This window comes from Plebeiibacterium marinum (genome assembly GCF_026013615.1).
Taxonomy (GTDB): domain Bacteria; phylum Bacteroidota; class Bacteroidia; order Bacteroidales; family Marinilabiliaceae; genus Saccharicrinis; species Saccharicrinis marinus_A.
Window position 1 is genome coordinate 1 of the sequence record NZ_JAPDPI010000009.1, and the last position, 57,671, is coordinate 57,671.

Below are 57,671 nucleotides of genomic sequence, written 5' to 3' on the forward strand. Positions count from 1 at the left end.
AATAAAAGAACTGCTTACAGAATATCAAATCAATCAAGATGTCAAAGAACAATTAAATTTGTTTAGTGATAATTTTTAACGCATCAGCAGTAATTTTAAAATATTTGAACCCACGTCTTTTCAGACGTGGTTTTTTTATTGCTTTAGTATTTTTTACTGGCACATATTATAAGTATTCAACAAAAACAACTACGATATATTAACATTGCGTTATCTCTTAATTTTGCTATTTTGTGCAGGGAATTAAAATCCTTACCTTTTCTGGTAACTCATATGCCATACTTGCGTATTTTACCCATATATAATGCATTATAAAATGAAAAGATTAAAACTCATATACTTCGTGCCAGCTATATTAAGTCTTTGTGTGCTTTCTTCCTCTTGCCAAAAAGATGAAGTTCAGGGGCCTTTAAAAGCCGACGCCTATAATATTGCCGGGGAGTACCGTAGCGATGTTGTTTTGGATTCGTCGGTGGTGAATAACCTGGATGGCGTAATGCTTATTAAAAACGGAGCTACACTAACCATTCTTCCGGGTACAAAAATATTGGTTAAAGGCGGAACGGTTTCTTACATAGCTATTGCCCGGGGATCAAAAATTATGGTAAACGGCACCAAAGAAAAGCCTGTGATAATGACCTCCAACCTTGAGGTGCCCGGAGCATGGGGAGGGTTGGTTGTTTGTGGTCATGCACCTGTTAACACTGATGAATTAAGGGTTTCGGAAGTGGGTTCTTTAAAATATGGCGGCGACGATACAGAGGATTCTTCTGGTTCCATCAAGTACCTGAGGGTTGAGTATTCGGGATATAATTACACCCCAGAAAAACAGTTTAACGGCATTTCATTTTTTGGTGTCGGAGCGGGAACCATGGTAGATTATGTATCTTCTTACCTGGCCAACGACGATGGATTTGAGTTTTTTGGGGGCAGCGTTGTTGCCAATCACCTGGTATCAATAGGCAGTCAGGATGATGGCGTTGATTTTACCGATGGCTGGACAGGTGGCGGATCCTATTGGTACATTAAAGATTCAGAAAACTCGGCTGTTGAAGGATCGAACAACGACCGCAACGGAGCTGCAGAGCCCGTTACCAATGTACACATCAGTCATACAACCATACAGGGAAGTGGTTATAAACCCTGGAACTTTTTTGAAGGAGCCGGCATGCAAAACATTGATGATATAGTAATAGGGGCAGCCGCAGATGGCCCTTATTTTTATGCCAGTGAATCCGATCTTTCGGCTCAGGAGCGTATTGCCAATGGAGACATTTCCATTACAAACGTGCTTTTTACTGATGCCCCTGAAACATTATCTGCACTAGGAAAAGCATCTGAAGGAATTGAAGTTGGAGAAAACCCCAATACCAAGGGTGCCGGTAATGGTTCAGCAATGCCAGAGTGGGCAACAGGATGGTCAATGCCTGAGAAGTAGGAATACGCTATAGTTATAACCGGCTTATAGCCTCTTAAATATTCTAAGGTAAACAATGAGGCAAAAACTGCTCTTGCTCTTCTTATAAGATTAACCCATTTTTATTTCACTTGTTTACTTGCAATAGATTGTATCTTTAAATTCTTTGGGATAAGTAAGTATCCAAACATTAGGATTGTCTTTTGATCTTTCATATAAAAAACTGCCATTGTAATAATTCTCACACCTCTCGTATAAAGATTCTACCCTTCTTAATTCTTCCTGTCTTTTTATATATCCTCTTGTACAGTTACAATCTTCATAAAAAGTTATCGAATAGCTAGAGATACACGAATCCAAATCGCACAAGTTCATCATATTTAATTTCGCAAATTCAAAATATAACTTGCGTCTTTCTGCAACATCTTTAGGATAATTATTAGTCAAATACAATTCATTTGCTCCTGTTTGACAACTTGTATCAATATCTACTCTCTCTGCGTGAAATTCATTATCACAACTAACTATCAATAGAATCAATAAAACTGACAATAAATATTTCATATTTTCTTATTTTAAAATTCTCCAGAATTTCCTATTCTATTCATTCTTTCATTAAAATTTCTATGTTTCACTCTCTCATTTTTACCTTCACTCAATACTCCTGAAAATTCCTTTGAAAATTGCATTTTTGTAATAAAGGGTTTATAGCATCTTAAATATTCTAAGGTAAACCAAGCTTCTTCATCTTTTGCCTGTAGTACATTGAAGTTTATTGTTCATCTGAATTTTCAATTCTTTCCATTTATCTGGGTTATTCTGAATTTTTAGCTTAAGAGTCCAATTATCATTTTTGTCCTTTTTTACAACAGCTATTAAATCATCTATATGGTCAGCAATAATATTGGATATAAAAGAATGGTCTTCTTCATAATCGCGAGGAGTATCTCTTGTTTCTTTGTAAAACGATCTTTGATAAAAGATTACGTTATCATTATTTAATGCCTCAAAGTTAATAGTTGTATTATTGTAATTAGTGAGCAATAATATTAACGAATCCTGTATTACAGGAGGGTTGGCTATAACTATATACTCATAAATTTGTTTTTGATTATTTTTATTTAAATGCTCAAAACTAAGTTTATTCAAGCTATAAAACTCCGTTGATTGATTACAACTAAATGTGAATATTAAAATTGATAACGAAAGTAGTATTCTCATAGTAATATATTTAGTGACTTACTAAAGTTAACTTTAGTGATAAAAGGTTTGTAATTTCTGGCATGTTGTAATACAAACCATGCTCTAAATCCAGCACCAAATCTATATATTTTCTCCATATCAGGTTTGTCCAATATTACTACCTCTCTAATTTCGTAGATATTTGAACTTAAGACATACAGTGTAATTCAAATAACCAAGCGTATAAAGTTTGGAGACTTTTTGACATTTGAACTACAAGTGAAACATAATGAACTAACAATAAGTATTGTAACTATTTTCTTTGTTGAGTTTTTAATAAAATTCATTGCGTAATCAACATAGGCTTCTTTATCTTTTAATTTGTATTCTTTCTTATCTGGGTTATCGCAACCTTTCTCCAAGTCTTGCCTCAACTGCCAAGTTTCTTTTGGGTAATCAATGCATAAACTTTTTGTCCATTATTTTCATTTCTATTGTATCTGTAATAGCTGTCTTCATAGAATGGTAAATCCATATGTTAGGTTTTTTAAACCTTTCATAATAAATCCAATCTATAAAATACTCTCCATATTTATTGTCATTTTCAGGAAGTAGTGGACTATGGTGACCAAAAGGGTCATCATTTAAAAAGCGTGATGTATTCCAATTTCTTTTATAGAAAGAAAAATGAACCAATTCTATTGAATCATTTGCCTTCAATATCTTATTAAACTCATATGAAACCAACTCTTCTATTTTACTGTACTTGCTGTCATCATAATTACTGACCAAATAAAAGTCTCGATATTTATGACCCCAATGGTAGTATTTCTTAATTCCTGTAGAGGTTTCAAACTTAACATCATCAGAACAAGCACATAAAGTGAAGAATACTAATAAGGACAAATAGTTTATCTTTTTCCGCATATTATTGTTTTTTACTTTGACGTTCATTTACTCTGTCTTTCATTCCTTTATTTATATTGCCAGTAAATGATCTACTAAATTGGACTTTTGTTATAAAAGGTTTATAACCTCGTAGGTGCTGCAAAACAAACCATACAGCGAATGTATCTTTAGCAAAAGGAACAATATTAGGCATTGCCTCCATATCTCCGATGTCCAAACCAAAATGATCCCATAAATTCACATGATAATTAATAGTATAATCTTCTCCCGTGAAAGTTATATTGGTGATTTTTACTTCAGTTGACCAAATATCATTGGTTGCAATTTGTGTTCCCTTAGTTCTATCATCTTTTGATCCAAATATGGGGCGAAAAAAGAATGTATTGCCGTTTCCATCCTTTCGTGGAATTGTTGTTATTTTTCCAATATCCCTCCTTGTTTTTCGAGAATTTGGTTCCAAAACCATATAGATAGTATCATCCTTTATTGGGTTAACCCCATTAATATTTTTAGAGATCAACCCCTTTCTTTCTTTTAGCCTTTGAGCTATGTAATCTTGTACATTATTACAATACAATTCCATATTAGGACTATTGATTAAAGCATTTGATAAAGCAGGATCCTCATAAACGCCTCCGCTATTCTCTTGAAACTTATCGATCATTCTTTCGATATTTCCATCAAGTTGGCCTTCTGCAAACCAAAATTTAGCTTTATCCTTAAATATTTCAAAGAGCTTTTCATCCGGGTACTTCTCTTTTGACTTATATTTCATAATATCATCACCAGAATCATACCACTCCATCCAATCTTTACCAAACAACTTAACTTCCGTATCTGCCATTTGCTTTTCTGAGTATATTGCTTTTACTGGATAATTATCGTTTTCTGTGTTAGCAAACAGACTGTGCTTTCCCTCAAAGTCAAAACCACTATTAATATATTCTGATTTATATTGATTAATCAATGCAGAGCTATAGATCGGTCGTGACGTCACTTTTCCATATCCATACGCCAAATCATCAGCTATATCACTCAAATCCCTATTTAATCCTGGTAAATTAACCCGATCCACACAAAATGGAAAACACACCACCGGCACATCAACACTCACATCTTTTGTGGCCTCGTTGCACCAGGCATATATTCTGATATTTTCGGCTTTTTCGGGTGTGTATTTGTAGCAAATAGTCCCCTTGTCAATAAAGGCATTACTTTTATTGAGTTGGCTTAGTTGCCCACTGTTATTAAGTTCAACACTCCAATGTGTGTTGTTGAGTTTATCTCCTTCGCCATTGTTGTATTCTGTTACCTTATAAATGTAGGTGTTTCCCATTATTAATTCCTGGGCTTTACGGCCATCCCCGGCAAATGGGCCTTCCACCTTTTTAACCAACAACTGTTCTGTTTCTGATGTAGTAGCAACCGGTGCTACATACCTGCCACTCATCACCTCCTCAGCCCTTTCGCGGGTAAAAACCATTGGGTCTTTATCTATCAAATCTTTGTTAAAGCGGCACCATTCGAGGCGTTCCATAAACTCACCATTGAGGTAACTCATGCCGGCTACCAGGGTGAGCTTCATTTTAAGGGGCTCGCCGGTGGTATGGCCATATACTTCTTCAAACTTGGGAACAATACAATCGTACAGGTTAAACACCCGGCCTTTTTCGCCCAAACGAGGCGATTCAAATTTAAGCTGAATTAAGTCGCGTCGAACGGTTTGGGATATGCAATATAAAAAATGTGGATGCCGGTCGCTTTCAACCTCCAGGTGGTATTTAATATGGTCGGGATCGCAAACGGGAATATTATTTATGCCCAGTTTTTGGTTTACCTCAACATTCATGCGCAGTATGCGGTATTCGTAGCAGTCGTCGATAAGTTTTCCTTTGATCATTTTATCGGGGTTTGACTAAAAATTATGATTTTTAATAAATTATTAAATAATGGACCTAAAAGTATATGAATTCGAAATAGAATAAACGATAAGCATAAATGTTGTATAACATTAAAAAAAGACTTGACATTTTATGAAGTCTCTTTAAAACTAGGGTCAGGGGAATTTTAACTCCAAAAAAAAGCTTATCATTTTTAAATATCTGGGGTAAAAATAAAAAGAAACTTAAAGGAGAGGGGCGTTGTTATATGGTGACTAAATGGTTAATCCTTGAAAAATCAAAATTTTGGTTGTGACTAAACGGTTAAAGCACGAAAAAATGGTTTTGGAGCCTTTAACTAAACGGTCATGGCCATCTTTTTGCTTTTTTGACTCTTGACTAAATGGTTAAAGGGCATTTTTTTAAAAATTTTGGCTTTGACTATTTAGTTACGCCTCATTTTATTTAAAAGTCGGGTTTAACTGTTTAGTCACGCCTTTCAACTCTGCCGCACCGTTGATTGCCTGGGCACGACAACAGCATTATCACCCTGGCTATCAGGAACCGAATAATCAATACTGAAATAAAATGCGGAACCCTTACCGGGCATGGACTCAACCCATATGGTACCGTTCATCTGATTAACCAGGCTTTTACAGATTGCCAAACCAAGACCGGTGCCCCCGGTAGTTTTGGTGTTTGTTTCATCTACTTGCCTAAAGGGATCAAAGATAATTTTGTGCTTATCTTCGGGGATTCCAATGCCACTGTCTTTTACAAAAAAAATGATTTTAGTTTTAAGCAAGGTATGACCTATTTCTATCATTCCCGAATGGGTAAACTTAATCGCATTTTCGCAAAGGCGCATAATCACCTCTTTTACCCTTTCTTTATCAATAATAACCTCGCTAACCGGGTTTTCATTACTTTCACGATAATCAATCGAAACCTTGTCTTTTCCTTTACCAATTGCTTTATCAGAAACAAGCTCAACAATTTCATTTGAAAATGCATTCAGGTTGAGCGCTTGCATTTTCAGTTTATAATTATCCGTTTCCATCCTTGAAACCGAAATAATATCATCAAAGGAAGAAAGCAGATCATGGCTGCTTTTTTCAATAACCTTGTAATACTCCTGCTTTTCATTCTCTGTAAAGTTTTTATTCTTTAGCAAAGTGCTAAACCCCAAAATTGCATTTAAAGGGGTACGTATTTCATGCGAAATATTCGCCAGAAAAGCTGTCTTTAACCTGTCTGACTCGTTTGCTTTCCTCCTCTCCTCTTTTAGCAGCTTGTTATATTCATATCTTTCCGAAATATCAATCAATACGCCTCTCCAACCCTTGTGCTGCCCGTCTTCTTCAACTTTATCCATATACAACAATCCCGGAAACCATGATTTATCTTTTCTAAGGGCTATAACTTCATTTTGCCGTGCCGCATTTTTATGGTTAGAGTTTTTGTTTGTCAGTTCAAAAATATTGAGCTGAAATTCAGCTTCTGCCTTCGAATACCCAAAATTCTTTTCCCACATTTTATTAACATATACCAACACGCCCCGCCTATCTGTTTCAAACAAACCCTGGGGCAACTTATCAGCCATCTCCCGATATTTTTTTTCGTTATCGGTTAAGCGTACAATCAATTTGCTTCTTTCCTTTTCGTGCCCTTTTAAAAGCTCAATCATTTGTCCAAATTCACGATACAGGATACTTATTTCGCGGCTGCCGGAGATCTTGTTCAATTTAGGCATGGCTTTAAAATCGGTTAGTATGATTTTATCAATTAAATGGGTTAGCCTGGTTAGCGGCTTGGTTATTCCGCTCGACAGCAGATTGGCAATAAAAAAACAGAGGAGCATCGTAAAGGCAATTACAAAAACCATGGTTTTCCTAAGGTCTGCAATCTTTTTATCGCTGTGCAATTTTGCAATTCCAAGCACTTTGGTCATTCGTTCTTCCAGCAAATGATCCATTTTATTGAGCTCCCCTTTTAATCCGCTATTATCGTGCAAGCCCATCATAATATCCAACTGCACCACTTTATGAAAGGTTTTAGAATACGCATCAAGGTGCTCAATGGTTTTGTTATTATACAGATTAGCCCTTAACCTGTTAAATATGTGCACATATTTGGTTACATACTGCTGTTCGTGCCGAATGATATAATCCTTTTCCCTCCTTCGTAGCGATAGCAGTCCGGTTTTATCAATGATATTATCATCCTCAAGCAAATGGGCATATTCCCTCATTTTCCCCACCAAACCAAAATCCTTATACCCTCGCTCCACTACCAGGGCATAAAGCGATTTAAAAATTGAATCGCGTTGCGTAAGCATATTGTTTATTTGGTGCAGAGAATTACAAATAAATTCTGAATGTCTGTATTTAATGATCAACTCTTCAATATCGTTATGCAACAAAATGTTTTGCCTGTTAGATTCCACCAGATATGGACTTTTTTCTTTTATATAAAAAGTTGTATTGTGGGTTTCGAGCAGCAAAAAGTCATTGGTGATGTTTTTTAGTTTTAAAAGATTGAAATACGTAGTGTGCACATCGCCCGACAATCGAAGAGTTTCACCTTTTGTTGAAAAATACATCCAGCCAATCCATCCTGATAAAGTAGCGATGGATATTGCAAATACTGAAAACCAGATTAATAGTTTATTACTAAATTTCACGTCCCCTATAAATTATTGAAAGGGTGAAATTATAATAGCAGTTAAAATACCATGTATTGATAAGGTCATTATTACATTAATAGAACATTAAGTCTTATCAACAATTCCCCTGCCTTTCCAGGTAACAGTGCCAAACAGGGCATAAAAAACAGTAAATACAATATAAAAAGGATACAACAGTTGTGAAAGAACAAAAGTGCGCAAAGAAACAGATCTGTTAAACAGGCTACCACCTTGTTTTAAAAGATAATAATCCACAAAACTTTTTACCACGAATAAAGCACCAATAACAACAGTTACAACTGGTGACCAAAAAACGGTAAATGGCAATGCAGCAGCAGCCAGGTTACTCAAAAAAACAAGCCAGGCCACATACAAAGTATAATAATCAGTATATCCTTTACTTTTTGAAGCCCACCGCACACGTTGGTTCAAAAACTGTTTTAAGCCCTCTACAGGACCAGTCTTAACAACGGCATCAGTACTATTCAGAAAACAAATACCGGCCTTGATCTTTTTGGCACTCTGCAGCAAAAATATATCATCTCCTGATGCGTACCGGTTTAGCATATCACCAAAAACTGCATGATACAATCCCTTCCGGAACACCAGATTGGCACCGTTGCACATAATGGGTTTATTTATTGCTGCAGCTCCGGCCCCGCAAGTAACCAGGCTCAAAAAGTCAACATGCTGAAACCTACTAAAAAATGAAGATGAGGATTCAATTTCAACCGGGCCGATTAACATATCCACACGATGCGCATGAAGGTAATTGCCGATAACCAGTAACCAATCTTTGCCAAAGGTGCAATCCGCATCCGTAGTAATAACATAATCATGCCTTGCTACCGAAACTCCCATATTAATCGCATCCTTTTTCCCTGTTCCGTTACTCCTCACCACTATATAATTTGGGATACCCTTAGTAAGCCCTTCCAACAAATCAAACGAATGATCCGTACTATGGTCATCCACAAAAATGACTTCATAATATATATCATCAACACTTTGATTCCTGAAACTTGAAACTAAAGCTGCAATATTTTCATACTCATTTCTAAAAGGAACAATACAGCTGACAGGTTGAATCCCCTTGTGCCCAGGTTTAAAAGCAGGAATGGACTTTACACCTTTAATAAAGGCATAAATGGTTTTATAGTACAATACATATAAAACAACACACACTCCGCAAAACAAACCAACAAACATAATATATAATGCAAAACAAAGGGGCTATCCCTAAATCATATTTTGACCTGAGACACCCCCGATAATTATGAGAATTTTTTCTATCTGACCTTATAAAGCCAGCTCTCTATTTTATCATTTTCAAGAATTTCTTGCTGACGAGTTTCTATCTTTTTATAAGAAGGGCTCGAATCTGCACTTACCAAAAACATATTTCCTTTAGGGATGATCTGTGCATTACCAAATCCTGACGCTTTAAGTTTGTTTAGCATCTTTACAGCGTTGGCTTCATTTTTAAAACTTCCTACAATAATAAAAAAGTCTTTCCCTGCAGCAACAGCAGGTTTAACAGGTTCCTGTATAGGTTCCGGCTTACTAACAACCTTAGGAACAGTATCTGTAACCACTGGTTGCTTTGTAACAGGCTTTTCTACCTTTACAGGGATAGTTTTAATAACTTTTTTTTGCGGCTTATTAAAAAACAAGAAATAAGCACCAATACAAATTACCAACAGAACAGCAATAATAATAAAGGTAATGATATCCTTCCTTTTCTTCTCCTTTATGGTTTCCTGTACATATTTATTGGTTTCTGTTGCACCGGATTTCTTTTCAGAAACAACCTGAACCTTTGGCTTTACCGGCTCAGCTTTAGGTACTACAACAGTTTCCTTTTTTGTTTCAGCCTCAACTTCTTCAGGTTCATTATCAATAGTCAATATGGCTTCCGAACCCGGCTTGTACTCATCTTCAGATGGTGTTTCGCCTATCTTTTCATCATCGCCCGCTTCCGTTATTTCAGATGAATTGTCGATATCCAGCAAAAAAGTTTCTTTTTTCCCCTCTTCCATATCCTGTGGCTCCTCCTTTGTTGTTGCATCGTCCACTTCTTCCTCCTCAACCACAGGTTCTTTTGAAACAAACCCTTCACCAAAATCTTCAGCCTGCTGAAACCTTAAAATACCATTTTCATCCTTTTTAAACACGCCCAATTTTTCAATGGCATAAACACCTTGTTCATCGAGCTGTTTTTTCAAATTATCAACAAATTCAAAAACCTGATCAGTAGCCACAATGGTATCAATCCCTTTTTGCTCGGCAACATAATTTACAAGCAGCCCGTCATTAAAACTTAAAAAGTTATTAAACAGGATACTTACACCATTTTCTTTTGAAATGATAAACGCCCCAAAATTAGGGATGATTACTCTATTATTTTCTTGTATTAATTCTGATATATATTTTTCCATCGGGTTTTAGTTATTTTTTAGTGAATAAAATGGAAAAAGCGAACTAAAGATAATGAGTTTTTAATGATTTAAAACACTATTGTTTAAAAGATTGATGCTATTTTAATTAGCACACCTAATTATAGTTTAAGAAACAGGCCGTTTTTTTTCTAAATGTAATATACTTGCAGAACCCAACAATGCCGGCACAATCTGGTTGATAACATAAAGCAGACTAACCGATAACACCACTGCAACTTCATCAACCTGAATAGTTGAAAACAGCAAAATACCTACAGAATTACGAACCCCTAAATCGGCAAGAACAAAGGAAGGCACCATGGTTATGCACATAAAATAAATAGGGGCCAGCAATACGAATTCGCTATAATGGTTATTCTGTGTAAAAATCATTAACAGCAATATTAATTGAGAACAGTATAGGATGTACCTAACCAAACTCAACAACATCAACTTGCCATGCACTAAGGGTTTTATCTCTTTCAAAACGGTTCCTATACCCAACAACTTATTTAAAATACGAAAGTGCTGTACCCGTTGCCAAATCCTATTCTTGTAAACTCCTATAAAAACGGCCATACATAAGCAAAAAACCAGCAGTAACAAACTATAGTAAAACACCGATCTGAATATGTTTTCCCCATCCTGTTGCATAATACCTATAAAAACAAATCCCATAAGCAAAAGAACCACGTTTTGAAGAAAACCGCTAAAATAATTTAACAGTGTTGCCTTTGCCCAATCCTCTTTGGGCAACGACATAACCCTGCCAACAGGTTCACCAAGTTTAGATGGCGTAAAAATACCAGAAGTAAAACCTGCAAGCACCATCCCTACGGATTTTTGTAAACTAACCGGCTTTATATATGAAACCAACATTTGCCACTTTACCGCCTCGGCAAGAATATTAAAAACAGACAAGATAAGTACCAACAGAAAAATAGGAGAATCAAGGATATTAAGAAAATATCCATCAAAGTCGGCCTCAAAACCTATTAATTTCCAAGCAATAAATCCATAGGAACAAACCAACAACAGGATGCCGGGGATCCACCTTTTGGTGTTGCGGAACATCAGGATTTGCTCCTGTTAATTACCGGTAACAATATAAGCGAAACAATACCCATCAAAACAATCATGGCATTTAGCGAACTCCAAACTATCAGTGCAAAAGCGGCTCCTTCGGTTTTTGTTATTCCATACATCAGCAACGAGGAGATAACCATAAAATGCCAGGGCCCCATTCCTCCCTGAACAGGGGCAACCATACCCAGACTTCCCAAAACAAAAACACTTAAACCTGCCAAAGGAGACAATGAAGAAGTAAACTCAAATCCAAAAAAACATACATAGATCATCAGAAAATACATGACCCAGATAAACACTGTATGAAAAATAAAAAGTCCTTTATTTTCAATATTTTTAATAGCCAGAAAACCTTCGGAGAACTTGCCCCACAACCCTTTAATTTTAAAAAACACCGCCGACTTTGCAAAGCTGTTTTTAAATACCAGAATCACTACTACAATACCTGCAATCACAACATAAGTCCAAAAAGAGGTAAAAATTTCAGACACTTTTGAGAAATCGGTATTCTTTGAAAGAAAATTAACTACCACATTAAACTGAAGCACTAAAACCAGAAACAAACACAACAGCAACATTACAACATCAATCAACCTCTCAACCACAACGGTACCAATCAAACGGGTTACCGATATTTTTTCATATCGGCTCAACACACCGCACCTTGATATTTCTCCCATCCTTGGGATCAGCAGGTTAGCAAAATAACCTACCATCACTGCAAAAAACGTATTGGTTATGCGGGTCCTCTTTTCTATGGGCTCAATCAGCATCTGCCAACGTATGGTCCTGCTAAAATGACTGGCCAACCCGGCTACCATCGATAGTAATATCCACCAATAATTTACACCTTTGCTCAGCGTATTTTGTATTTCCTGCATATCATATTTGCGGTAAACAAACCACATCAAAAAAGCTCCAATGGATAAGTAAATTAAAAACTTGATGGTATTAATGATGTACTTTTTCAATGCGTTTCTGTTTGTTTTGTGTTTACCTCACGGATTATCCGGGAAATTTTACCAATAATATTTTACCTTTGCCGCAGGATTTAGCGAGTGCAATTTTAAAAAAGATTATTTGTTTGTGCAAAATACAAACCACATAAGTAACTATAATCTGTAAAATCACTTGTTTTTGTTTCTGTATTTAGCTAAAATATTGCCAATGAAAAATGTTAAAGCAAAAAAACATCTGGGACAACACTTTTTAACCGATGAAAGTATTGCCCGCAGAATTGTTGAGAGTGTGAGCGATTATAAAACCCGAATAATTGAGATTGGTCCGGGGATGGGGGTGCTAACAAAATATTTGGTTGAAAAGGAGGATATAAACCTTCAGCTTATTGAACTGGATACAGAATCGGTTGAATACCTTAACGAACACTATCCTTCGCTACATGGGAAAGTTATATCCGGCGACTTTTTAAAGATGGATTTAAACACCCTTGGAGAAGACAACTTTAACATCATTGGAAATTTCCCCTATAATATTTCGAGCCAGATATTTTTTAAAGTTTTGGATTATAAGGAGAAAATACCACAAGTTGTAGGCATGCTCCAAAAAGAAGTAGCAGAAAGGCTGGCCTCTCCTCCGGGAAGCAAGGTGTATGGGATTTTGAGTGTGTTTTTACAGGCTTATTATGATGTAGAATATCTATTTACTGTTCAGGAGCATGTGTTCAACCCACCACCAAAGGTTAAATCAGGAGTTATCCGTTTGGTAAGAAACAACGTTACAAAGCTGGATTGTGATGAAAAACTATTTTTCAGGGTTGTAAAGGCAGGCTTTAACCAACGCAGAAAAACACTAAGCAATTCATTAAAGGCAATCCCTTTCAACAGGGAAAATATTGCTGAATTGCCGCTTTTCACCAAACGTCCCGAACAACTTTCGGTTGCCCAATTTGTTGAACTAACAAATTTTATACAAAGCAACCAATAGGTTATTTCATGAGAACAGTCCCCTTTTAAGGGCAAACAGGTGTTAACATCAAACAAAAGGTAGTATGGCAGAATTCAAATTAACACGAGAATTTGTTGACAGTATAAAGCACAAGATAGAGATCAAAGACGAGGTTCGCGTTCTTGAGGACATTAAGGACTTGCACCCGGCAGATATTGCCGACCTTTATCGTGAACTGGAACTGGAAGAAGCCAAATACCTATACCTGATTGCAGATGATGAAACAGCTGCAGATGTGATTACCGAACTGGATGAAGACGAACGCAGGCGTTTGTTAAGCTCAGTTCCAAGTGAAGTAATAGCCAAGCGGTATATCGACAAAATGGACTCCGATGATGCTGCCGATGTACTTGGCGAAATGGAGGAAGGCAGGCAACAGGAGGTTCTGTCGCACATGGACGATGTAAAATCGGCAGGCGATATCGCAGACCTTTTGAACTACGATGAGGATACTGCCGGGGGTTTGATGGGTAAGGAACTTATCAAGGTTAAAGAATCATGGAACCTGCCAACCTGTTTGAGAAGCATGCGCCAGCAAGGTGAAGTTGTGGATGAGGTATACTATGTATATGTAGTTAACAACGATGGAGTTTTAAAAGGGACACTATCCCTGAAAAGGCTTTTACTTAGCCCAACAACGCAAACCGTAAAAGATATTTATAACGACAACCTGATATCGGTCAATGCCAATGCCTCTGCTGAAGAGGTGAGTTCTATTATGGACAAATATGATTTGGTAGCATTACCGGTTGTTGACAGCATTGGCAGGCTGCTTGGAAGGATCACCATTGACGATGTAGTGGATGTTATTCGTGAAGAAGCAGAAAAAGATTACCAACTGGCTTCCGGTATTACCGATGATGTTGAGTCTTCGGATAGCATTTGGACGCATACACGCGCCAGAATGCCATGGCTTATTATTGGTTTATTTGGCGGTATACTTTCTTCACTGGTAATTGAACATTACGAAGTAATTATTGGATTAAACCCCCAATTATCATTTTTTATGGTTGTAATAGCTGCCATGGGAGGAAATACGGGCATGCAATCATCAGCAATCATTGTACAATCGCTGGCTTCAGGCAGTACCGGTCTGGAATCGACCTCGCGAAAACTACTTAAAGAACTCGCTGTAGCCATGGTGAACGCAGGAGTATTATCTACCGTAATATTTGTTTTCAACTATTTCAAGGGTGCCAGCCAGGCTTTAACCTATACTGTTTCCCTGGCCATGTTTTCAGTGATAATGATTGCATCACTTTTTGGCACTTTTATCCCACTTGCATTAAAGAACTTAAAGATAGACCCGGCTGTCGCCACAGGCCCCTTTGTTACTACCCTGAACGACATCCTGGGTATGTTGATATACTTTAGTATTGGGGTAGTCTGCTTTTCGATGTTTGTATAAGCCAGGAGAGAAATACTGATTGCAAATCAGTACATAAACACTAATTCTTATGTTATTTATGTGCAAATAATGCAAGTTTCAAGAAGTGACTAATATTGGACGTATCCTTGTTTTAACAATACATATAATTAATTGCCCAGGTAACTGATATCAAAAAAAGCCCCATAAACAGAAACTACATTTTGATTCTCATCATATCGAAGGTGGCCTTTTATCTGGATGGTCCGCATCTGATTTTTTGCATCAATTATGCGCACTTGAATAATTTCAGAAACATCCCCTTTAAGCCATTTTGCAAACTTTTGTACAAAAACCGGAATATCAACACCTATAATCAATGATTTAATATTTGAAAGGTAACAGGTATCATTACAATTTATCCCCAACGAACGTTTTGTTCCTGACGAAATATTAATAGAATCATCTGCAACCCTGTAAATAAAAAAATCAACCGACGCCGTAATCTCTTTCAAATCGCTAATCATAAAAACTCAGTAGGTCCTCACATATTATAGTTTAACGTAATACGATAAATACTATAAAAAGTTATATTTTTTATACGGCTTTTGTGTATAAATTTTGATTAATGGAATTTGTATCGAGCAAAAAGGCTACTTCCCCGTTACCCAAAACACTTGCTGCAGATATTTCTTCATGGCTTTTAACCAATTCGCCCATGGGTTTCAAAACAGCCTGGTGCTGCCCCATTATTTCATCGGCAAATACCGCAAACTTACTGTTGTTTTTCTTTATCAGGATCATTTTTGCCATTTTGTTCTTTTGTCCGTTTAAACCAAACAAGTTTCTTAGCGAAACAAAAGGAACTAATTCTTCCTCAAAATCAATGGTTGAATGCTTAATCCTACTCTCGACACTTTGGTATGGAAGCTGGGAACATATTTCAACATCAGACAGTGGTAGCAAAAATTTCATGGTACCGGATCGAACAAGTAAGGTATCCAAAATGGCAATTGATTGCTGTAATTTGATAGTAAACGTTGTGCCTTTACCCAACTCACTGGTAATATCCAGTTCACCACGCATTTCAGCAATTTTTTGCTTTACAACATCCATACCAACACCCCTGCCCGAAATAGAGGTTACCTCAGCAGCCGTTGAAAAACCAGGTTCACACATCAGATTATACACTTCCTTATCGCTTAGATTATCCCCACTTTGAATCAGTCCCTTTTCCATCCCCTTTGTAATGATATGCTGGCGGTTAATCCCTTTCCCATCATCCGACACCTCAATAACAATATTGTTACCTAAGTTATATGCCTTTAACCGGATAACACCTTTAGAATCCTTGCCGGCCTCCTCCCGTTCTTCGGGTTTTTCGATACCATGATCCAAAGCATTTCGTAACATGTGCACCAATGGTTCTGCCACCATATCAATTGAACTTTTGTCAAGTTCGGTTTCCATACCTTCAGTAACAAATTCAATTTCTTTGCCCAGGTTGTTTGATATATCACGAACCAGGCGATTGAATTTGGGCACCATATCACGTATGGGTATCAAACGTATATCAAGGGCATTATTTCGGAATTGTTTTGACAGCTTATCCAGTTTTTCGATCTGTGGGCGGACCCTTTCCAACCCTTTTTCATGCGAGGTTAAGTTCAATTGTGATGAAGTTGTAATCAGTTCACTTACCAGATACATCAAATAATCGAGCTTTTCAGAATCGACAGCAACCCTATTCATATTCTGACGAATAGAGGCAATCATCGATTCTGTATTGCTCAATTGTGGTTGGGCAATTTCATGGCTTGGTTTACATGAAATTGACTCACCTTTTTGGGGAACGGTTATTTGCGGTATATCTTCTTCGGACAACAGTGCGATTCTGTTTTTGTCCATCTCTTCAGTATCAAAAATATCAAAATCTGCAACCTTGCGAATAATGCAATATTCAAAAACAAACATCAGGGCATCTTCAATATCCATCTGGTTAAAATGCCCTACAACAAAGATGCTCCATCTCTCCTCTTCATCTCCAATAACAGGAAGCGAATTGATGGATCGTATCTCTCCGATATCTGCCAGGTCTTTAATCGTATAAAAAATATTTATTCTTCTATCGACTATTTGCTGATGGGCATGAAATATAACATTGTAGGTAACAGGACTGCCTTCATTAATATTTACCGCCACCTTTGGCTTTGGCTGTTTACTACTGTTAACCACTTTATTGCACCAGCTGATCAGTTGTTTTTGTAATTCTGCTATCTCCTTATTTTGTACCTTTTCATCTTTTAAAAGGGCAAAGAGTTGATCTACTATGATAAGGGTATTATCGAGAATTTCTTTGTTTAACGTAAGAGACCCGTTTCGGATGAGGTCGTAAATATTTTCAGTATTATGGGTTAAATCACTAATGGCATCAAAGCCATACATGCCACTAACTCCTTTTATGGTATGCATTACCCTGAATACCTCTTGAATCAGGTCAATATTTTGAGGATTTTCTTCAAGCTGCAACAAGATGCTTTCCATTGAATTGAGCAAATTAGTTGCCTCATCAATAAACAAGTCCCTGAATTTTGAAATATCGTTTACGCTCATACTAAAAATTATATTATCATACTTTTGGTTAAAAACGGCCGTGAATGTTTCGTTAAACATCACGGCCCAGAAAACATTGTGATAGTATAGTATGTGGAAAAAATAGGTTTCTAATTACAATTACATGGCTTCATAACCAGATATATCAGATTCAATTTTGCCAAAATCAATATTAACCCCCTCATTGTTCCTCACTTCTTTCATAGCTTCTTTGCCATTTCCATTACCATTTCCGTTTCCATTCCCATATGCCTTAGGCTTAGCTATATGATGGTTATATGATGGAGCCTTTTTCCTCCAACTGTTATCTGAATCATTAATTGTAAAAAACTGGGTAATACCTTCGAGATCGGCAGCCTGTGCAGCCATTTCCTCAGAACTTCCTGCCATCTCTTCGGAAGAAGATGCATTTTGCTGCGTAACCATACTTAGCTGTTGAATGGCCATATTCACCTGGTTTACCCCTGCCTCCTGCTCTCTACTTGCCGATGCAATTTCCTCAACCAAACGTGAAGTTTCCTGTATATCAGGCACAATAGACTTGAGCATCTCATTTGAACCTTCAGTCATTTTTAGCCCTTTCTCTGCAAGCGCTACAATTTCACTTGCTGCCAGCTGACTTCTCTCTGCCAGTTTACGCACCTCAGCAGCTACTACAGCAAAACCTCTTCCCTGGTCACCGGCTCGGGCTGCTTCCACAGCTGCATTGATAGCCAAAAGGTCTGTTTTTTCGGCAATCTCCACCACCACATTAATCTTTGCAAAAATATCGCGTACAGCCTGCATACTATCCTCAGAAGCTACTGCCACCTGTTCTGCAGCATTAGAAGACTTTCCTGACATATCCATTGTTTTAATGGCATTCGCTGTATTTTGCTGAATATTGGCCGCCATCTCTTCCATAGAAGAGGATACCTCTTCGGCTGCAGCTGCCTGTTCACTAACACCAGAAGAAATTTGCTGAGCCCCTGAACTTAATTGCTGACTGGCACCAGAAATATTGTCTGCTCCTGTTTTAATATCTCCTACAATTTCTTTTAATCGTTTCACCATTTGGCGGAGCGAGTGGGCCAATTCACCAATTTCATCCTTTTGATCAACATCAACCGTACTCGTTAAATCTCCTTTTGCTACACTATTTGCAAACTTTACCGACTTATTTATAGGCGATAATAGACTGTTGGTGATAAATATTGAAAGAAAAATAGCTAATATGGAGGCAACTACAATAAAGATAATAACTCCTGCCCGGGTACCCCTGGCTTCACTCACCATGGCCTCATCTGTTAATATATGATCTTCTGAGCCCTCTATAATCTCATCAAAAACTTTACCCACACTAGCCAAATGAACCATTGTCTCATTCTGGAATATACTATTGGCTTGAGTCATCCCACTTAGCTGACTTTCCGACCAGGTACCCAACGATTCCAGTTTTGACTGTACGTTTTTAGCTTTTAACGACAGATTATTAGCAAAAAATGCCTTTGCTGCCTCACGGTCATTATTTTTAAGATAGATTTCTGCCTGGTTCACACTAGTATGAAGTTCTTCATGTGCTTCTTCAATTTCAATAAAATAGCTATTTGTTTCAGGATAGTCAGTTTTTAATTCCGAAATTTCTTCTGAGTTCAGCCATTTACCAAAACTGCAAACACTTGGGTCTTTGACCACATCTATAGTTTTGCCAGAGTTTATATAAATAGCATCTTTTACATTTGATAACCACTTTTCATGATCAATGATAGCTTGTTTGAGCCGCAAGGATACATGCCAGTCAATTTGCTTAAAAACCTCGTTAATTTTAATTGCCGACTTATGCAATTCTTCATGAGGGGTTTCAATCTCATCAAATAACGATTTTAGCTCAGGGGCAAGATTTTCAGCCTGTTGCCGACCTTCTCCATAATACCATTTCCCAAAAGCACATTTATGATGGTCAGTTTCCACGTGTAACTCTTTAACATTGTTGTCGGTCAACAATTTATTTACATCATTGGCCCATAACAAATGGTCCACATATCTTTCTTCAAGTTGAGCTCTCAGTTTATTGCCATCTATAACTTCATTGGCATCTTTTAAAATGGCATTTATTCCGAATAAAGCCCATACCCCTGTAACGATCATTACAGCTATAATAATTCCAAATGCCAAAGCAAATTTTCGTCCCAGTTTAAAATCATTCCATTTCATAGTGGTATATAGTTATGTTGTTATTGTTGAGTTTCTATGGTTCTAATGTTTCCTTCACTTCGGAAGCTATTTTTTGCAGTTCAATAATTTCGCGGCTTGCCATAACCTCTTCAAGATTTATAAGCATTATAAATTTACCGTTACGGTGGATAACCCCATGGATATAATTTGAATTATAACTTTGTCCCACTTCAGGCACCGGTTTAATTTCCTCTTCGGATATTTCTATCACATCAACAACTTTATCTGATTGTGCCCCAATGATATTATCCTGGTTATTAAAGTTCAGGCTCAAAACTATAACAACAAACTTTTCATTCTCTGAATAATCAACAAGGTCAAATTTTAACCGGGTATTAACTACGGGTATTACATTTCCCCTAAAGTTTACAACTCCTGAAATGGCCTCCGGGGCCTTTGGCAAGGCTGTTATGGTATGTTCCTCTCCGGTTTCAATTATTTCCAGTACCTTATGTACACTTACTGCAAATAATTCATCCTGAAGCTTGAATAGTAAATATGACTCTTTTGATTTCGTTTCCATTTTAAAATATGTTGTTGAAATAACCTGAATCAAAAGTAAAGACGCCATAAAGAATTTAACAGACGTTTTAAGGCTGATTGCAAATAAACTATTGTAGGGTTGCAAATAATATAAAAATACCGTATTTTCATTTGCCTTGTTTTAAGCCTTTTACAAGAGGTTTTTTTTAGCTATATATTCATTGAGTCAGTTTTTCAATGGTTTATGTTGGTTTTTTTGTGTGATGGGGGAAATGATATATAGCACAAAAGAATCAATATTTAGCAACCCTTTTGGGGGATGCAAAAAAGATAAAGTACTAATTAAAATTTGGATAACTGATAATTTGAAACCAAGCCATAACTTTTGCGTATGGCTAAATCCAATTAATAAAAAACTAGAACCCGAAAAATATGCAAGGTATTGCAAAAGATATTGTTTTAATTATTGAAGAAGAACCAGGTAGTGCAAAGCTCTACTCCCTCATTTTCCGAAACGAGCCCTTTGATATATTGTATGCCACCAGCATATCAGGAGCAAAGGAAATAATGGAAGAGGTGCCTGTTAAAATCATCATCTCTGACATAATAAATTTAAGAGGCGATATTGTAGAATTCTTTGAACACATTGAATTCACCAACCCTCTTATCAAACGAATAATCATCAGTGACTACATTGATTCAAACATTGTTTCAGATGCCGTAAACAGAGGGCGCATATACAACTATATGCGAAAACCCATAGATCCTAAAAAACTCATTGTTACGGTTAAAAACGCACTCAACCAGTACAATCTGGCTAAACACAACGAACAATTGCTTTTGGACTTAAGAAAAAAGAACGTTGAGTTACACAAAACACTAAAAGAACTATCCGCAGAAGAGGAGAAATTCAGGAATTTGTTCAATTCCAGTGCTGATCCCATTATTATAATTGCTCCTTCTGGAAAAGTATTGCTGACCAACACAAGGGCAAAAGCAATTTGCAATAATTTTCATTCATCCTGCGAAGATGCCAACATATTCAATGTAATCTATTCTGACACCCCCGTTAGTTTAAAAAGTTACATATCAGATCAGACCAGGGATATTGATCAAACAATTGAAGTATTCATGGAATCGATGGACACGGACAAAATATTGTATTTTGAGCTTAAAGCATATCCCCTAAAATATAAATTCAAGCACTCCACAGGAATTATATTACGCGACATCAGCCTAAAAAAAGAGCTGGAAAACAAAGTTATCCAAACCATTATCCAAACCGAAGAAAAAGAAAGAAGAAGGTTTGCCCAGGAATTACATGATGGAATTGGGCCATTGCTTTCAACTACAAAACTATATCTTCAATGGTTGAACAAGCCCGATTCCAGGGCCGATAAAAAACAGATTGTTTCGAAAATGGAGGAAACACTTGAAGAAACTGTTTTGAGCGTTCGTGAAATCTCCAATAATTTAAGTCCTAAAACACTTACAAATTTTGGACTTGGACCGGCACTGCAAAATTTCATCAAACGGATAAGTACGGTGTCAGCAATTGAATTTAATTACAACAACAGGCTTAACCAAAGGCTTAATGAACAATTGGAAATTACAATATATCGCCTTATTTGTGAATTAATAAACAACTCTGTAAAACACGCAGAAGCTCAAAACATAGACATTGAAATTATTAAAAATGAAGAAATTGATATTATTTATAGTGACGACGGAATAGGTTTTAATGTTGAGAAAAAATTGGAACAAAATAATGGTGCCGGCTTAATAAATTTAAGCACAAGGGTTTTATCGCTGGGAGGACTATACAATATTGAATCTTCGCCCGGCAATGGCACAAAAGTTTATATCAGATTAAATGCGAATTAATAATAATATAATACAGGAAATATGTCAAAGGCAAAGTTATTTATTGTAGATGATCACCTTATTTTCAGGGAAGGTTTAAGAAACCTGATTGAGCTTGAAGGAATAGGCAAGGTAGTGGGGGAATCAAGCAATGGGAAGGACTTTTTGAACAAGATTGACAATATTGAAGCAGACCTGGTTCTGATGGATATATCAATGCCTGTAATGAACGGCATAGATGCAACAAAACAGGCCGTAGAAAACAATCCGGATTTAAAGGTTATGGCCTTATCCATGAATGGAGATGAAGAATATTATTACAAAATGATAGAAGCCGGTGCCAAAGGATTTCTATTAAAAGATAGTGGCATTAAGGAGATAGAACAAGCGATAAAAACGGTTATAGATGGCGATTCATATTTCTCAAACGAACTACTTCGCAGGATAATAACCAACTTGAGCAAGCCTGACAATAAAGGGAAAGACATAAGTTCCATCCTTTCTAAAAGAGAGATTGAGGTTTTAGTTGAAATCTGCAACGGATTAACTAATGAAGAAATTGCAGACAAACTTTTTATCAGTGCACAAACAGTTAAAGGTCATAGAAGTAATTTGTTGTCGAAAACAAATTGCCGAAACAGTGCAAGCCTTGTGATGTATGCGGTTAAAAACAAGATTGTAGCCTTTTAATTTCAGACATAGCTACAAACCCATTCATATTGAGGGGTCATTGTGATAAAATTCACTATGATACACAATATGTATTAGCAAACTCCTAACAATAATTTGATACATGGAATTATTAAAACCTGGATGGGACAGGCAGATGCAGCTTATAAATAAAATTGCTAATTCCTCCTGTTCCTTTCTAGCTAAAGCCTGCGATAATCAATTTGAAATTATCTCTTCTACTAATTGCATTTCGGTCAACACCAGAGAAGGAGCTTTATTAAATAGTAGTGAATATGCTTTGAATGAGGTATTGTCAAAAAACTCCTTACCCATTTCAAGTTATATTACTTCCAGGGACGATAAGTATCAATCTTTCTTAACTGTTGCAATAATAACAAACGACGATATGGCCTGGGGAGCCATTGTGCTATTAAAAGAAGACCGCATTTTGTTTGACTATGAAGCGGAAAAGGACGTATTGCTTTTTGCTCAGATAATTGCCGATCAAATCAACCTGCATCAGGTTAACAACTCATTAAATTCGGATAAGGAATACCTTATTAAAGACCAGGTAATATCTTACTTTTTTAATAAGATGCTGGTTGTTCCATGGTGTTTGGAATATAAAACCGGAAACTTTACATACATCGGAAATCAGGGAAAAAAGATTTTGGGATATGATAGTAAAAACTGGAAAACTATACATGACTGGAGTAAATGCATCCATCCGGAAGACCGTGAACGAATAACAAATCTTTTTCAATCCAACAGCAAAAAGGGAAAAGATCATTTTTTTGAATATCGGTTAGTCAAAAAAAACGGAGATATTATTTGGATACGCCACCTCGTAAAAGCGATAAATACAAATGACAATAACAGTTATGAACTCACTGGCTTATTTATTGATATAACATCAATTAAAGAAAATGAGCAACATTTAACCGCACTAAACAACCAGTTAAAGTACATCCTTAATGCCACAAATACTTTTTTAAGCATTGTTGATAACAATGACCATATCATCTTCCACAGCCATGAAGATATCAAAAAGATAAATGTCAAATGCTACCAACACTTTGCCAACAGGCAAACCAGGTGTACTGAATGCCCTTTGCGAAATATGGAAAAAACCAAAAGTATTTTTTATGATGAGATCAACCATAAAACTTATCAGGTAACCGCCTTTCCGTTTGAAGTTGCAAAAGATATCTGGCATATGGCTGAGGTAAGAATTGACATAACAGACAGGATAGAGCGTGAAAATGAAATTGTATCTTTAAAAAAGATGTTGGAATTCAACATGGAAGCCGGGAATATAGGATACTTTGAATATAATTTTAAAGAGAACACCATAAAAAGCAATAACGTTTTCAACACGATAACCGGATATAATTTTAACGGTGAACCTATACAATTTGAATGGTTGCTTTCTCGCTTTCATCCTGACGATGTTCACACAGTTATTGATTACTTTGCTAAAGCCCAAAAAGGATCAAGACTAAACTTTGAGTGCCGGATATTACATGCAGACAACAAATATATATGGATAAGTTATTCAGGACAGATTGTTTCCTATAATAGAGCTGAAGGCAAACCTCTGTCCATTGCCGGTATAATTAAGGAAATAACCTCATCCAAACAACTCCTTCAAGATCTGGTTTTTGAAAGAAACAAAAGTCTGAAGGCAAGTGAAGCAAAATCTGCTTTTTTAGCAAACATGTCGCATGAAATCAGAACCCCAATGAATGCCATTATCGGTTTTACAGAATTACTTGGGAAACACGTAACAGAACCACCATACAATGATTTTTTAAACTCCATAAAAAACAGTGGAAAAGTATTGTTATCGCTTATTAATGACCTACTCGACTTTGAAAAGATAGAAGCAGGTAAGATGCTTATCAACAAAGAGTGGATCAATTTTACTCAACTAGTAGCTGAAATAAAAAACACCTTCAGTGTTTTAGCCAATGAAAAACAAATAGCCCTATTAATAAAGCCTGGAGAAAATTTTCCCCAGAAAATATATATTGACTATCTGAAGATCAACCAGATTCTTCTAAACCTGGTTAACAATGCATTAAAGTTTACCCATGAGGGTTCAATAACCATAAAATATGGGTTTTCATTTTATGACAATGACCAGGAGGGGGTATTATCATTTACCGTTTCTGATACAGGCATAGGCATTCCGGAGAATAAAAGGACACACATTTTTGAACCTTTTATGCAAGGGGAAAAATCTACCGAGAAAAACTATCAGGGTACCGGGCTGGGCTTGTCTATTGTGCAAAAAATTGTACACACTATGGGAGGTAATATAGCACTAACAAGTGAAAGAGACAAAGGCAGTACTTTTTCTATATTAATTCCGGATATTCAATGCTCTCAAGACTTTGCCGAAGAAGATAGCATTGACATCAATGATAATTATAATATAAGTTTTAATAATGAACTCATTCTGATAGCAGATTCAATTCAATTAAACAGAGAAGTACTATATGCCATGTGCAGGAGTATCAATTTTACCTGTCTATCAGTTTCTTCCGGAACTGAAGTATTGGAGCACCTGGCCAGCAGTGATGTAAAGCTGGTAATTATGGATATGGACATAGATGAAAAAGAACCATTCCACACGATAAAAAAAATCCGGAACAATGAAAAAACAAAAGATATTCCGGTTATAGCCATCTCTACAAGTCAAACTTACACCCAGGTAAAAAAAGCTTATCAAAATGATTTTTCCGGCTTTCTATCAAAGCCAATAGTAGAAGCTAAATTAGTTCGTGAATTAGAAAAGTATTTCACCCCCTTAAATATGAATCTCAAAGAATCAATACATAATAATCCAATTAATTTTTCCGGCATGATGCCTGACAAACACAATGTGGTAAAAAATATATTCATCAATAGATTAATTCCTGTCTGGAGCGAACTGAGTGAGATCCTTTCCTCGGAAAACCTTAATATATTCACTAAGGAACTTAACGAACTGTTAAATGATAATGAATGGCCCGACTTAAGTATATACACCCAAAAACTGGAAACAGCTATAAAATCATATGACTTTGAGGCCATACAAAATTTAATTGCCTCCTTTAATACATTTATTCAAAAAGTAAACCCCGAACACCTACCATAACCCTAAACTCATAATATAAAAATCGACTATGAAAAATAAAGTCCTTGTTGTAGATGACAATCCCAAAAATCTTCAGGTAGTTGCAGCGCTGTTGGCCGAAAATGACTATTTATTTGAAGTTGCACTAAACGGTAAATCAGCCTTAAAATGGCTCGAAAAAACAAAATTCGATGCCATATTACTTGATGTAATGATGCCAGAAATGGATGGCTTTGCCACGTGTAAAACAATAAAAGCCGATCCGGAAAATTGCAACATCCCTATAATATTTCTCACTGCCAGTCATGATATTGAAAATATAACCCAGGGCTTTGCAAATGGTGGAGTGGATTATATTACAAAACCCTTTAACCAAAGTGAATTATTGGTTAGATTAAATACACATATAGAGCTTAAAAAATCAAGAGAAAAAATACTTGATTTAAATGGATGGCTACAATCCGAAATTCAAAAAAAGACAGAAGAAATTACTGAAGCTAATAATAATTTGAAGGTGGCATACAATGAACTTAAGAAATTGGATGATGCCAAAACTGATTTCCTGAATACCATAAGCCATGAACTCAGAACCCCATTAAATGGGATTGTTGGCTCTATTAACTTGTTGAATTCGTTTGACCACGAGCCTCACATCAAAGAGATCCTGTCTTTATTAAACACCTCGGTTAGCAAGCTTGAAAAATACTCTTATACAGCACTGCAAATATCAAACCTCCAACTAAAAGGGGAATCCCAGTTGGCTTTACAGCCTATAGACATACTTCCGATAATAAAAGCCACAATACATACTTTAAAGCTGCAATACACGGAAAAATGTCTGGAGGCCTCGGCATCCTGTGCGTGTACAGAGGCCATCGTTAACATCGATCAACAACTATTCAGAAATGCATTAACGGCATTACTAGAATGCTCTATAATCTATACTAACAATGGTAATATAAAGGTGGAAACCAATTGCCAATATGGCGTTATCCACATTTCAATAACTGATGATGGCAGTTTATATTCAGACAAAGATTTCAAGCACTTTTTTCAATCTGTAAAAAACCAAAATTACCAGTTTGAGCGGAACAATGCCATAGAATTATATCTTGCCAAAATCGTATTCTTATTGCATAAAGGAAATATTGAGTTTAACAATAAGGAAGATGGGAAAGGAACCATAACGGTAATATCACTCCCCCTTGCAAAAGCAAACATCAAATAAAACAACTTTTGAACAGGTAACCGCATAGTGCTAAATCACACATAAAATTAATAATGAAACAGCCATTACATATTATAAAAGAATGTGTTATTAAAGTCATTTTTATCACAATGGGCCTGTCATGTTTTTTCACACTAAATGCAGAAAAAAATGAAAGAACGCTATTTATGACATCCTACAACTCTGTTTTCCCTACATATTTTCTTTGTGCAATTCTTCTCCTTCTGCTGTCCGTGCTAATTCTCTTTATCAAAAACAAAAAAAGAAAAAGGGCTCAGATCGTTTTAACAGACAAGATAGATGAATATTCAGATCTTAACAAAGAATACATGAGGCTCAACAAGGAACACCAATTAATCAACAAAGAACTGAAAATCAAAAACAACAACCTTGCTCAAACGGAAGAGGAACTACGTACAAAACTAGAAGAACTACAGTTAAAAACCGACCTGCTCGAAAAAAGTGAGGAAAGATACCGCATGCTTTTTAATAATATGACCGAATCGTTTGCCTTGCATGAGATTGTTACCAATGAATCAGGGGAAGCAATTGATTTTATCTATCGAGATGTAAACTCGGTATTCCTGGACAGGGTTAACATGGAATACGATGATCTTGTTGGAAAATCTGCCAAAGAGCTATTCCCGGGTATTGAATTAAATTGGATAGAGCGATTTGGAAAAGTGGCACTCAACGGTAAATCAGATCATTTTATCGATAATTTTTCCACTAACGGAAAATCATACGAAACCATTGTATTTTGTCCCCAAAAAGGCTTTTTTGGAGCCATATTCAATGACATAACAGAAAGGCTTAATGCAGAAAAAAAGATAATTGAAGAAAAGGAAAGAACTAATTACATCATCGAAGGAACAAAGGCCGGGACATGGGATTGGGATATTAAAAAAAACAGGTTCACCATAAACGAACGATGGGCCAACATTATTGGCTTTACCAAACAAGAGCTGGATGGACTCAATTACAACAGGTGGATAGAATCTTTGCATAAGGATGATGTTATTCTGGTGAGCTCTACCCTGGGAAGGGTTTTCAGTAAAGAACATGATTACTACGACGTGGAATTCAGGCAACAACATAAAAATGGGGATTATATTTGGGTACATGCACGAGGAGATATTATGGAAAGGGCAGCAAATGGGCAACCTTTAAGGATGTGCGGAACGCATATTGATATCAATTCAAGAAAATTAACAGAACTAAAGGTGATTGAAAGTGAGCAAAGATTTAAAACGATATTTAACAAAAGCCGTACTGTAATGTTATTGGTAAATCCAAAAAACATGAAAATTGAAGATGCCAACGACTCTGCTCTCAATTTTTACGGATACTCAAAGGATGAAATGCAAAACCTCTATCTATCGGACATCAACAAAATGGAAGTTGAAGCATTAAAAAACATGGTTCGCCTATCAAAAACTGAAAAGAAAAAATCATTCAGCACAAAACATACTCTAAAATCAGGTGAGACAAGAAATATTGAGGCCTATACCAGCCCAATAAAAGTAAACAATAAAGAACTAATTCATGCCATTTTAATTGACACAACCAAGGCTGTTGAAAACGAATACAAATTACGGCAAATAAATCAACGGTTTATCGGATTGGAGAACATCATCCACTTTAAGGCTTCATCAATAAACGACCTTTTGGATTTTACTTTAAAACAATTAATTGACTATACTCAAAGTGATACCGGAGTTGTTTATCACTATCATGAAAACAAAAATCTATTCTTGCTAAATAACTTTTCAAAAGATGTTAGTTTATCAATGGACTATAACAATGAAAACCCTCATGAAAATTTAGATTGCCTGAGCAAAGCAGTGAAAATTAAAGAAACCGTTATCATTAATGATCCGCATACTAAATATCCATTTTTCACACACAAAAAAGGATCTACGGATTCAAAATATTATAAATCCATAACCATACCGGTAATCGACAATGAAAAAGTTGTAGCTCTTTTCTGGCTAGGCAGCAAAACAACAACTTATACTAAGTTTCATGCCGAGCAAGTAATGTTACTTTTAGAAACTGCCTGGATATTAGTTGGGCGGCAGCGGCACCTTGACAAAAAAACAAATAAATAACTACTCCTCTTCTAATACCAAAACAACTTTATTAAAATCAGCAGCAGCATTAATAACGTTTTTAAAACCAGCAAACTCTTCATCGGCGACCAAAATATTTTTATAGTATTCGTCTATAACAACCCTATATTCGCTATTATTATAAGTATAATCAGAAACGAAACCAAAAGTATCCCCTTCAACTATCCTCATGCTTGTAGCCTCTGGGTTGCTGATCCTATATCCTTCCGGAACATGAAATACGATTTCTCGATGATACATCCTGTTCCAATCATTCTCCGCCTGTGCTTTACGGCTCTCCTCAAAATACATTTCCACCTGAGGACCAATACTCTCACCAATATTCAGCAATATTTTATTCCCTGCATTTTCAAGTAAATCCTCAGTAGTTAAGTCGGAATACACAATAAAATCAGACCCTTTTATTGCATTTAAGTTACTCGTATCCCTAACTTCAAGCACCTTAAATGTAGGATTTGGAGCTTTTGCAGATGTAATTTCCTTTAAAGTATTCAACCTTTGTTCCGGATCCATCAAATCAATGAAATTAATTATGTAGCCCCCGCTCAAACCATTTAATGCCCTCTCCGTTTTTATATGTGCCACATTTTCATCAACATCTACCGTAATATCAATAACCATATTGTCGTAATTTGCACTATGGGGAGCAGCCGGGATATACTGAATTTTACCAATTGCAGCCTCAAAATCACCTATTTTTACAGGTACAACAAACAACCCATCAGTAGCCGTAAGCATTCCATTTACAACACCCAACCGATAGGGATGCATTAAAGGATCCAGATACTTATCCAGTTTTGGGAAATAGATCAAATATTTATCCAGGTAGTTCCAACTCTGAAAATCTGCATCAAACTTAACATCATTTCTTTCTGAAGTCAAAACCAGGTTGTGCTCAATCCCCAGTCTTTTCAGCATATTGGCATAAAGTTTAACAATCCCCCTATTACCCGATACTTTGTTATCAAATACAAAATTTAAATCAGAAAGTTCAGGTGCGTCAAAATCTTCAACGTAAATAGTTCTTTTTATAAATTTCTCCAGAGCCAAAACTTCATTCTCTACAGAATTACTATCAATTGCCGCAAGCTCCATCCACTTATCCATAATCTTCTCATCCACTCCCAGGTACATAGATTCGTATACTCTAATAGCGGCATCATCCCAGGTTAGTTTCTGAGCCTTTCCCAGGGCAGTATTATAATCTAACCTATACTCAACACGTCTCCTTCGGGAATCTAGATAGGAAAATTTTTCATTTTTAATTAAGGGGATACCTTTCTGTTCACACCTAAACTGGTTACGCTTATCGTCTAACTGGATAAAGGCCCCATTAGGAAATCCATTATACCCTTTAATATCGTAAACTAAATTCGCGGGGCATACAATATTAAAGGAAGCTAACTGCAAAGGGTAATTATATTGAAAAAATGTTCGTCCAAAATTAGCGCCTCCCATCTTTCTTGTTACCCAATATTCTACATCATCACCCTTTTCAATTCCATCAATAGCAAAAATTTTATAGCTATTGCGGCTTTCATCATCCTTTATTTCCTTAATATTTGCCTTGTCGAACTCTATAGTCTTTCCGTTGGGTTTAATAGTCCTTGCCTTAATATCCATTACTTCGATTACATTATTAAGACTAACAGAAATTTTATTAAACTGGTTAATAGCCTCATCGCTGTTTAAACGATATTTTTTATGCATGGTATGAATCATCTGCAGAACCCCATCCTCGCTATAGAAATATTCATAGTTTTCGTGCATAAATATTCCTATTACATTTTCATCCCTATTTTCGTCAAGTATAGCTGAAAATACGGGCTTTGTTTCCCATTCACTACTCGTATTCTGTGCAATTAAAAACACGTTACACAGAAGCAACAACACAACATAGATAAGTCTCATATTTAAAGTTTATTTTTTTTCAGAACCAGTGTTCTTCTGTAATTCCTATTTAAGTCCTTTATCATTTTGTTCCATTCCGGAATTTTGTCTTCCAGAAGTAAAAAAAACTCTGATTTAAATTCTTTCTCGAGCACAATATCATCACCATCCTTATAGTATTTCATAGAATACGAAAATTCTTCATTATTAAAAGCCCCATCTTTGGGGATATAAGTTACTTCATATCCTTGCGGAATACGAAAACGGGTAATATATTTTTCGGAGCAATAAAAATCATTTTGAACAGGAGCAACTGTTTCCGATGTATCAACCAACATTCCCTGGTATGGTTTATCCAGATTCATATTTACAAAAATCTCTTCCCCCACCGTTTTAATATAATCCTCTATCTCAAAAGAATACTGAACATATGCAGGAACTTCATATTCAAACAAGTTAGAGACTTGCTGTTCTGTCACCCTGAATTTATTGTTCCCTTTGTTAAAAATACGGCTAAAAACCTTTTCGTAATTATCCTGCTGAACCCCATCCATGGTATAGGCCAACTCTACTTTATTAAAGCCGCTGTACATCATTTTTGATTCTCCTTTTACAATTCCCCCATCCAAAGAAAAAGAAACAGAATCCGTAACCACACTGTAAGCTGATGGCGTTATAGGGATTTTATAAACTTTGTAATCTCCTGGCCCTTTTCCTACCAAAATTTCTTTACCCTGCAAATGGAATGGATAAACTCCATAATCCATATATTTAAAAGTCCCATCCAAAACCACCAGTGAATCTCCTACAATTCTGGTTGCTATCATATGGTTATCCGCTGATGGCAAAGGTAGATCACTGTATTTATATGGGATATGGCGAGTTCCAACCCAAGTGTAAAAAGTAGGCAGCCCTGCCAAATCCATCATGGCTTTTAACAGGCTCGACATGCCTTTGCAATCCCCAAACCTTTTTTGAAACACTTCAAATGCGTTTGCCGGAATAAATCCGGCATACCCATGTTCGTAGGCCACATATTTAATGTTATTATGAACCCAATAGTAAATGGCCTTTGCTTTATCTTCATCATTTAACCCTGCAGTAATTTTGCCAACTGTGTTTTTCAGGTCATCTGAAATTGTATCATTCACGTTTGCAACAAAATCATAATAATAATTGTATAACTGCTCTGTCGTTCCAAAATATCCTTTGGTAACGCCATCATGTTTAATACTTTTGATATATAATGCTATATGCGGACTAAAATGGTTTATACCAAAATATTTGCCGCCTGAATAATGATAAGGCTGCACATTTTCAGCTTCCCATTCATAAAACCGAAACTTTCCTTTACGGTATTCTTTAAAACCAACATTCGCAACATCCCCATTAAATATTTTAAAACCCAATTCAACATCACGATGTACTTTTACACAAACTTTTGAATGTGCTACAGGTAAAAATGATTGAAAATAACAGCTCCTTAAAAACCGGGGATTTTTATAGTTGATGGTATATTTCAGATATGTTTTCGAACCTTTTTCCAACGAAGGGTAGGCAAACTGAATTGTTTTTGAATCATCGTAGAAAATACTGGCATCCGTATTATGGGTTTCCTGAAATTGTTCAACCTTATATTTTTTGTACCCATCATCTTCCGGAATCAGTGAATATGCATCAATATCAGAAACTGAAGTAAAACTGCTAAAGAATATTTGATCTTTAGTGAATCCTTTTGAGTTCTCATTTACAAGTTCAACTTCCTTTTCATTGGTTTGGGTAACCATTAAGGAGTCATCCTTTATATCAATAACATAAAAGTAATTCAGCTGAGTAATAATCCCTTGATAATCGGACCTGACAACATCCTGTCCATGGATGTTTGCTGATATGATAAATACAACATATATTAAGAATAGTCCAAATTTATAAATCATTCAAAATTCGTTTTAAATATATCTGCTTTCAAAAATGGTTAATCAATTTTCACCCTGAGATTTTATGCTCCCATCATTCAGAAAATATCTCCATTCTCCACTCTTCTTCCCATCATTATAATAGCCTTCAGCACTAATTTCACCATTGTTATGATAATACCTCCATTCACCATCCTTGTTACCAGATGAATTTTTGTTACCTATAGAATATACTTTGCCATTATCATAATAGGCAAAGTCATATAGCTTCTCTTCCCCGATAATATTAGTCCTGCGGTGTTTTTGAATTATGGAAAGATACCCCCCCAGACCGTATAAAGCATCCAGTTCCTTTTCATTTTTTTCGTTGTATTTAATTACATCATCCTGACCTGTAGAACGCAATAGTGTATATAAAAAGGGGCTTATGTGTCCCCCATGATAAATTGCGTAGAAAAAAGGAAAATACATTTGAGCCCAGAAATCATCACACTTTTCATCATTAGCTCTATCATAAGGCAAAGTTTCCATGATCATTTTACTTTGCTTAACCAAAGAAGCATTAAACTCAATAGGTAAAGCATACCTGTCAGTTAAAACTATTCTTGCCCTAAAATAATGGTCAATTTCTTTAAAAACACTGTTATCATCAATAGGGTCAATAAAACAACCTTGAGTTGTATCCATATAATTATTCGACAGATTTTCAATAAAGACCAAAACCCTATTGCTCCTACTACTTGCTGGTTCAAGAGCCAGAAATGTTTCGAGTGATAACATGGCTCTTGTATACTGTTTTTGCCGTGCAGCCAGATTTCCCAAATACATATGACTGGAAGCATGGAAGGGATTACACCTGAGTGCCTCCTGAAAACACTTTTGTGCTTCACGAAAATCTTTCGTGTCAACATATGAAGCTCCTAAACTATAATGCAACAAGTATTCAAATGGATATTCTTTAATAGCATCCCGGTATGTTTCAATCGATTTTTCTGGCTGTCCCATATATTTATAAACAACACCTTTTGTTCTTAACAGATGACACCGGCTACTTCCATTTAGCGCAAGACCCTGATCAATTGCAACCAGGGCACTATCATATTTTTCCATGCCCAGGTATGCCATGGCTATTTCTGCAAGTACCATACTATAATTAGAATCATTTTCATGGACTAACCTGTAGGTTTCTATAGCTTCAGCATATTTTCCTTCATCACAGAGTTCATTCCCTTCTTTAATATGATCTTCTGAATTAGATTGAGCCTGAACACAAAATGTGGATACTATAAAAATTACCAATAAGCTAAATGATATTCTGTGCATAAAGTATAACGTAGTTATTATTTAAATAAACCTGAATATTTGTCAGATTGGAAAAATAGCAACAAATAGCAGAACTTCAAAAACTACTTGCGTTTGTTTCTGGCTAACTGTATCCCACCAAATCCGGCTATAATAGAAATATAAAACCCAAAATCGTACCACCATCCGGTATTATTAACCTCGTAGATGCTGATGGAACGGTTAAAAAAAGAAATAATTAAAGAAAAGGGAGCAATCCAACCATGCCAAACGCCTGAGAAAAACCCGGCAGGTTCATCGGGAGGATAGGAACCCCCTCCTGGCAGGCATGAGCTTAATCCAACAGAAAGTACAATTAGAATTGCCAGGATTGTATATTTTTGTTTTATTTTCATGGGATATAATTCTATAATGCAACATAAATTTACTTATAATGAAAATGAAATCCTTACTTCTACTAACATTTATTTTTTTGTTGGTTAATATAAAGGCTACCAATAAAGATAAAATTGTTGGGGTTTGGTATACACACGAAAAAAGATCCAAAATAAAAATAATTAAAAACGAAGACGATAGTTATTCCGGCACTATTATTTGGCTAAAGAAGCCAATGGAAGATGGCAAGCCTAAGCTGGATAAAAACAATCCAAATGAAACTTTAAAAACAAGGGAACTTATAGGTCTGGCAATTCTAAACAACTTTAAATTTGATGATTCGGATGAGGAATGGGTTGATGGAACCATATACGATCCTGATAGCGGAAACACCTACAAATGCTATATGTGGTTTAACGGTAACAGCAACTCTTTAAATGTAAAAGGGTACATAGGAGTTTCATTAATTGGCAGAAAAACAACCTGGACCAGGGTTGAATAAAGTCACTTGATTAATAATTTATAACTGGACAATGCAATTATAATATGAACATAAATTGGTGGGTACTACTTTATGAGTTAATAGGCGGACTGGCCCTTTTCCTTTTTGGTATGGATGTAATGACCAGGGCCTTAAAAGCATCGGCAGGTAGCCAGTTAAAAATATTTCTTCAGAAAATGACTGCCTCCAGATGGAAAGCCTTGCTGGCAGGCACGGGCATTACAGCCATTATACAATCCTCATCTGTAACCACGGTGTTGGCAGTGGGATTCGTATCTGCAGGTATTATGCAATTTGAGAGCACTTTGGGAATTATACTCGGGGCAAATATTGGTACCACTATCACTGCCCAGATTATTGCTTTTAAAGTTACTAAAGTGGCTTTACTACTTGTTATTGTTGGGTACCTGTTCACTCTCGTATCAAACCAAAAAAAACACCATGAGTACGGCAGGGTACTTTTAGGTTTAGGATTGGTGTTCCTTGGAATGAATGTAATGGGTGAGGGAATGCATCCTTTAAAAGAATATCCCCCTTTTCTCCAGATAATGCACAATTTAAGCAATCCCCTTTTGGGCATTGCAATAGGAGCAATTTTTACAGCATTGGTTCAAAGCTCATCCGCAACAACCGGCGTTGTCATCATACTGGCTGCACAAGGGCTTATATCAACACAGGGAGGGATCTCAATTATTATAGGGGCAAACATAGGAACCTGCGTAACAGCATTGCTTTCGGCCATTGGAAAACCCAGAACCGCAATGCAAGTGGCCATTGCACACGTTTCGTTTAAAATAATCGGAGCTTTATTGTGGGTTTGGTTTATCCCCCAGCTCGCTGAAATCACAGAAGCCATTACTCCGCGAGACTTGCCCCGCCAGATAGCAAACGCCCATACCATTTTCAATGTTGCCAATGCCATGCTGTTGATAGGCTTCACATCTCCTGTGGCAAAAATAATCAGTAAGATATTTCCTGCCAAACACACCGGAAAAGATGGTGACATTCATTTATTAAACAAATATTACCTTCAAAACCCAGGCATAGCCATTGAGCTTGTGGATAAAGAACTAGACAAACTATACTTAAAAACCAACCACACACTTAGTAAAGGTTTAACAATCGCACTGGAAGGTTCCCAAACTGATCTTGAAGAATTAAGGTTATCGGACAAAACCATTGATTTTCACCAAAAGCAGATTTTATCTTACTTACAACAACTTCAGCAAGGGCAACTGGAAAAAGATGAAACAAACCTTATTAAAAAACAGGTTGAAATCGCCAATATTCTGGAAGCTGCTGCTGATTTAATAACAACAGACATGGTAGAGGCGGCTGACCATAGGATTCAACATGGCTTTTATATTAGCGACGAAACAAATAAACTCATTAAAGGCATTTATTCACAAAGCATAGCATCGCTCTCAACTGCGATTAGAGCCTACCAAACCGATGACAACACATTGGCAAGTAAAGTTATTGCAAGTAAAAAATCATTCAATAAATGTTCACTTGAAATAAAAGAACGCTTAATGGTTCGACTGTCACAACATGATGAAAACAGGATTTCTATTATCCGGTTTGAAACAGAAATAATAGAATCAATCGGGAGATTGAATTCCTTAGCCAGAAGAATTGCAAAACTACAGTTAGGATAAAATAAAAAATCCCGGTTGCGATAATCAACCGGGATTATATATTCTTAATTCTGCTAGTATTATCCTGCAATTTCTTTTGCAATCCAATCACCAACTTCAGATGTTTTGTATGCTTTCTCCTTACTGATATCTTCAGTAACAACACCAGCCTCAAGCGATTTATTAACAGCTTCGCGGATGGCTTTTGCCTCTTCCAATAGATCAAGCGATTCTAACAACATTGCTGCAGAAAGTATGGTTGCTACAGGATTAGCAATATCTTTACCAGCTGCTTGAGGGTAAGATCCATGGATTGGCTCAAACACAGAGGTATGAACACCTACTGATGCCGATGGCAATAATCCTAATGAACCTGTAATTACAGACGCTTCATCACTGATAATATCACCAAACATATTCTCAGTTACCATCACATCAAATTTCTTTGGCCACTGAATCAATTGCATTGCTGCATTATCAACAAACATATAATCTACTTCAATATCTTTATATTCGGGCTCCATTGCCTGGGCGATTTCTCTCCACAAACGAGAAGTAGCCAATACATTGGCTTTGTCAACCACAGTTAAACGCTTATCCCTCTTTTCAGCATACGAGAATGCAAGTTTCAGGATACGCTCAATTTCTTCTTTAGTATAAACACAGTTGTCAAATGCCTTGGTTAAATCCTCAGAACGACCTTTGTCACCAAAGTAAATACCCCCGGTAAGCTCGCGAACAACAACTAAATCTGCTCCTTCAACAATATCCAAACGCAAAGGACTTTTTTCCAATAAAGAAGGAAATGTAGTTACAGGACGGATGTTTGCATATAAACCTAATTTTTTTCTCATGGCTAACAATCCCTGTTCCGGACGAACCTTTGCCTTAGGATCATTATCAAACTTAGGATCTCCAATAGCTCCAAAAAGAACCGCATCAGATTTCATACAGATCTCATGTGTTTCTTCAGGATAAGGATCCCCAACCTGATCAATTGCAGTTGCTCCAACTAACGCCGGAGTATACACAACCTCATGATTAAACTTTGCCGCAACAGCATCAATAGCTTTTTGTGCTTGTGCAACAATCTCGGGACCAATTCCGTCACCTGCTAATACACCAATATTCAATTTCATGTCTTAATAATTATTATCAAGATTCCAGTATCAAGATTCCAGATGAATTACACCTATCTCAACACTTCATCAATTATTATTCTTACTATCTATTTAATAGCGCAATATCAAACATCAGATCTGATCATCTTTGTAATTGATACGCACTACTTATATTTTACTTTTCCAATTTTTCTTTCCAGTCAGCCTGACGGGTTAAACTGCCTTCTTCAATAACATTAAGCACTTTAACCGTAGCCTCGATGGCAGCTTCAGTCTGATCGGCTGATAAACCTCTGGACTTAATCTCAACACCTTTATAATCCCATGTAATCATTGTTTCAACCAGTGCATCTGTTTTACCCCCGGGAGGGATGCTAACCCAGTAATCCACAAGAATCGGATGAACCTTATCAAGTTTTTTATAAATACGCCATAATGCCCTCATAAAAGCATCGTATTGCCCGTCACCAACAGCTGTTTCATCATATCTTTTACCATTAATCTCCATACTAATAGAAGCTAACGGGCGCAAATCATGCGCTAAAGATAAGTTATAATTTCTAATTTTAATAGCATCCTTAACCGATGAGCTTTTTAATACATCGGCAATGATAAAGGGCAAATCCTCAATGGTAACAATCTTCTTTTTATCCCCTAATTCTATAACCTTTTGGGTCACTTTTTTCATATGCTCAGGACTAAGCTCAATACCTAATTCTTCAAGGTTCTTTTTAATATTAGCCTTCCCTGAAGTTTTCCCCAAAGCATAACGCCTGTTCCTGCCAAATCTTTCTGGCATCAGGTTATTAAAATACAAATTGTCCTTACTATCGCCATCAGCATGAACCCCACTACATTGAGTAAATACATTGTACCCTGTGATTGGTTGGTTCTCAGGAATCCTTAGTCCCGAAAATTGTTCAACAACCTTACTGATAGTAGTAATTTTTGATTCGTCAAGACTATTTTGAAGATTCAGATGATCATTAAGAATACCGATCACACTGGCCAATGGTGCATTTCCAGCTCTTTCTCCCAGTCCGTTTACTGTGGTATGGATACCTGAAATACCCGTTTTTAATGCAGAAAACACATTGGCAACAGCCATATCATAATCATTATGGGCATGAAAATCAAAATGTGTATCCGGGAAACGATCCACCATATCGGAACAAAAGGCAAACGACTGATCGGGATTTAAAACACCTAAAGTATCCGGCAGCATGATACGCTTTACGTTCATCTTTTTAAGTTCTCCAACAACATAAAAAACGTATTCCGGTGAAGTTAACATACCATTGCTCCAGTCTTCGAGGTATACATTTACTGTAATCCCCATATCCTCAGCAATACTAACCACCTTCGCCACATCTTCCATATGTTGTTCAGGAGTTTTCCTTAATTGTCCCTGAACATGCTTTTTTGACCCCTTTGTAAGCAGGTTAATTACCTTGCCACCAGCATCCTTTATCCAGTTCAAGGAAATATCACCGTCTACAAATCCCAACACTTCAATCTTTTCCAGACAGTTGTTCTTCCTGGCCCATTCTGTAATTCCTTTTACAGCAGCAAATTCTCCTTCTGAAACGCGGGCTGAAGCCACCTCAATCCGGTCTACCTTAATTTCTTCCAGTAACAACCTGGCCATAGCCAGCTTTTCTCCTTCATTAAACGAAACTCCTGTGGTTTGCTCACCATCACGGAGTGTGGTATCCATTACTTCTATTTTCATCTTATTATAATCTTTACCTAAAAGGTATTGGATGAAACTCCCTTAGAGTACCTCTCCTGTATGGAAAACATTTGACCTCGTCGATCTTACGATTCCCATGGGGCGTTTCATGTTTTTAAAAGTATGAACACACAGACGCTAAAACACGTAACTAGCTGTGACATGTCGCAACTGTGCAAAAAAGTTGACAAGTAATTAAACTTCAGGACTGTCCTTCATCTGTGTCATTTAAAAAAGAGAGGACCCCACCTTAAATAATATCAGAAAGCAAAAGCGGCACAAATCACACTGTATGATTTGTGCCGTATCAGAAAATTATGCTCTTCCGTTTTCGTAAGTTTCTATCTCATCTTTTACACTGATAAGATAATCTATATCATCAAAACCATTAAGCAGACAGTTCTTTTTGTAACTGTTGATTTCAAATGATTCTGTTTTACCATTGGCAGTATTAGTAATTGTTTGTTCCTCAAGGTTAACAACTACTTTATTGTCTGCACCTGCAGCAAAAAGATCAGCTAAAAATCCTTCTGAAATTACTACTGGCAAAACTCCATTGTTTAAGGAGTTATTTTTAAAAATATCAGCAAAAAAGCTTGATACAACCACTTTAAATCCAAATCCATGTACAGCCCATGCAGCATGCTCACGACTTGAACCAGATCCAAAGTTTTTACCGGCTACTAAAACTGAACCTGTATACTCAGGTTTATTCAATACAAAATCTGCTTTGGGTGTACCATCACTGTTGTATCTCCAATCGGCAAATAAATTATCCCCGAAACCCTCCTTTGTAGTAGCTTTCAGGAATCGAGCCGGAATAATCTGATCGGTATCCACATTTTCAATTGGTAGTGGATAATAGGTTGACTCTAATGTTACAAATTTATCTATTGGCATTTTCTTGTCTTTTTAAGGAATTATAAAGTTCTTGGATCAGTAATTACCCCTGTAACAGCACAAGCTGCAGCTGTTAACGGACTTGCAAGTAATGTTCTGGCCCCTGGCCCCTGACGTCCTTCAAAGTTACGGTTACTGGTAGAAACCGAATATTTACCAGCAGGAACTTTGTCATCATTCATTGCCAAACAGGCCGAACAACCTGGCTGGCGCAGTTCAAAACCAGCTTCTTCAAGAATATCCTTCAACCCTTCTGCGATAGCCTGGTCTTCAACCTGGTGCGATCCGGGAACAATCCATGCAGTAACACCTTCAGCCTTTTTCTTACCTTTTACAGCATTAGCAAAAGCCCTGATATCTTCAATACGGCCATTTGTACAACTACCAACAAAAACCCAATCAATTTTCTTTCCGATCATGGCTTCGCCTGGAGCATACCCCATATATTCCAATGACTTTAAGTAAGTTGTTTGAGATGATTCTTCAACGGTTTCTAAAGCCGGAATATTTTGAGTAATACCAATTCCCATACCTGGGTTAGTACCATAAGTTATCATTGGTTCAATATCTGCCGCAGCAAAATTATATTCCTTATCAAATACCGCATCCGCATCAGTATAAAGCTCTTTCCATTTGGCAACAGCCGTATCCCAATCAGCTCCTTGTGGAGCATACTCACGACCTTTAACGTATTCAATAGTTTTTTCATCAGGAGCAATAAGTCCACCTCGAGCGCCCATTTCAATACTCATGTTACAAACAGTCATACGGCCTTCCATGCTTAAATTGCGGATTGCCGAACCTGCAAACTCAACAAAATAACCAGTACCACCTCCTGTTGTTAATTTCGAAATAACATACAATACAAGGTCTTTGGCAGTTACACCTTCCTCAAGTTCTCCCTCGATATTAATCTTCATGGTTTTGGGACGAGGCTGCATGATACATTGTGTTGAAAGAACCATTTCAACTTCTGAAGTACCAATACCAAATGCGATACTTCCAAACGCCCCGTGTGTAGAAGTGTGGCTATCACCACAAACAATTGTCATACCCGGTTGAGTAATACCATTTTCGGGACCTACCACGTGAACCACTCCATTTTTAGGATGACCCAAACCAAATAAGGTTACATTATTTTCCTCGCAGTTTTTTGTTAAAGTATCCACTTGAAAACGAGACACTTCATCTGCAATAGGAAGGTGTTGATTAATAGTAGGAATGTTGTGATCAGGAGTCGCAAACGTATTTTGTGGTCTGAATACCTTAATTCCACGATCCTTTAATCCAGCAAAAGCCTGTGGACTGGTCACCTCATGAACTAAGTGACGGTCGATATACAATACAGAAGGCCCATCCTCGATGGTCTTCACTTCGTGCATATCCCAAATTTTGTCGAAAAGCGTTTTCCCTGCCAATTTTCTAGTATTTATAAGTTATTAATTATTTTAAGACACAAAATTCAAGTATCAAGAACCGGATTGATTAATATCCTAAAACTCGTTTCCTGATACTTGACAGTAAGTATTTATAAAATCTTTGATACCGCATCAAGATAAGCCCAAACAGATGCGGTAAGAATATCTACATTTGCTCCAAAGCCATGAACCGTTCTTCCATCTCTCGAAACCTGAACATGAACCTTACCTATTTCATCAGAGCCTCTGGTTACAGCCTGCACCAAATATTCCTCAAGAACAACATCTTTTAGGTCCAACATTTTTTTGATGGCTGTAAAAGCGGCATCAACCGGGCCATCACCGATGGCATTTTTTGTCATCACCTTTCCATTATAGTTAAGCGTAACAGTGGCCGAAGGAATACATGATTTTCCACAGATAACCTGAAATTTATCCAATTTCAAAACTCTTTCCTCTTTTTTCTCATGGCCAACTAATACCTCAAGGTCTTCATCGCTGATATCTTTTTTGGAATCAGCCAAAACAAGAAAGTTTTTGTATACCTGATCTATTTTATCCTGCTCAAGCTTATAACCCAACACCTCTAACCTATGCTTTAATGCAGCACGGCCACTACGAGCAGTAAGTACGATACTTGACTCTTTAACACCAACATCAGCCGGGTCAATAATCTCGTATGTTTCGCGGTTTTTCAAAACACCATCCTGATGTATACCTGATGAGTGAGCAAAAGCATTACGTCCTACGATTGATTTGTTGGCCTGAACCGGCATACGCATCAAAGTAGAAACCAACTTACTGGTCTTGATAATTTGCTTGGCATCAATATCTGTTCTGAAGTCAAGGTCTTTATGCGCCTTAATAGCCATTACCACTTCTTCCAAAGCAGTATTGCCTGCACGCTCACCCAAACCATTTAGGGTAACCTCAACCTGACGCGCTCCATTAATTACACCAGATAAGGTATTAGCTGTTGCCATACCCAAATCATTATGACAGTGTGTTGAGATGATTGCTTTATCAATATTTGGAACATTATTAACCAAATAGGCAATTTTTTCACCATACTCAGATGGCAAACAGTATCCGGTAGTATCCGGGATATTAACCACAGTAGCACCAGCTGCAATAACAGCTTCAATCACCCTTGCCAAATATTCGTTATCACTTCTACCAGCATCCTCAGCATAAAATTCAACATCGTCAACAAACTGACGTGCATATTTTACTGCAGCAACCCCTCGCTCGATAATCTCATCCGGATTAGAGTTTAACTTTTGGTAAATATGATAAGGAGAAGTACCAATACCTGTATGGATACGACCTCTTTTTGCATATTTAAGCGCATCGGCAGCAACCTCTATATCCTTTTTTACTGCACGGGTTAAAGCACATATAGTAGGATTTGATACTGCCTTGGAAATTTCCACCACCGAATTAAAATCCCCCGGACTTGAAATAGGGAACCCGGCCTCTATGATATCAACACCAAGTTTCTCGAGTTGCTTTGCCACTTCTATTTTTTCGATAGTGTTCAACTGGCAACCTGGGACTTGCTCTCCATCCCTCAAGGTGGTGTCAAAAATATAAACTTTATTATCCATAACTAATTAAAATTTCATGGATGAAGCCGGGAAAGACCTCAATCCTGTTCTTTAATGTATAATTGGTTTTAAAACTTTTCTATTCCTTTTATTTTAGTTTCTGTTCTTAATTTCTTAAGATACTTTTCCAATAGTTCAGTTCTTAACTTGGTAATGGCAACCCTGCCCGACCGGATAAACTGAAGTACACCGTACTTATCAAGCTTTACAAACAATTCCTGAGTCTCAGCTTTATGACCAGTTTTTTCAATTACCGTATATTCAGGGGTAACTTCCATAATCCGCGCACCATTTTGCCGTACTATCTGCTCTATTTCATTTCCGTTGAGCAATGCTGCAGTAGGCACTTTATATAAAGCAATCTCCTGATGAATAATTTCATCATTGGTAAACACAAATACTTTAAGTACATCCACTTTTTTCTCTAGCTGACCTATAAGTTTATCCATTTGTTCGCGTGTTGAATAAACTACGATAGTAAACTTATGGATACCTTCAAGAGCTGATTCAGATGTATTTAAACTTTCAATATTTATACTTCTACGGGTAAATGCTGTAGTAACCTGATTTAACAAGCCTACATGGTTCTCTGAAAATATGGTTATCGTGAATTCTTGCTGCATGGTTTCAAATTTAATAATTGAACAAAACTATTCTAAACGGATATCTGAAACAGAACATCCTGAAGGAACCATTGGAAAAACATTCCCTTCCTTCTCTACCCTAACCTCAAGCAGATATGCGCCTTCACTTTTTGCCATCTTTTCAATCGCCTGATCCAGGTTATCTCTTGATGTTACCAATGAACACTCAATACCATAACCTTTTGCAATAGTTTGGAAATCAGGATTTGTAAGTTCTGTAGAAGCATAGCGTTTATCAAAAAACAGCTCCTGCCATTGACGAACCATTCCCAAATAATTATTATTTAAAAGAATGATTTTTACTGCAGACTTTGTTTGAAGGATGGTTCCCAGTTCCTGAATTGTCATCTGGAAGCCTCCATCACCAATGAATACACAAACATCGCGTTCCGGCATTCCCATCTTAGCACCCAATGCAGCTGGAAGTCCAAATCCCATAGTTCCAAGTCCTCCAGAGGTTACAATACTTCTGGATTGTTTAAATCTGAAATATCTTGAAGCCATCATTTGATGCTGTCCCACATCGGTAACCAATACCGCATCATCATTAAATGCTGATGAAACCTTATGGATCACCTCCCCCATTGTAATGCCTTTTTTTGTTGGAAATACTTCAGGAGAAATAACCTTTTCTTCTTCAATCCTGTCACAGTCTTTAAACTCTGCTAACCACTCAGGGTACGACTTTTCATTCACCTCATCAGTTAATAAAGGCAGTGTATGTTTTACACTACCTAATATAGCAACATCAGCAGGAATAATTTTGTTTACCTCAGCCGGATCTATTTCTAAGTGGATTACTTTTGCTTGTTTGGCATATCTCGATACATCACCCGTAACCCTGTCATCAAACCTCATTCCAATGGCAATTAACACATCACATTCATTGGTTTTGATATTAGGTCCATAATTACCATGCATCCCTAGCATACCAACATTAAGTTCATAATCGGTTGGCATTGCTGACAGCCCCATCAGGGTCCAGGCCGCTGGAATACCTGATTTATCCAAAAATGCTTTCAATTCAGCCTCTGCATCCCCTAAAATAACACCTTGACCAACCAAAGCCAAAGGCTTTTGTGCAGCATTTATAATTTCTGCGGCATCTATAACATCAGCCTGATCAGTTAAAGGCACAGGTGTATAGCTACGGATATGATTAATTTTATTGTACTCAAACTCAACTTCACCAAACTGGGCATCTTTGGCTATATCAATTACAACCGGCCCGGGACGCCCCGTTGATGCTATATAAAAAGCTTTAGCAATGGCCTCAGGAATTTCCTCAGCTGTTTTTACAAGATAATTCCATTTTGTGATGGGTTGAGTAATACCAACCACATCAATTTCCTGAAATGCATCTGTTCCTAACAGAGGTGATGCCACCTGACCTGTAATAACAACCATTGGGGTTGAATCGATCATAGCATCCGCAATACCCGTTACAGTATTTGTGGCACCAGGCCCTGATGTTGCAAAGCAGACACCCACTTTACCCGTTACTCTGGCATATCCTTGTGCAGCATGAACAGCTCCCTGTTCATGGCGGGTGAGTACGTGGTGCAGTTTATCCTGGTAATCGTAAAGAGCATCATACACAGGCATGATAGCACCCCCAGGATAACCAAAAATTAAGTCCACTCCCTCACATAGTAACGATTGAAGCAACGCTTCTGAACCGGAAATTCTTGGTTTTCCATTTTTGTTCTTTTCCATGAGTACTTGGCTTTGTGGTTTATTCTTCAGATTATCAGCCATTAAACAACAGATAAAATACTCACCTGTAATCTGCGCCAATAATCTAATTACTATTTTTAATTTAAGTTATAATAATAGTCTAAACATCTATTATCTCTTATTTCAAAATCTATATTAATCTTACTGCTCCTTTATCGGCAGAGCTAACCAAACTAGCATATGCTTTTAATGCTTTCGACACCTGACGATCTCTGGGTACTGGAGTAAATGCATCAACTCCCCTGGCTTCTTCCTCTTTTCTTCGTTGCGCTAATTCATCATCCGAAACCAAAACATTAATTGAACGTTCCGGGATATTAATTTCAATTTCATCACCGGTGCGCACCAGTCCAATATTTCCACCAGCAGCAGCCTCCGGAGAAATGTGCCCGATAGATAATCCTGAGGTTCCTCCTGAAAACCTACCATCAGTGATCAAAGCACATTTTTCACCAAGATGACGGGATTTAATATATGAAGTCGGGTACAGCATCTCTTGCATTCCCGGACCACCTTTAGGCCCCTCATAGGCAATTACAACAACTTCTCCAGCCTCTACTTCACCTGCTAAAATACCCTCACAAGCTGCATCTTGCGATTGGTACACCCTGGCTTTTCCTTTAAATTTAAAAATTGATTCATCTACACCTGCTGTTTTTACAACGCACCCATCAAATGCGATATTTCCTTTAAGAACAGCCAACCCTCCATCTTTGTTGTATGCATCTTCAACAGAACGAATACATCCAAGTTTCCTGTCTAAATCAAGTTCGGCATATTGTGCATTTTGAGAACCCATAGTCAGGTTTCGGATACCTGCCGGTGCACTTGAATAGATCTCTTTAGCCTCATCTGAAGCACTATTACTCATTACATCGTAATTTGCAATAGCCTCCTTCAATGTCAATCCATCTGCACGGGAAACGTCCGTATCAAGTAAATCTGCCCTATCTAATTCTGAAAGGATTCCAAGGATACCCCCGGCCCTGTTTACATCTTCAATATGATAATGTGAGTTTGGAGCTACCTTAGAAAGCACTGGTGTATACCTGGATATTCTATCAATATCGTCCATGGTAAAATTCACTCCAGCTTCATGGGCAACAGCTAAAATATGAAGAACTGTATTTGTAGATCCTCCCATTGCAACATCTAAAGTCATGGCATTTTTAAATGCGCTGAAGGTAGCAATAGAACGTGGCAACACAGATTCATCACCATCCCTATAATATTTATATGTATTTTCTACTATTTGGTTTGCAGCTTTTTCAAATAAGGCCTTACGATTTTTGTGTGTGGCAACAATTGTTCCATTCCCAGGCAATGCCAATCCTATCGCTTCGTTCAGGCAGTTCATTGAATTGGCAGTAAACATACCGGAGCAAGAACCACATGTTGGGCATGCATTTGCTTCCACAGCAGCTACTTCCTCATCAGAAACATTATCATCGGCAGCCATTACCATAGCATCAACCAAATCAAGAGCACGGTCTCCAACCTTTCCTGCCTCCATTGGCCCTCCTGAAACAAATATAGTAGGTATATTCAACCTCATCGAAGCCATTAACATTCCCGGAGTAATCTTGTCGCAATTACTGATACACACCATGGCATCAGCACGATGCGCATTCACCATATATTCTACACTATCAGCAATAATATCCCTGGAAGGCAATGAATACAACATACCATCATGCCCCATGGCAATACCATCATCAATAGCTATAGTATTAAACTCTGCGGCAAAGCAACCTTTAGCCTCTATCATACGCTTCACTTCCTGACCTATTTCGTGAAGATGAACATGACCTGGAACAAACTGAGTAAATGAGTTAACAATAGCAATCATTGGCTTTCCAAACTGCTCTTCTTTTACTCCATTGGCTCTCCAAAGGCTTCTGGCTCCGGCCATCCTACGTCCTTCGGTTGTTGTTGCGCTTCTTAATTTATTTTTCATTTTAAACTTAAAATCTTTCAGTTACAGATAAAAAAAAACCTTTCTTCACGATTGTGAGAAAGGCCTCTTGAAATATCTTAATATATTTAAATTTCACATACCATTCTCACTCCTGCCTGGTAATGACCAAGAGAATAATGTTAATAATGAGAATGAATGAAAAATTATTTGTCATTTCGTTTTGCGTCTGTTGATTACAACGACTACAAATGTATAGCTTTTTTTTAAACCACAAAAAAAATCATGAAAAAAATCATGTATATTATTACACTAATACCATTAAATCAATAGGAAATACACCTATCAAATTGCATATTCAAGCAGCTTCAATACCAAAAGTGTATTTTTATACATACCGAAACGAAAAATAATTTTTAAGATATTATAAAGACCTCTTTCAATAGCACCACAACACCAGAAAGCCTGTTTCAGTTTGAAACAGGCTTTAATGGTATTATTATATTATAGGCTTACCTATTAGATAATAGCTTTCATGGCAGTCATTGCATCACGAAGTTCTGCTCCAACAATTTCAATATCATGGAAACGGATTGCTTCGTTAACATCAACCAACTCTTTATTACTAACACTTGCATCAACTCCTTCGTTAAAGTTTTTACCAATGATGTTAGTTTCAACATTTTTCATGAAGTCTGCCAATAAAGGCTTACATGCATGATCAAATAAGTAACATCCGTATTCTGCTGTGTCAGAAATCACACGGTTCATTTCGAATAATTTTTTACGTGCAATTGTATTGGCAATCAACGGAGTTTCGTGCAACGACTCATAATACGCACTTTCATCTTTGATACCTGCTTCAGTCATAGTTTCGAATGCTAATTCAACACCTGACTTAACAAATGCAACCATCAACAAAGCGTTATCGAAGTACTCTTGCTCAGAAATTTCAACATCTCCAGCCGGAGTTTTTTCAAATGCAGTTTCTCCTGTGGCAGCTCTCCAGCCCAATAAGTTTTTATCATCATTGGCCCAGTCTTCCATCATAGTAGAAGAAAACTCTCCACTCATAATATCATCCATATGCTTTTGGAACAAAGGACGCATGATTACCTTTAACTCTTCAGAAATTTTAAAAGCTTCAATTTTGGCAGGGTTCGATAAACGATCCATCATATTGGTAATACCACCAATTTTTAATGCTTCTGTAATTACTTCCCAACCATATTGAATCAATTTTGAAGCATAACCGGCATCAATTCCTTTTTCAACCATTTTGTCGAAACAAAGGATAGAACCTGTTTGCAACAAACCACAAAGAATAGTTTGCTCACCCATTAAGTCAGACTTAACTTCAGCAACAAATGAAGAACGAAGCACACCAGCTCTGTGTCCGCCAGTTGCAGCTGCATAAGCTTTGGCAATTTCCAAACCGTCTCCTTTTGGATCATTTTCCGGGTGAACAGCAATAAGGGTTGGAACACCAAATCCTCTTTTATATTCTTCACGAACCTCAGAACCTGGAGATTTAGGAGCAACCATTACAACTGTAAGGTCTTTACGTATCTGCATTCCTTCCTCTACAATGTTAAAACCGTGCGAGTAAGAAAGTGTAGCACCTTCTTTCATCAATGGCATTACTTCTGACACCACGTTAGAGTGCTGCTTATCCGGAGTAAGGTTAACCACCATGTCGGCAGTAGGAATCATTTCCTGGTAAGTACCCACTGCAAAATTGTTTTCAGTAGCATTTTTCCATGATTGACGTTGCTCTTTAATAGCAGCTTCACGTAAAGTATATGAAACATCCAAACCAGAATCTCTCATATTTAATCCTTGGTTTAACCCTTGAGCTCCACAACCAACGATAACAATTTTTTTACCTTTAAGTTTTTCAACTCCATCAGCAAATTCAGAGTTATCCATAAATTCGCAAACACCTAACTGATTCAATTGCTCGCGTAACGGTAGTGTGTTAAAATAATTAGCCATTGTAATAATTTTAAATATTTAATGTTTTAATTAACTGTTTGACATTATGCCTTTAAGCCATATCATTTTTAAACGATAAGCAAGTTAAGCATCATCACGTTACAAATCAACAGCATTTTTTCAAATGTGTTTATTTACAAAAACACTTATTTTAGGTACTTTTCATGGTTTTTTATTTTTCAATTAAACCAAAAACAAAACACACCACACCTATAATACAGATATTAAATTCTGTTTATCTGCATCTTATGAATATTCATTACGGAATTTACCTGGCGTTTTACCTGTGGATTTTTTGAAGAATCTTGTAAAATATGACTGATCCGAAAAATTTAATTCTTCGGCAATTTGGGTAACGGATAGGTTGGTATGAATAAGCAATCTCTTTATTTCAAGAATCTGCTTTCTTTGGATAACTTCATTGGACGTTCTTCCACTCAACTGCCGTATTGTTTGAGTAAGGTGGTTGGGTGTTACCGCAAGCATATCTGCATATTCATTTACACTCAGGTTTTTTTTGTAGTTTTCTTCAACCAGTTGAAAAAACCTTTTTACCAACAAATGGCCTTTGCCTTTTGTTAATCCCTGCTCGTCACTTTTATAAAGCGTAGAAGCATAGTTCAATATGGAATCGAGCAAAGAACGCAACAACTCTATATTTGAATTTTGCTTTGCATCTTCTTCTATAGCCTTAACAAACAACTGTTCAACAAACACGCAATCCGATGCCTGGGCTAACTTTAATGGAGGATTATCCTGATTAATCGTAAAGAAGAAAGGGAATTCAAGCAAACGGTTCTGGTTGCTTTTATCATATAGGTAATAGTCTTCTGCAAAAATATAAATATAACCATCCACGTCACTCGACAACTCGAGCTTATGCGCCTGTCCCGGTGACATGAAAAAAATACACGGAGGTTCAATTTTATATTCTGCACTATCAATTATATGCATGCCTGAACCTTTTTTCAGGTATAGCACCTCAAAAAAATCGTGACGATGAGGATAGCTCACTTTAAAATGCCTGTTGGCATCAAACACTTCAACCTGAAACTGCCTGCCTGCAAGCTCTGAGTGGCTAAAGGATGTTAGCCCGTATGTTGGTATGTTTTGCTTTATGTTTGTCACTTGCTGTTTTTTCTAAAGATATAAAAACATCCTATACTTTATCTTTCTGCATATATGCCACAACCATCTTTATTTCTCCATACGAAACCCCTTTCCCTAAAGATTCTTTAATAGGCGATAATGTAAAAGTATCTTGTTTATGAATCTCCTTTTCAATAATATTAAGTTTCTCCTTACTAATAAACTCGTATATATCCACCTCTCCAATCTGCACATAATGGGCAAGGTGCCCTTCTATAGTTCCCATGGTAAGCGACCTCTCCTTTGCAATCTCTTCAAGTGTTTTGCCTGCTTTATACAAATCATATGATACTGTCTTTGTATCAGGTTTCTTTTCTTTCGGTTCCTTTACTTTTGTTGTATTCGTAGCCTTTGCTGAGACACTATCGTTTCTGGATCCTGAGAACTCTGGATTTTTCACCAATTCCTTACTAAATTCAGTCCCCTTGATAGAGGACTCTATGAGCGTATGCGCTTTATAAATCAATTGCAACTGCCCCAAAAATAAATTTGAGAGATCGACCAATTCATTGTAATAGGTCTTCACTCCTCTTGCACCTCTTAACACCTGGCAATGCGCACGCACCTTATCGTGCAACTCTTTTATAAGTGGCTCAAAATAATGAACAGCCTTGTCAACCCTTTCAAGCAAAACTGGTAAATAATTATTACTGTTTGAATGAACAATGGTGTTAACCTGCGCTTGAAAAGTATCTGCTACTTTTTTTAATGGCTCAGTTTCTTTGGCTATTTGCTGAGCCCAGGACTTATATTGCTGCTTAGAAGATTTTTTACCATCCTTAGAATATGTTGAGATATGGTAATACAGCTCTTGCATCAGATCAGTAAAATCAAATGCCCTAAGAACAAAATTATTAAAATATAACTTTGATTGGGCTTCAAGAATAGGTTCCAGATCATCCGCACCCTTTTTATTTAAGGCAAATTCTTTTAACGACTGATCAATAGAAATCCCTTCTTTTGGAATGGGTGAAGTCAACACAAGTCCATCGAGATTACTCAAGCGTGAAAGCGCAACATAAATTTGTCCGGGGGCAAAGGCATTGGCAACATCAATAATTGCCTTTTCGAACGTTAATCCCTGACTTTTATGTACCGTAATAGCCCAGGCAAGCTTTAGCGGATACTGCTGAAAAGTACCAACCACTTCTTCTTCAATAGCATTGGTTTCCTTATTAACGGCAAACTTTTTATTTTCCCATACATAAGGTTCAACCTGTGCAGGTTCCGAACCATCTGTAAAACTAACCTCTATTTCTTCTTTATTTAATTTAGTAATAAAACCAATCTTACCATTAAAATATCGCTGTTCACCGGAATAATCATTTTTTGTAAACATAACCTGCGCGCCTTTCTTAAATTCAAGGCTTTCATCTGTGGGATAGCTGTACTCATTAAAATCCCCCTTAACATCAGCTTTAAAAAATATTGATTTCTCATTAATCTCATTTAAAGCACGCTGGTTTTTATCATTTGCAATCCTGTTGTGTGTGGTCAGTAAGATAATTCCATCATCAGGTTTTTGTTTGTAATCAGGCTTGTAATATTTATTGAGCAATAAGATATCTTCCTCAGTAATACAGTTGTCTCTTAAATTATTTAGCAATCCAACAAAGCGTTTATCCGACTGCCGATAAATCTTTTCCAACTCAATATAAAGAGGTGGATTATTCCTGACAACCTGCGCATTAAAGAAAAAAGCATTAGGATAATATGCACTCAGAACGTTCCATTCATCATCCTTAACTACAGGCGGCAACTGAAGCATATCTCCAATAAACATTACCTGCACACCCCCAAAAGGAACATCCCGCTTTTGCCGCACCGACCTCAAGATCAAGTCTATCGAATCGAGAATATCTGCCCTTAACATACTCACTTCATCAATAATCAACAGCTCCATCTTTTTAAGCATGTTACGTTTATTTTTATGAAGCCTGACATTGGCCAGCAAAGTACGTGGTGTGTTTATTAATGAATGTACCGATTTATTGGCTAATGCATTATTATCCGGAGCAAATGCCCCAAAAGGTAATTGAAACAAGGAATGCAAAGTAACTCCCTGGGCATTAATAGCAGCAATACCTGTAGGCGCTGCAACAACAACGCTTTTATGTGTATGGTGATGTATGTTTCTGAGTAGTGTTGTTTTTCCGGTACCTGCTTTACCTGTCAAAAAAATGTTTTGATTGGTATTATTTATAAAGCGAGATACTATTTGAGTCAGGTCTAATTTTTTTTCCATTATTACGTTTCGACTATAATTAATTGTTGAAGGTAACAGAAAAAACTATCGCAATCAAAATTTTATTGAATGGAAGTACTGTCGATGACATCATACCACTCTTGGTCATTCTTCAATTCTTTAAAATCCTTATATGCATCCATTATAGATGTGATCAAAGTTAAATCAGTCATCTTATAATTAATAGAATAATTGGAATTTAAGAACACAATAAACGAGTCCAGACAAACTCCCTGATAGCCGGTTAAGCTTGCCAGATTTTCCCGTCCTGTAACCTCACGAAAATGATAACTATCATCATAAACCCTTTCGAGCTTTTTTACCAAGGCTTTTTGTGCATCTTCTTTAGACAACCTGCCTGACGAAAGAGAAGCACCAAAAGCGCCCTCTTTTGCCTTCTTTTCAGCTTTTCCCCAAGCTATAGCTTCTTCAAAATTCCATGAAGCAACCATCATTTTCACTTCTTCATTTTCATCTTTTGGAAGCTTCAGATCTTTAAAGGCCTGTTTAAAGTGGGCATATGAATAAAAGCGCAGCACCTCGACTTCTGCAATAGAATAAACACTGGTTTCAACCTCCAGGGTTAAGTCCTCTTCCATAGCCATCCAAATGGAAGGGATAATCCATGTAGTATCCTTATAACCCAGACTATGAAACCTAATCGTATCACCAACCGAACCATTGATCTCAAAAAGACCCAGTTCATTGGTTAAAACAACTTCGCCGGTACTCATATTTTTCAGGGCTGCATACTCAACCGGATTTTCCGATTTATGATTTAACAAGCTTCCCTCAAACAAATGAGAGGCCCCATTTATATTTTGCGACACAACATTCACACTGGTTACCAATATCAGGATGGAAAATATCAACTTCATTTTTCAGCTTTTTTGTTGCCCTTTGTATCCTTGCCTTTATTTTCCTCTTCAAACTTCTCCATAAGTTCAGCTATTTTCATCCTGATTAATACAGGATTGCTATCGGCCGACAATTTAATATTGATATTACAGTATATCATAAACTTGTCCAGCATTTCACCCTCATACCCGGATACTTCTTTTACTATATCTCTATTATAAAACTCATTAATCTTATCCTGTTCCTGCTCCTGACCAAGCACCCGCCTCATCTCTCTCTTTTCTCGTTCTTTTTTTGATGTATAATAGTTTACATAACTAAGCGGATTAGCTACCGCAGCTAAAACAGGAGGTTTTTTATTGTAAGAATCACCCCTTAATGCCGTCGGGATATCATTTTCCTTCCCCAGATTAATATCCTTAGGCATATTCAAATGCAATTCCTGATCTGATGGAACATCAACAGTTCCAAGCATGTAAAACTTTCTTCCCAAATGAACAATTTTGCCCTCAGGAAAATTTTTTAACATGTCAACATGAACAATAGTTGGAGAATATCCTAAACCAAATACCTTTAAAGAATCGGTACTATTAAAACTGCCCCTAAAAACACCAGACTCATCAGTGGCATATATAATCATGCTTTCATAACTAACAATCTGAGCATTAGATATTGTTTTGTTATCAACGCTATCTTTTACGATAAGCTTGACCCAAACCTGTTCCTTGGGAGTATCCTGAGAGTAGGTATGCAAGGTACATACCAACATAAATATTAAAACGAGTAAGCGCATACAATTATTAAAGTCGCAAAATAAAAACTAAACTCCACATACAATCATTATTTCTAACGATTAACCAAACTTTAACCTTTCTTTTCATTTTTCCTGGCAGCAAAAGACCCTTGAGCTGCTCTACCATGCATCAAACATTATTCCATAATTCCTATTTAATTATTAAAATATCAAATCAAAAAACAACACAAATTCGAAGCATATCAAACCAATTACTTTCAGATTCATAGTTATATAACAAATGAATTTGCATTTAGGTTTGTTTCATCGTATTTTCGCACCAAAATATAAATTTTATAGTATGTTAGAGCAGTACAAAAAAGTTGTTGAGCAAGCCTGGGAGGACAGGGATTTATTAAAAAAGCCGGAAACTCAAGAAGTGATTCGTACTTTAATGGAAAAACTGGACAAAGGTGAAATTAGAGTAGCAGAACCAAACGGTGACGACTGGAAAGTTAATGAATGGGTAAAGAAAGCAGTTATTCTTTACTTTCCAATTCAAAAGATGGAAACTATTGAGGCAGGCCCAATGGAGTTTCATGACAAAATGGCGCTTAAAAGAAATTATGCAGAACTGGGAATCAGGGTTGTACCTCATGCAGTTGCCAGATATGGCGCATACATTTCAAGTGGCGTAGTACTAATGCCTTCATACGTAAATATTGGTGCCTATGTTGATGCCGGAACTATGGTAGATACCTGGGCTACAGTTGGTAGCTGTGCTCAAATTGGTAAAAACGTTCATTTAAGTGGTGGAGTTGGTATAGGTGGTGTTCTGGAACCAATCCAGGCAGCTCCGGTAATCATTGAGGACGATGCTTTTATTGGTTCCCGTTGTATTGTTGTTGAGGGATGCAGGGTAGGAAAAGAGGCTGTACTTGGGGCCAATGTTGTTTTAACAGGTTCTACAAAAATTATTGATGTTACTGGTGATGAGCCTGTAGAGTATAAAGGATATGTCCCTCCACGTTCGGTAGTTATACCAGGAAGTTATACTAAAAAATTCCCGGCTGGAGATTATCAGGTTCCTGCTGCATTAATTATCGGAAAACGTAAGGAGTCAACAGATAAAAAAACTTCATTAAACGATGCGTTAAGGGAAAACAACGTAGCTGTTTAATTTTGCAAAATAGTCATTGGTCAACAGTCATTAGTAAATATTTCTTTACAATGATCAGTGACCAATGACCAATATTTACCGACTATGCATGATGATATTAAGAAAGCCATTGAAGTTCTTCAACAAGGTGGCTTAATACTATATCCAACAGATACCATTTGGGGAATTGGCTGTGATGCCACTAACCCGGAAGCTGTAAAACGGGTTTATGAACTAAAACAACGCGAAGACAGTAAAAGCATGCTTGTTTTACTGGATAATGATGCAAAGTTGAATTCATATATGGATGAAGTGCCTGAGATGGCCTGGGATATTGTTGAACTTGCCACAAAACCAACTACAATTATTTATCCTAATGCAAAAAACCTGGCTGCTAACCTCTTAGCAGAAGACAAAAGTGTTGGAATCAGAATCACTAAAGAAGAGTTTTCGCATAAACTTTGTCAAAGATTTAAAAAGCCTATTGTATCCACTTCTGCAAATATCAGCGGTCAGCCTTCGCCAGCAAATTTTGGTGAAATATCCGAAGAAGTTAAAAACGGGGTTGATTACATTATTGAATACCGCCAGGAAGAAACCAGCAACCCGGCACCATCAAGCATTATAAAATTAGGACTTGGTGGAGAAATACAAATTATAAGAGAATAATCATGGAGCAAGAAAAAATTGAGTTCTTTCACGAAACACCTATTCAGATAAGATTTAATGATATTGATAGTCTGGGACATGTGAACAACACTAAAATTCAGGAATATTTCGATTTGGGCAGGATGGAATATTTTAAAACTGTTTTTGGTGCGGATATAAACTGGAATACGTTTGCAGCTATTATTGCCAGCAACAAAACTGACTTTTATTCACCCGTATTGATAAACAACCAGTTGTACTTACAAACAAAAGTGACCAAAATAGGAACAAAAAGTTTTCAGTTAATTCAACATCTAACAGACACAAGTGGTTTATTGAAAGCAACCTGTCATTCGGTAATGGTTGGTTTTAACCATAAAACCCAAAGTTCCATGGAAATCACAAATGAATGGCGTGGAAAAATGAATATTGTAGAACACGGAACTATCTTAATGAAATAGAGCTAATCGGAAAAACATTTTATAAGAAAACCTTACATTAAAATATGTTTAATCCCGCTCATGATCGACAGAGTCCTGTTTCGTAGCATCGTGATTGATCATATTCTAAATGTTGTATTTAGTAGTTCCTCAGCTTTTCAATAAATTCTTTGATATTTAGCAATGTGCTTTTCTTCGATTAAAAACAACGTTAAGAAAAAAGTGTCGTGGGCAGATTTGAAAAACAGTCCTTTCAAAACACTACTTAGCCAAAAAACATGAAAATCATATGTTTTATACTTGCTTATAGCAGTGGGTTATTTATGAATCCTTCAGTTTGTCCTCTTTGTCAGCATAGTTTTCCAACAAATCTTTAATAGATTCACCCCCTCAATTTCACCGCAATAAAAAAACAGCAATTCATTAATAAAAGCGACTTTTAAAGTATTAAAAGCTGGTATAAACTCAAAAAAAGTATTTTTTACTGTCCTCT

General features: G+C 36.8%; 44 protein-coding genes (1 of these 44 running past the window's edge). 13 read left to right on the forward strand and 31 right to left on the reverse strand.

Annotation, left to right across the window (positions count from 1 at the left end):
- Positions 1-316 precede the first annotated feature (316 nt).
- Entirely contained in the window at positions 317-1,438 is a 1,122-nt protein-coding gene (locus OM074_RS06175) for a beta-helix domain-containing protein (protein ID WP_301198500.1), read from the forward strand.
- A gap of 114 nt (positions 1,439-1,552) precedes the next feature.
- Here the strand turns inward: OM074_RS06175 and OM074_RS06180 are convergent, their stop codons facing one another.
- The 9 genes from OM074_RS06180 to OM074_RS06220 all read right to left on the reverse strand — a co-directional run bounded on the left by OM074_RS06180 (position 1,553) and on the right by OM074_RS06220 (position 12,569).
- Complete coding sequence (locus OM074_RS06180; protein WP_301198501.1) at positions 1,553-1,981, reverse strand: hypothetical protein; 429 nt, start codon at positions 1,979-1,981, stop codon at positions 1,553-1,555.
- 180 nt (positions 1,982-2,161) lie between these two features.
- On the reverse strand, positions 2,162-2,638 hold the full coding sequence (locus tag OM074_RS06185) for a hypothetical protein (protein WP_301198502.1): 477 nt from the start codon (positions 2,636-2,638) through the stop codon (positions 2,162-2,164).
- 417 nt (positions 2,639-3,055) lie between these two features.
- Complete coding sequence (locus tag OM074_RS06190; RefSeq protein ID WP_301198504.1) at positions 3,056-3,526, reverse strand: hypothetical protein; 471 nt, start codon at positions 3,524-3,526, stop codon at positions 3,056-3,058.
- A gap of 1 nt (position 3,527) precedes the next feature.
- Positions 3,528-5,408 (reverse strand): DUF3289 family protein, encoded by a 1,881-nt coding sequence (locus tag OM074_RS06195; protein WP_301198506.1) that lies wholly within the window; start codon positions 5,406-5,408, stop codon positions 3,528-3,530.
- Between the two features lie 479 nt (positions 5,409-5,887).
- Positions 5,888-8,071: an ATP-binding protein gene (locus OM074_RS06200; RefSeq protein WP_301198507.1), complete on the reverse strand. Its 2,184-nt coding sequence runs from the start codon at positions 8,069-8,071 to the stop codon at positions 5,888-5,890.
- A gap of 87 nt (positions 8,072-8,158) precedes the next feature.
- Positions 8,159-9,283, reverse strand: coding sequence for a glycosyltransferase (locus OM074_RS06205; protein WP_301198508.1), 1,125 nt, complete (start codon positions 9,281-9,283; stop codon positions 8,159-8,161).
- 80 nt (positions 9,284-9,363) lie between these two features.
- Positions 9,364-10,512 (reverse strand): SPOR domain-containing protein, encoded by a 1,149-nt coding sequence (locus OM074_RS06210; protein ID WP_301198510.1) that lies wholly within the window; start codon positions 10,510-10,512, stop codon positions 9,364-9,366.
- A gap of 126 nt (positions 10,513-10,638) precedes the next feature.
- Entirely contained in the window at positions 10,639-11,586 is a 948-nt protein-coding gene (locus OM074_RS06215; protein WP_301198512.1) for a lysylphosphatidylglycerol synthase domain-containing protein, read from the reverse strand.
- Entirely contained in the window at positions 11,586-12,569 is a 984-nt protein-coding gene (locus tag OM074_RS06220; protein WP_301198514.1) for a lysylphosphatidylglycerol synthase transmembrane domain-containing protein, read from the reverse strand. Before OM074_RS06220 ends, OM074_RS06215 begins: the two co-directional genes overlap by 1 nt.
- Positions 12,570-12,765: 196 nt before the next feature.
- On the opposite strand from OM074_RS06220, the gene rsmA reads away from it, so the two are divergent.
- Both rsmA and mgtE read left to right on the forward strand, forming a co-directional pair.
- Positions 12,766-13,542, forward strand: a complete 777-nt coding sequence (gene rsmA / locus OM074_RS06225; protein WP_301198515.1) for a 16S rRNA (adenine(1518)-N(6)/adenine(1519)-N(6))-dimethyltransferase RsmA — start codon at positions 12,766-12,768, stop codon at positions 13,540-13,542.
- A 64-nt stretch (positions 13,543-13,606) separates the two neighbouring features.
- Positions 13,607-14,971 (forward strand): magnesium transporter, encoded by a 1,365-nt coding sequence (gene mgtE, locus OM074_RS06230; protein ID WP_301198516.1) that lies wholly within the window; start codon positions 13,607-13,609, stop codon positions 14,969-14,971.
- Between the two features lie 128 nt (positions 14,972-15,099).
- Here the strand turns inward: mgtE and OM074_RS06235 are convergent, their stop codons facing one another.
- From OM074_RS06235 to OM074_RS06250, 4 genes are all read right to left on the reverse strand, one after another.
- Positions 15,100-15,456, reverse strand: coding sequence for a hypothetical protein (locus tag OM074_RS06235; RefSeq protein ID WP_301198517.1), 357 nt, complete (start codon positions 15,454-15,456; stop codon positions 15,100-15,102).
- A gap of 70 nt (positions 15,457-15,526) precedes the next feature.
- A complete protein-coding gene (locus OM074_RS06240; RefSeq protein ID WP_301198518.1) occupies positions 15,527-17,542 on the reverse strand; it encodes a chemotaxis protein CheA in 2,016 nt (671 codons plus the stop codon).
- Positions 17,543-17,662: 120 nt separating this feature from the next.
- Positions 17,663-19,735, reverse strand: coding sequence for a methyl-accepting chemotaxis protein (locus OM074_RS06245; protein ID WP_301198519.1), 2,073 nt, complete (start codon positions 19,733-19,735; stop codon positions 17,663-17,665).
- Between the two features lie 34 nt (positions 19,736-19,769).
- On the reverse strand, positions 19,770-20,279 hold the full coding sequence (locus OM074_RS06250) for a chemotaxis protein CheW (RefSeq protein ID WP_301198520.1): 510 nt from the start codon (positions 20,277-20,279) through the stop codon (positions 19,770-19,772).
- A gap of 392 nt (positions 20,280-20,671) precedes the next feature.
- Between OM074_RS06250 and OM074_RS06255 the strand changes: the two genes are divergently transcribed.
- The 5 genes from OM074_RS06255 (at position 20,672) to OM074_RS06275 (ending at position 29,234) form a co-directional block, all read left to right on the forward strand.
- A complete protein-coding gene (locus OM074_RS06255) occupies positions 20,672-22,123 on the forward strand; it encodes a histidine kinase (protein ID WP_301198521.1) in 1,452 nt (483 codons plus the stop codon).
- A 21-nt stretch (positions 22,124-22,144) separates the two neighbouring features.
- Positions 22,145-22,792, forward strand: coding sequence for a response regulator transcription factor (locus OM074_RS06260; RefSeq protein ID WP_301198522.1), 648 nt, complete (start codon positions 22,145-22,147; stop codon positions 22,790-22,792).
- Between the two features lie 103 nt (positions 22,793-22,895).
- Positions 22,896-25,916: a PAS domain-containing hybrid sensor histidine kinase/response regulator gene (locus OM074_RS06265; protein ID WP_301198523.1), complete on the forward strand. Its 3,021-nt coding sequence runs from the start codon at positions 22,896-22,898 to the stop codon at positions 25,914-25,916.
- A gap of 28 nt (positions 25,917-25,944) precedes the next feature.
- On the forward strand, positions 25,945-27,123 hold the full coding sequence (locus tag OM074_RS06270) for a hybrid sensor histidine kinase/response regulator (RefSeq protein ID WP_301198524.1): 1,179 nt from the start codon (positions 25,945-25,947) through the stop codon (positions 27,121-27,123).
- A gap of 329 nt (positions 27,124-27,452) precedes the next feature.
- On the forward strand, positions 27,453-29,234 hold the full coding sequence (locus tag OM074_RS06275) for a PAS domain S-box protein (RefSeq protein ID WP_301198525.1): 1,782 nt from the start codon (positions 27,453-27,455) through the stop codon (positions 29,232-29,234).
- Here the strand turns inward: OM074_RS06275 and OM074_RS06280 are convergent, their stop codons facing one another.
- The 4 genes from OM074_RS06280 to OM074_RS06295 form a co-directional block, all read right to left on the reverse strand.
- The gene (locus OM074_RS06280) at positions 29,235-31,166 is read right to left on the reverse strand and encodes a DUF3857 domain-containing protein (protein WP_301198527.1); all 1,932 of its coding nucleotides are present in this window, start codon (positions 31,164-31,166) and stop codon (positions 29,235-29,237) included.
- A 2-nt stretch (positions 31,167-31,168) separates the two neighbouring features.
- Positions 31,169-33,082, reverse strand: coding sequence for a DUF3857 domain-containing protein (locus OM074_RS06285; protein WP_301198529.1), 1,914 nt, complete (start codon positions 33,080-33,082; stop codon positions 31,169-31,171).
- Positions 33,083-33,124: 42 nt separating this feature from the next.
- Positions 33,125-34,384 (reverse strand): tetratricopeptide repeat protein, encoded by a 1,260-nt coding sequence (locus tag OM074_RS06290; RefSeq protein ID WP_301198531.1) that lies wholly within the window; start codon positions 34,382-34,384, stop codon positions 33,125-33,127.
- Between the two features lie 83 nt (positions 34,385-34,467).
- Positions 34,468-34,758, reverse strand: coding sequence for a hypothetical protein (locus tag OM074_RS06295; RefSeq protein WP_301198532.1), 291 nt, complete (start codon positions 34,756-34,758; stop codon positions 34,468-34,470).
- Between the two features lie 38 nt (positions 34,759-34,796).
- Between OM074_RS06295 and OM074_RS06300 the strand changes: the two genes are divergently transcribed.
- Positions 34,797-35,240 carry a DUF2147 domain-containing protein gene (locus tag OM074_RS06300; RefSeq protein WP_301198534.1) on the forward strand — a complete coding sequence of 148 codons (444 nt, stop codon included), beginning with the start codon at positions 34,797-34,799 and terminating at the stop codon, positions 35,238-35,240.
- A gap of 44 nt (positions 35,241-35,284) precedes the next feature.
- On the forward strand, positions 35,285-36,898 hold the full coding sequence (locus OM074_RS06305) for a Na/Pi cotransporter family protein (protein WP_301198535.1): 1,614 nt from the start codon (positions 35,285-35,287) through the stop codon (positions 36,896-36,898).
- Between the two features lie 59 nt (positions 36,899-36,957).
- On the opposite strand, the gene leuB is transcribed toward OM074_RS06305, so the two are convergent.
- The 13 genes from leuB to OM074_RS06370 all read right to left on the reverse strand — a co-directional run bounded on the left by leuB (position 36,958) and on the right by OM074_RS06370 (position 54,967).
- Complete coding sequence (leuB, locus tag OM074_RS06310; protein WP_301198536.1) at positions 36,958-38,016, reverse strand: 3-isopropylmalate dehydrogenase; 1,059 nt, start codon at positions 38,014-38,016, stop codon at positions 36,958-36,960.
- Between the two features lie 157 nt (positions 38,017-38,173).
- Entirely contained in the window at positions 38,174-39,730 is a 1,557-nt protein-coding gene (locus tag OM074_RS06315) for a hydroxymethylglutaryl-CoA lyase-like TIM-barrel protein (protein ID WP_301198537.1), read from the reverse strand.
- Positions 39,731-40,045: 315 nt separating this feature from the next.
- The gene (gene leuD, locus OM074_RS06320) at positions 40,046-40,630 is read right to left on the reverse strand and encodes a 3-isopropylmalate dehydratase small subunit (RefSeq protein WP_301198538.1); all 585 of its coding nucleotides are present in this window, start codon (positions 40,628-40,630) and stop codon (positions 40,046-40,048) included.
- Between the two features lie 20 nt (positions 40,631-40,650).
- On the reverse strand, positions 40,651-42,048 hold the full coding sequence (gene leuC, locus OM074_RS06325; RefSeq protein ID WP_301198539.1) for a 3-isopropylmalate dehydratase large subunit: 1,398 nt from the start codon (positions 42,046-42,048) through the stop codon (positions 40,651-40,653).
- Between the two features lie 110 nt (positions 42,049-42,158).
- Entirely contained in the window at positions 42,159-43,655 is a 1,497-nt protein-coding gene (locus OM074_RS06330) for a 2-isopropylmalate synthase (protein WP_301198540.1), read from the reverse strand.
- Between the two features lie 68 nt (positions 43,656-43,723).
- Complete coding sequence (gene ilvN, locus OM074_RS06335; protein WP_301198541.1) at positions 43,724-44,278, reverse strand: acetolactate synthase small subunit; 555 nt, start codon at positions 44,276-44,278, stop codon at positions 43,724-43,726.
- Between the two features lie 27 nt (positions 44,279-44,305).
- Positions 44,306-46,015: a biosynthetic-type acetolactate synthase large subunit gene (gene ilvB, locus OM074_RS06340; protein WP_301198542.1), complete on the reverse strand. Its 1,710-nt coding sequence runs from the start codon at positions 46,013-46,015 to the stop codon at positions 44,306-44,308.
- 151 nt (positions 46,016-46,166) lie between these two features.
- A complete protein-coding gene (gene ilvD, locus OM074_RS06345) occupies positions 46,167-47,993 on the reverse strand; it encodes a dihydroxy-acid dehydratase (protein WP_301198543.1) in 1,827 nt (608 codons plus the stop codon).
- Between the two features lie 477 nt (positions 47,994-48,470).
- Positions 48,471-49,946, reverse strand: coding sequence for a ketol-acid reductoisomerase (gene ilvC, locus OM074_RS06350; RefSeq protein ID WP_301198544.1), 1,476 nt, complete (start codon positions 49,944-49,946; stop codon positions 48,471-48,473).
- 246 nt (positions 49,947-50,192) lie between these two features.
- Positions 50,193-51,074 (reverse strand): AraC family transcriptional regulator, encoded by an 882-nt coding sequence (locus tag OM074_RS06355; protein ID WP_301198546.1) that lies wholly within the window; start codon positions 51,072-51,074, stop codon positions 50,193-50,195.
- A gap of 31 nt (positions 51,075-51,105) precedes the next feature.
- Complete coding sequence (locus OM074_RS06360; RefSeq protein WP_301198547.1) at positions 51,106-53,340, reverse strand: helix-turn-helix domain-containing protein; 2,235 nt, start codon at positions 53,338-53,340, stop codon at positions 51,106-51,108.
- A gap of 62 nt (positions 53,341-53,402) precedes the next feature.
- Positions 53,403-54,218, reverse strand: a complete 816-nt coding sequence (locus OM074_RS06365; protein ID WP_301198549.1) for a hypothetical protein — start codon at positions 54,216-54,218, stop codon at positions 53,403-53,405.
- Positions 54,215-54,967: a hypothetical protein gene (locus OM074_RS06370; protein ID WP_301198550.1), complete on the reverse strand. Its 753-nt coding sequence runs from the start codon at positions 54,965-54,967 to the stop codon at positions 54,215-54,217. Before OM074_RS06370 ends, OM074_RS06365 begins: the two co-directional genes overlap by 4 nt.
- Before the next feature lie 325 nt (positions 54,968-55,292).
- On the opposite strand from OM074_RS06370, the gene OM074_RS06375 reads away from it, so the two are divergent.
- From OM074_RS06375 to OM074_RS06385, 3 genes are all read left to right on the forward strand, one after another.
- On the forward strand, positions 55,293-56,111 hold the full coding sequence (locus tag OM074_RS06375) for a 2,3,4,5-tetrahydropyridine-2,6-dicarboxylate N-succinyltransferase (RefSeq protein WP_301198551.1): 819 nt from the start codon (positions 55,293-55,295) through the stop codon (positions 56,109-56,111).
- An 84-nt stretch (positions 56,112-56,195) separates the two neighbouring features.
- The gene (locus OM074_RS06380) at positions 56,196-56,759 is read left to right on the forward strand and encodes an L-threonylcarbamoyladenylate synthase (RefSeq protein ID WP_301198553.1); all 564 of its coding nucleotides are present in this window, start codon (positions 56,196-56,198) and stop codon (positions 56,757-56,759) included.
- A 2-nt stretch (positions 56,760-56,761) separates the two neighbouring features.
- Positions 56,762-57,199, forward strand: a complete 438-nt coding sequence (locus OM074_RS06385) for an acyl-CoA thioesterase (protein ID WP_301198555.1) — start codon at positions 56,762-56,764, stop codon at positions 57,197-57,199.
- A 444-nt stretch (positions 57,200-57,643) separates the two neighbouring features.
- Here OM074_RS06385 and OM074_RS06390 read toward each other — a convergent pair whose 3' ends face one another.
- Positions 57,644-57,671, reverse strand: the end of a protein-coding gene (locus OM074_RS06390) for a hypothetical protein (protein WP_301198556.1). It continues 341 nt past the right edge of the window; the window shows 28 of its 369 coding nt (coding positions 342-369); its start codon lies off the right edge, out of view; its stop codon occupies positions 57,644-57,646.

Bases quoted from the DNA above. Each gene is read 5' to 3' on its own strand.
- OM074_RS06175 (WP_301198500.1), top strand. From the start codon at position 317: ATGAAAAGATTAAAACTCATATACTTCGTGCCAGCTATATTAAGTCTT.
- OM074_RS06180 (WP_301198501.1), bottom strand. From the start codon at position 1,981: ATGAAATATTTATTGTCAGTTTTATTGATTCTATTGATAGTTAGTTGT.
- OM074_RS06185 (WP_301198502.1), bottom strand. From the start codon at position 2,638: ATGAGAATACTACTTTCGTTATCAATTTTAATATTCACATTTAGTTGT.
- OM074_RS06190 (WP_301198504.1), bottom strand. From the start codon at position 3,526: ATGCGGAAAAAGATAAACTATTTGTCCTTATTAGTATTCTTCACTTTA.
- OM074_RS06195 (WP_301198506.1), bottom strand. From the start codon at position 5,408: ATGATCAAAGGAAAACTTATCGACGACTGCTACGAATACCGCATACTG.
- OM074_RS06205 (WP_301198508.1), bottom strand. From the start codon at position 9,283: ATGTTTGTTGGTTTGTTTTGCGGAGTGTGTGTTGTTTTATATGTATTG.
- OM074_RS06210 (WP_301198510.1), bottom strand. From the start codon at position 10,512: ATGGAAAAATATATATCAGAATTAATACAAGAAAATAATAGAGTAATC.
- OM074_RS06215 (WP_301198512.1), bottom strand. From the start codon at position 11,586: ATGTTCCGCAACACCAAAAGGTGGATCCCCGGCATCCTGTTGTTGGTT.
- rsmA (WP_301198515.1), top strand. From the start codon at position 12,766: ATGAAAAATGTTAAAGCAAAAAAACATCTGGGACAACACTTTTTAACC.
- mgtE (WP_301198516.1), top strand. From the start codon at position 13,607: ATGGCAGAATTCAAATTAACACGAGAATTTGTTGACAGTATAAAGCAC.
- OM074_RS06235 (WP_301198517.1), bottom strand. From the start codon at position 15,456: ATGATTAGCGATTTGAAAGAGATTACGGCGTCGGTTGATTTTTTTATT.
- OM074_RS06240 (WP_301198518.1), bottom strand. From the start codon at position 17,542: ATGAGCGTAAACGATATTTCAAAATTCAGGGACTTGTTTATTGATGAG.
- OM074_RS06245 (WP_301198519.1), bottom strand. From the start codon at position 19,735: ATGAAATGGAATGATTTTAAACTGGGACGAAAATTTGCTTTGGCATTT.
- OM074_RS06250 (WP_301198520.1), bottom strand. From the start codon at position 20,279: ATGGAAACGAAATCAAAAGAGTCATATTTACTATTCAAGCTTCAGGAT.
- OM074_RS06255 (WP_301198521.1), top strand. From the start codon at position 20,672: ATGCAAGGTATTGCAAAAGATATTGTTTTAATTATTGAAGAAGAACCA.
- OM074_RS06260 (WP_301198522.1), top strand. From the start codon at position 22,145: ATGTCAAAGGCAAAGTTATTTATTGTAGATGATCACCTTATTTTCAGG.
- OM074_RS06265 (WP_301198523.1), top strand. From the start codon at position 22,896: ATGGAATTATTAAAACCTGGATGGGACAGGCAGATGCAGCTTATAAAT.
- OM074_RS06270 (WP_301198524.1), top strand. From the start codon at position 25,945: ATGAAAAATAAAGTCCTTGTTGTAGATGACAATCCCAAAAATCTTCAG.
- OM074_RS06275 (WP_301198525.1), top strand. From the start codon at position 27,453: ATGAGGCTCAACAAGGAACACCAATTAATCAACAAAGAACTGAAAATC.
- OM074_RS06280 (WP_301198527.1), bottom strand. From the start codon at position 31,166: ATGAGACTTATCTATGTTGTGTTGTTGCTTCTGTGTAACGTGTTTTTA.
- OM074_RS06285 (WP_301198529.1), bottom strand. From the start codon at position 33,082: ATGATTTATAAATTTGGACTATTCTTAATATATGTTGTATTTATCATA.
- OM074_RS06290 (WP_301198531.1), bottom strand. From the start codon at position 34,384: ATGCACAGAATATCATTTAGCTTATTGGTAATTTTTATAGTATCCACA.
- OM074_RS06295 (WP_301198532.1), bottom strand. From the start codon at position 34,758: ATGAAAATAAAACAAAAATATACAATCCTGGCAATTCTAATTGTACTT.
- OM074_RS06300 (WP_301198534.1), top strand. From the start codon at position 34,797: ATGAAAATGAAATCCTTACTTCTACTAACATTTATTTTTTTGTTGGTT.
- OM074_RS06305 (WP_301198535.1), top strand. From the start codon at position 35,285: ATGAACATAAATTGGTGGGTACTACTTTATGAGTTAATAGGCGGACTG.
- leuB (WP_301198536.1), bottom strand. From the start codon at position 38,016: ATGAAATTGAATATTGGTGTATTAGCAGGTGACGGAATTGGTCCCGAG.
- OM074_RS06315 (WP_301198537.1), bottom strand. From the start codon at position 39,730: ATGAAAATAGAAGTAATGGATACCACACTCCGTGATGGTGAGCAAACC.
- leuD (WP_301198538.1), bottom strand. From the start codon at position 40,630: ATGCCAATAGATAAATTTGTAACATTAGAGTCAACCTATTATCCACTA.
- OM074_RS06330 (WP_301198540.1), bottom strand. From the start codon at position 43,655: ATGGATAATAAAGTTTATATTTTTGACACCACCTTGAGGGATGGAGAG.
- ilvN (WP_301198541.1), bottom strand. From the start codon at position 44,278: ATGCAGCAAGAATTCACGATAACCATATTTTCAGAGAACCATGTAGGC.
- ilvB (WP_301198542.1), bottom strand. From the start codon at position 46,015: ATGGAAAAGAACAAAAATGGAAAACCAAGAATTTCCGGTTCAGAAGCG.
- ilvD (WP_301198543.1), bottom strand. From the start codon at position 47,993: ATGAAAAATAAATTAAGAAGCGCAACAACAACCGAAGGACGTAGGATG.
- ilvC (WP_301198544.1), bottom strand. From the start codon at position 49,946: ATGGCTAATTATTTTAACACACTACCGTTACGCGAGCAATTGAATCAG.
- OM074_RS06360 (WP_301198547.1), bottom strand. From the start codon at position 53,340: ATGGAAAAAAAATTAGACCTGACTCAAATAGTATCTCGCTTTATAAAT.
- OM074_RS06365 (WP_301198549.1), bottom strand. From the start codon at position 54,218: ATGAAGTTGATATTTTCCATCCTGATATTGGTAACCAGTGTGAATGTT.
- OM074_RS06370 (WP_301198550.1), bottom strand. From the start codon at position 54,967: ATGTTGGTATGTACCTTGCATACCTACTCTCAGGATACTCCCAAGGAA.
- OM074_RS06375 (WP_301198551.1), top strand. From the start codon at position 55,293: ATGTTAGAGCAGTACAAAAAAGTTGTTGAGCAAGCCTGGGAGGACAGG.
- OM074_RS06380 (WP_301198553.1), top strand. From the start codon at position 56,196: ATGCATGATGATATTAAGAAAGCCATTGAAGTTCTTCAACAAGGTGGC.
- OM074_RS06385 (WP_301198555.1), top strand. From the start codon at position 56,762: ATGGAGCAAGAAAAAATTGAGTTCTTTCACGAAACACCTATTCAGATA.